Origin of the sequence: Amycolatopsis albidoflavus, assembly GCF_039525725.1 — a bacterium.
GTDB lineage: Bacteria > Actinomycetota > Actinomycetes > Mycobacteriales > Pseudonocardiaceae > Amycolatopsis > Amycolatopsis albidoflava.
The window spans coordinates 111,131-166,804 of sequence record NZ_BAAAHV010000016.1; the positions used below are offsets into that span (position 1 = coordinate 111,131).

Annotated in this window: 54 protein-coding genes (1 of these 54 running past the window's edge); 25 read left to right on the forward strand and 29 right to left on the reverse strand. The window is 70.2% G+C overall.

Annotated features, from left to right (window positions below):
* On the reverse strand, positions 1–612 hold the 5' end (the start) of the coding sequence (locus ABD156_RS26670; protein ID WP_344279307.1) for an FAD-binding protein. It extends 624 nt beyond the left edge of the window; 612 of the gene's 1,236 nt are visible here — the first part of the coding sequence; its start codon is at positions 610–612; its stop codon lies off the left edge, out of view.
* Positions 613–677: 65 nt separating this feature from the next.
* On the opposite strand from ABD156_RS26670, the gene ABD156_RS26675 reads away from it, so the two are divergent.
* The 6 genes from ABD156_RS26675 (at position 678) to ABD156_RS26700 (ending at position 6,355) form a co-directional block, all read left to right on the forward strand.
* Positions 678–1,535, forward strand: a complete 858-nt coding sequence (locus ABD156_RS26675; RefSeq protein ID WP_344279309.1) for an NAD(+)/NADH kinase — start codon at positions 678–680, stop codon at positions 1,533–1,535.
* Between the two features lie 150 nt (positions 1,536–1,685).
* Positions 1,686–2,339: a VldE C-terminal domain-containing protein gene (locus tag ABD156_RS26680; protein ID WP_344279312.1), complete on the forward strand. Its 654-nt coding sequence runs from the start codon at positions 1,686–1,688 to the stop codon at positions 2,337–2,339.
* Positions 2,340–2,448: 109 nt separating this feature from the next.
* Entirely contained in the window at positions 2,449–3,762 is a 1,314-nt protein-coding gene (locus tag ABD156_RS26685; protein ID WP_344279315.1) for a M14 family zinc carboxypeptidase, read from the forward strand.
* Positions 3,763–3,824: 62 nt separating this feature from the next.
* The gene (locus tag ABD156_RS26690) at positions 3,825–4,397 is read left to right on the forward strand and encodes a hypothetical protein (RefSeq protein ID WP_344279318.1); all 573 of its coding nucleotides are present in this window, start codon (positions 3,825–3,827) and stop codon (positions 4,395–4,397) included.
* 141 nt (positions 4,398–4,538) lie between these two features.
* Positions 4,539–5,897: an MFS transporter gene (locus ABD156_RS26695; protein WP_344279320.1), complete on the forward strand. Its 1,359-nt coding sequence runs from the start codon at positions 4,539–4,541 to the stop codon at positions 5,895–5,897.
* Positions 5,894–6,355, forward strand: coding sequence for a MarR family winged helix-turn-helix transcriptional regulator (locus tag ABD156_RS26700; protein WP_344279323.1), 462 nt, complete (start codon positions 5,894–5,896; stop codon positions 6,353–6,355). Before ABD156_RS26695 ends, ABD156_RS26700 begins: the two co-directional genes overlap by 4 nt.
* A gap of 62 nt (positions 6,356–6,417) precedes the next feature.
* Here the strand turns inward: ABD156_RS26700 and ABD156_RS26705 are convergent, their stop codons facing one another.
* The 4 genes from ABD156_RS26705 to ABD156_RS26720 are packed head-to-tail and all read right to left on the reverse strand — an operon-like array spanning position 6,418 to position 10,802.
* The gene (locus ABD156_RS26705) at positions 6,418–6,639 is read right to left on the reverse strand and encodes a hypothetical protein (protein WP_344279325.1); all 222 of its coding nucleotides are present in this window, start codon (positions 6,637–6,639) and stop codon (positions 6,418–6,420) included.
* Positions 6,640–6,691: 52 nt separating this feature from the next.
* Entirely contained in the window at positions 6,692–8,284 is a 1,593-nt protein-coding gene (locus tag ABD156_RS26710; protein WP_344279328.1) for an amidohydrolase, read from the reverse strand.
* Entirely contained in the window at positions 8,281–9,345 is a 1,065-nt protein-coding gene (locus tag ABD156_RS26715; RefSeq protein WP_344279331.1) for a C45 family autoproteolytic acyltransferase/hydrolase, read from the reverse strand. The genes ABD156_RS26710 and ABD156_RS26715 overlap by 4 nt, the downstream gene beginning before the upstream one ends.
* 20 nt (positions 9,346–9,365) lie before the next feature.
* On the reverse strand, positions 9,366–10,802 hold the full coding sequence (locus tag ABD156_RS26720; RefSeq protein ID WP_344279334.1) for a purine-cytosine permease family protein: 1,437 nt from the start codon (positions 10,800–10,802) through the stop codon (positions 9,366–9,368).
* 118 nt (positions 10,803–10,920) lie between these two features.
* On the opposite strand from ABD156_RS26720, the gene ABD156_RS26725 reads away from it, so the two are divergent.
* Positions 10,921–11,946 carry a LacI family DNA-binding transcriptional regulator gene (locus tag ABD156_RS26725; protein ID WP_344279336.1) on the forward strand — a complete coding sequence of 342 codons (1,026 nt, stop codon included), beginning with the start codon at positions 10,921–10,923 and terminating at the stop codon, positions 11,944–11,946.
* Positions 11,947–11,966: 20 nt separating this feature from the next.
* On the opposite strand, the gene ABD156_RS26730 is transcribed toward ABD156_RS26725, so the two are convergent.
* On the reverse strand, positions 11,967–12,395 hold the full coding sequence (locus ABD156_RS26730; RefSeq protein ID WP_344279339.1) for a DoxX family protein: 429 nt from the start codon (positions 12,393–12,395) through the stop codon (positions 11,967–11,969).
* A gap of 392 nt (positions 12,396–12,787) precedes the next feature.
* Positions 12,788–13,663 carry an alpha/beta fold hydrolase gene (locus ABD156_RS26735; protein WP_344279343.1) on the reverse strand — a complete coding sequence of 292 codons (876 nt, stop codon included), beginning with the start codon at positions 13,661–13,663 and terminating at the stop codon, positions 12,788–12,790.
* A gap of 96 nt (positions 13,664–13,759) precedes the next feature.
* On the opposite strand from ABD156_RS26735, the gene ABD156_RS26740 reads away from it, so the two are divergent.
* A complete protein-coding gene (locus ABD156_RS26740; protein ID WP_344279346.1) occupies positions 13,760–14,215 on the forward strand; it encodes a MarR family winged helix-turn-helix transcriptional regulator in 456 nt (151 codons plus the stop codon).
* Between the two features lie 26 nt (positions 14,216–14,241).
* On the opposite strand, the gene ABD156_RS26745 is transcribed toward ABD156_RS26740, so the two are convergent.
* Complete coding sequence (locus tag ABD156_RS26745; protein WP_344279349.1) at positions 14,242–14,814, reverse strand: TetR/AcrR family transcriptional regulator; 573 nt, start codon at positions 14,812–14,814, stop codon at positions 14,242–14,244.
* A 68-nt stretch (positions 14,815–14,882) separates the two neighbouring features.
* Here ABD156_RS26745 and ABD156_RS26750 point away from each other — a divergent pair, with 68 nt between their 5' ends.
* Positions 14,883–15,743, forward strand: coding sequence for an SDR family NAD(P)-dependent oxidoreductase (locus ABD156_RS26750; RefSeq protein ID WP_344279352.1), 861 nt, complete (start codon positions 14,883–14,885; stop codon positions 15,741–15,743).
* Here the strand turns inward: ABD156_RS26750 and ABD156_RS26755 are convergent.
* The 5 genes from ABD156_RS26755 to ABD156_RS26775 form a co-directional block, all read right to left on the reverse strand.
* Complete coding sequence (locus tag ABD156_RS26755; protein WP_344279355.1) at positions 15,736–16,758, reverse strand: NADPH:quinone reductase; 1,023 nt, start codon at positions 16,756–16,758, stop codon at positions 15,736–15,738. The genes ABD156_RS26750 and ABD156_RS26755 overlap by 8 nt on opposite strands.
* Positions 16,759–16,804: 46 nt before the next feature.
* Positions 16,805–17,623, reverse strand: coding sequence for an LLM class flavin-dependent oxidoreductase (locus tag ABD156_RS26760; protein ID WP_344279358.1), 819 nt, complete (start codon positions 17,621–17,623; stop codon positions 16,805–16,807).
* Positions 17,624–17,680: 57 nt separating this feature from the next.
* Entirely contained in the window at positions 17,681–18,508 is an 828-nt protein-coding gene (locus tag ABD156_RS26765; protein WP_344279361.1) for a peptidoglycan-binding protein, read from the reverse strand.
* 79 nt (positions 18,509–18,587) lie between these two features.
* Positions 18,588–18,896 (reverse strand): cupin domain-containing protein, encoded by a 309-nt coding sequence (locus ABD156_RS26770; RefSeq protein WP_344279364.1) that lies wholly within the window; start codon positions 18,894–18,896, stop codon positions 18,588–18,590.
* A gap of 136 nt (positions 18,897–19,032) precedes the next feature.
* Entirely contained in the window at positions 19,033–20,283 is a 1,251-nt protein-coding gene (locus ABD156_RS26775) for a helix-turn-helix domain-containing protein (protein WP_344279366.1), read from the reverse strand.
* A 106-nt stretch (positions 20,284–20,389) separates the two neighbouring features.
* Between ABD156_RS26775 and ABD156_RS26780 the strand changes: the two genes are divergently transcribed.
* From ABD156_RS26780 to ABD156_RS26795, 4 genes are all read left to right on the forward strand, one after another.
* Positions 20,390–20,857 (forward strand): glycine-rich domain-containing protein, encoded by a 468-nt coding sequence (locus ABD156_RS26780; protein WP_344279369.1) that lies wholly within the window; start codon positions 20,390–20,392, stop codon positions 20,855–20,857.
* A gap of 15 nt (positions 20,858–20,872) precedes the next feature.
* The gene (locus ABD156_RS26785) at positions 20,873–21,736 is read left to right on the forward strand and encodes a phosphotransferase (RefSeq protein WP_344279372.1); all 864 of its coding nucleotides are present in this window, start codon (positions 20,873–20,875) and stop codon (positions 21,734–21,736) included.
* 121 nt (positions 21,737–21,857) lie between these two features.
* A complete protein-coding gene (locus ABD156_RS26790) occupies positions 21,858–24,995 on the forward strand; it encodes a GH92 family glycosyl hydrolase (protein WP_344279375.1) in 3,138 nt (1,045 codons plus the stop codon).
* A 104-nt stretch (positions 24,996–25,099) separates the two neighbouring features.
* A complete protein-coding gene (locus ABD156_RS26795) occupies positions 25,100–26,359 on the forward strand; it encodes a Bcr/CflA family multidrug efflux MFS transporter (RefSeq protein WP_344279378.1) in 1,260 nt (419 codons plus the stop codon).
* Between the two features lie 67 nt (positions 26,360–26,426).
* Here the strand turns inward: ABD156_RS26795 and lexA are convergent, their stop codons facing one another.
* Complete coding sequence (gene lexA, locus ABD156_RS26800) at positions 26,427–27,080, reverse strand: transcriptional repressor LexA (RefSeq protein ID WP_344279381.1); 654 nt, start codon at positions 27,078–27,080, stop codon at positions 26,427–26,429.
* A gap of 129 nt (positions 27,081–27,209) precedes the next feature.
* Here lexA and ABD156_RS26805 point away from each other — a divergent pair, with 129 nt between their 5' ends.
* On the forward strand, positions 27,210–27,842 hold the full coding sequence (locus ABD156_RS26805; RefSeq protein WP_344279384.1) for a hypothetical protein: 633 nt from the start codon (positions 27,210–27,212) through the stop codon (positions 27,840–27,842).
* On the opposite strand, the gene ABD156_RS26810 is transcribed toward ABD156_RS26805, so the two are convergent.
* From ABD156_RS26810 to bla, 8 genes are all read right to left on the reverse strand, one after another.
* The gene (locus ABD156_RS26810) at positions 27,843–28,298 is read right to left on the reverse strand and encodes a MarR family winged helix-turn-helix transcriptional regulator (RefSeq protein ID WP_344279387.1); all 456 of its coding nucleotides are present in this window, start codon (positions 28,296–28,298) and stop codon (positions 27,843–27,845) included.
* A gap of 32 nt (positions 28,299–28,330) precedes the next feature.
* A complete protein-coding gene (locus ABD156_RS26815) occupies positions 28,331–28,693 on the reverse strand; it encodes a VOC family protein (RefSeq protein ID WP_344279390.1) in 363 nt (120 codons plus the stop codon).
* Between the two features lie 53 nt (positions 28,694–28,746).
* Positions 28,747–29,472 carry a maleate cis-trans isomerase family protein gene (locus tag ABD156_RS26820; RefSeq protein WP_344279393.1) on the reverse strand — a complete coding sequence of 242 codons (726 nt, stop codon included), beginning with the start codon at positions 29,470–29,472 and terminating at the stop codon, positions 28,747–28,749.
* A gap of 40 nt (positions 29,473–29,512) precedes the next feature.
* Positions 29,513–30,244 (reverse strand): LolA-like protein, encoded by a 732-nt coding sequence (locus ABD156_RS26825; protein ID WP_344279396.1) that lies wholly within the window; start codon positions 30,242–30,244, stop codon positions 29,513–29,515.
* Between the two features lie 169 nt (positions 30,245–30,413).
* Positions 30,414–31,154 carry a hypothetical protein gene (locus ABD156_RS26830; protein ID WP_344279399.1) on the reverse strand — a complete coding sequence of 247 codons (741 nt, stop codon included), beginning with the start codon at positions 31,152–31,154 and terminating at the stop codon, positions 30,414–30,416.
* A 171-nt stretch (positions 31,155–31,325) separates the two neighbouring features.
* The gene (locus tag ABD156_RS26835) at positions 31,326–32,081 is read right to left on the reverse strand and encodes a hypothetical protein (protein WP_344279402.1); all 756 of its coding nucleotides are present in this window, start codon (positions 32,079–32,081) and stop codon (positions 31,326–31,328) included.
* Between the two features lie 133 nt (positions 32,082–32,214).
* Positions 32,215–32,736: a M15 family metallopeptidase domain-containing protein gene (locus ABD156_RS26840; protein WP_344279404.1), complete on the reverse strand. Its 522-nt coding sequence runs from the start codon at positions 32,734–32,736 to the stop codon at positions 32,215–32,217.
* Positions 32,733–33,629: a class A beta-lactamase gene (bla, locus tag ABD156_RS26845; RefSeq protein WP_344279406.1), complete on the reverse strand. Its 897-nt coding sequence runs from the start codon at positions 33,627–33,629 to the stop codon at positions 32,733–32,735. The genes ABD156_RS26840 and bla overlap by 4 nt, the downstream gene beginning before the upstream one ends.
* Positions 33,630–33,734: 105 nt before the next feature.
* On the opposite strand from bla, the gene ABD156_RS26850 reads away from it, so the two are divergent.
* Together ABD156_RS26850 and ABD156_RS26855 are read left to right on the forward strand one after the other, a co-directional pair.
* Positions 33,735–34,619, forward strand: coding sequence for a LysR family transcriptional regulator (locus ABD156_RS26850; RefSeq protein WP_425546115.1), 885 nt, complete (start codon positions 33,735–33,737; stop codon positions 34,617–34,619).
* Positions 34,620–34,623: 4 nt separating this feature from the next.
* On the forward strand, positions 34,624–35,529 hold the full coding sequence (locus tag ABD156_RS26855; RefSeq protein ID WP_344279412.1) for a serine hydrolase: 906 nt from the start codon (positions 34,624–34,626) through the stop codon (positions 35,527–35,529).
* Between the two features lie 288 nt (positions 35,530–35,817).
* Here ABD156_RS26855 and ABD156_RS26860 read toward each other — a convergent pair whose 3' ends face one another.
* Entirely contained in the window at positions 35,818–36,786 is a 969-nt protein-coding gene (locus ABD156_RS26860) for an SEFIR domain-containing protein (RefSeq protein ID WP_344279415.1), read from the reverse strand.
* A 192-nt stretch (positions 36,787–36,978) separates the two neighbouring features.
* Here ABD156_RS26860 and ABD156_RS26865 point away from each other — a divergent pair, with 192 nt between their 5' ends.
* The 4 genes from ABD156_RS26865 to ABD156_RS26880 all read left to right on the forward strand — a co-directional run bounded on the left by ABD156_RS26865 (position 36,979) and on the right by ABD156_RS26880 (position 43,131).
* On the forward strand, positions 36,979–37,554 hold the full coding sequence (locus tag ABD156_RS26865) for a TIR domain-containing protein (RefSeq protein WP_344279418.1): 576 nt from the start codon (positions 36,979–36,981) through the stop codon (positions 37,552–37,554).
* Between the two features lie 4 nt (positions 37,555–37,558).
* Positions 37,559–39,169, forward strand: coding sequence for a KGGVGR-motif variant AAA ATPase (locus tag ABD156_RS26870; RefSeq protein WP_344279421.1), 1,611 nt, complete (start codon positions 37,559–37,561; stop codon positions 39,167–39,169).
* A gap of 69 nt (positions 39,170–39,238) precedes the next feature.
* Positions 39,239–39,865, forward strand: a complete 627-nt coding sequence (locus ABD156_RS26875; protein WP_344279424.1) for a hypothetical protein — start codon at positions 39,239–39,241, stop codon at positions 39,863–39,865.
* Positions 39,862–43,131, forward strand: a complete 3,270-nt coding sequence (locus ABD156_RS26880; RefSeq protein WP_344279427.1) for an ATP-binding protein — start codon at positions 39,862–39,864, stop codon at positions 43,129–43,131. Before ABD156_RS26875 ends, ABD156_RS26880 begins: the two co-directional genes overlap by 4 nt.
* A 50-nt stretch (positions 43,132–43,181) precedes the next feature.
* Here ABD156_RS26880 and ABD156_RS26885 read toward each other — a convergent pair whose 3' ends face one another.
* Positions 43,182–43,889: a S1 family peptidase gene (locus ABD156_RS26885; RefSeq protein ID WP_344279430.1), complete on the reverse strand. Its 708-nt coding sequence runs from the start codon at positions 43,887–43,889 to the stop codon at positions 43,182–43,184.
* Positions 43,890–44,149: 260 nt separating this feature from the next.
* Here ABD156_RS26885 and ABD156_RS26890 point away from each other — a divergent pair, with 260 nt between their 5' ends.
* The gene (locus ABD156_RS26890; RefSeq protein ID WP_344279432.1) at positions 44,150–44,566 is read left to right on the forward strand and encodes an STAS domain-containing protein; all 417 of its coding nucleotides are present in this window, start codon (positions 44,150–44,152) and stop codon (positions 44,564–44,566) included.
* A gap of 115 nt (positions 44,567–44,681) precedes the next feature.
* Here ABD156_RS26890 and shbA read toward each other — a convergent pair whose 3' ends face one another.
* Both shbA and ABD156_RS26900 read right to left on the reverse strand, forming a co-directional pair.
* On the reverse strand, positions 44,682–45,332 hold the full coding sequence (gene shbA, locus ABD156_RS26895) for an RNA polymerase sigma factor ShbA (protein WP_344279435.1): 651 nt from the start codon (positions 45,330–45,332) through the stop codon (positions 44,682–44,684).
* Positions 45,333–45,620: 288 nt separating this feature from the next.
* Complete coding sequence (locus ABD156_RS26900; protein WP_344279438.1) at positions 45,621–46,580, reverse strand: hypothetical protein; 960 nt, start codon at positions 46,578–46,580, stop codon at positions 45,621–45,623.
* A 515-nt stretch (positions 46,581–47,095) separates the two neighbouring features.
* Here ABD156_RS26900 and ABD156_RS26905 point away from each other — a divergent pair.
* The 4 genes from ABD156_RS26905 to ABD156_RS26920 all read left to right on the forward strand — a co-directional run bounded on the left by ABD156_RS26905 (position 47,096) and on the right by ABD156_RS26920 (position 51,743).
* Positions 47,096–47,239, forward strand: coding sequence for a hypothetical protein (locus ABD156_RS26905; RefSeq protein WP_344279441.1), 144 nt, complete (start codon positions 47,096–47,098; stop codon positions 47,237–47,239).
* A gap of 62 nt (positions 47,240–47,301) precedes the next feature.
* Entirely contained in the window at positions 47,302–49,473 is a 2,172-nt protein-coding gene (locus ABD156_RS26910) for an ATP-binding protein (protein WP_344279444.1), read from the forward strand.
* 186 nt (positions 49,474–49,659) lie between these two features.
* Positions 49,660–49,800, forward strand: a complete 141-nt coding sequence (locus ABD156_RS47875; RefSeq protein WP_377926544.1) for an Asp23/Gls24 family envelope stress response protein — start codon at positions 49,660–49,662, stop codon at positions 49,798–49,800.
* A gap of 386 nt (positions 49,801–50,186) precedes the next feature.
* Positions 50,187–51,743: an FUSC family protein gene (locus ABD156_RS26920; RefSeq protein WP_344279447.1), complete on the forward strand. Its 1,557-nt coding sequence runs from the start codon at positions 50,187–50,189 to the stop codon at positions 51,741–51,743.
* Between the two features lie 369 nt (positions 51,744–52,112).
* Here ABD156_RS26920 and ABD156_RS26925 read toward each other — a convergent pair whose 3' ends face one another.
* The 3 genes from ABD156_RS26925 to ABD156_RS26935 all read right to left on the reverse strand — a co-directional run bounded on the left by ABD156_RS26925 (position 52,113) and on the right by ABD156_RS26935 (position 55,591).
* On the reverse strand, positions 52,113–52,517 hold the full coding sequence (locus ABD156_RS26925; protein WP_344279450.1) for a hypothetical protein: 405 nt from the start codon (positions 52,515–52,517) through the stop codon (positions 52,113–52,115).
* Positions 52,518–52,522: 5 nt separating this feature from the next.
* Complete coding sequence (locus ABD156_RS26930) at positions 52,523–53,965, reverse strand: MDR family MFS transporter (RefSeq protein ID WP_344279453.1); 1,443 nt, start codon at positions 53,963–53,965, stop codon at positions 52,523–52,525.
* Between the two features lie 531 nt (positions 53,966–54,496).
* Positions 54,497–55,591: a calcium:cation antiporter gene (locus ABD156_RS26935; RefSeq protein ID WP_344279455.1), complete on the reverse strand. Its 1,095-nt coding sequence runs from the start codon at positions 55,589–55,591 to the stop codon at positions 54,497–54,499.
* Positions 55,592–55,674: the final 83 nt, after the last annotated feature.

Sequence of the window (55,674 nt, forward strand, 5' to 3'; positions counted from 1 at the left end):
CAGGCTGACGCTGTAGCCCGCCGCCTGGATGTCGTCGAAGTGCTCCAGCGCGGCGGACCACGGGAGGGTGTCGAAAACGTCTTGGCGCACCGAGAAAGTCGGCTCTAGATCGAGGGTGAGCCGGGTGTGGACGCCGAGCGCGCCGACGTTCACCACCACTCCGGGGAACTCGGCGTCGGCGCGGGAGAAGGTGCGCAGGGAGCCGTCGGCGGTGAGGAGTTCGACGGCGGACACCGCTGAGGCCAGGCCGGGCAGTCGCTGTCCGGAGCCGTGGGTGCCGGTCGCGACGCTGCCGGCCACGGTGATGTGGGGGAGCGACGCCAGGTTGGCCAGGGCGTACCCGGCCTCGTGCACCTGCGCGACGACGTCGCCGTAGCGGGTCGCGCCGCCGATGGTGAGCGTCTCGGCGGTGATTTCCGGGGCGATGTCGACGGCGGAAAGATCGAGTTGGACGCCGTCCGGGCTGTCGGCGACCGTGTTGAAGCTGTGCCGGCTGCCGAGCGCCTTGACCCGGGTCGCACCGGCGACGAGTTCTTGCGCCTCGGAAAGGGTGCGCGGGGCGAGGATCTCGCGGGCGCGGTAGGTGAGATTGCCAGCCCAGTTTTCGATCACGAACGCCGAGCCTAACCGGCCCCGGCGCGGCAGACTGGGGACAGGCTGAGACGAGGAGACCCGACATGCATTCCGCTGGACTCGTGCTGCACCCGCGCCGCGACTCGAAAGCCGCGGTCGACGCGGTGCTGGGCTGGGCCGCCGGGCGCGGGATCGAGATCCTCGGCATCGAGGACGAGATCGCGCGAGTCGACTGTTCGGCGACCGGAGTCCAGCCTGCTGAACTGGGCAAACGGTCGGATCTGGTGGTCAGCCTCGGCGGCGACGGCACCATGCTGCGCGCGATGCGGCTCGCCGACGGGCAGCACGCGCCGGTGCTCGGCGTCAACCTCGGGAAGCTCGGGTTTCTCGCCGAGGTCGACGTCCCGGACCTGCCGCTCGCGCTGTCCGCGATCGACCGGGAAGAGTTCACCGTCGAGCCCCGGATAGCGGTTGACGCGCGGTTCGGCGGCCGGATCGAGACCGCGTTCAACGACGTCGCGGTGGTGCGCGTGCCCGGCGACGGGAGCGCTGTGGTCGCGGTGCTGGTGAACGGCGAACAGTTCGTGAGCTACGCGGCCGACGCGGTCGTGGTCGCGACGCCGACCGGATCCACCGCGTACAGCTTCTCCGCCGGCGGGCCGATCACAAGCCCGGCGGTGGAAGCGCTGCTGGTCACGCCCGCCGCGCCGCATTCGGCGTACAGCCGCGGCGTCGTGTTGTCCGTGCACGACACCGTGACGCTGGAGGTGCTGCCGTCGAGCGGGCGGCTCGCGGTGGAGGTCGACGGTCAAGTCGCGGGGTATGTCGGGCCTGGCGAAACGATCGACCTGCACGCCCGGCCGAACGCGGCCCGCGTGGTCCGGCTCGGCATGACGACCTTCTACCAGCGCGCCCGGCGCAAGCTGCGGCTGACTGATTCGGCGGAGATTCCGCTGTCCTGAGCAGGCCGGGCGTTCACCTGGTAATCGCGCGCTGACCTGCCGTTATCTCCTCCGTTCTGTGCCCGCTGTCACTTGTCGGTGACATTGCCGTGTCCTATTCGTAATGTCGGGGCGGCTTTGCGGGTCCGAACGAGGAGATGGTGGTGCGAGGTGTCCGGTAGACATCGGGACGGGTCGAAGTCGTGGCGGCTGCCGGCCGCGGCGGGCGTGCTGGCTGTCGGCGCGCTGGCGGTGCCGGTGTGGCTGACCGCCGGCGCGGTCGAGCCGCAGCAGTTCCCGGCCGCCGCCGCGGAGATGCACGCGTTCAGCGCGCCACGGGCGTCGAGCACCGCTCCGTCCACCACCTCGACGCCGCCCACGACGTCTTCCAGCGCTGCCCCGACGACGTCTTCGTCTTCGCCGACCAGCAAAACGACCACGAGCACTTCGGCGACCCCGGCGGCGAAAGCGTGTTCGTCCACATTGGCCGGTACGCAGCCCGCGGTGGCGCAGGCGGGCAATTACCTCAAGGAGAAGTTCTCGGTGGAGACGGTCGGCGGCCGGGCCGGACGGTCCGGCGCGAGCGACCATCCGGCGGGTCTCGCGCTGGACTTCATGGTCGACACGAAGACCGGAAACGCTTTGGCCGCTTATGTTCTCGAGCACCAGAGCGAACTCGGCGCGAAGTACGTGATCTGGCAGCAGCGCTACAACGACGGCGGCGGCTGGTCGGCGATGGAGGACCGCGGCGGCGAGACCGCGAACCATTACGACCACGTCCACGTTTCGTTCGAGCGCGGTGCGAAGGTCTCGGTCACCTGCTGACACCCGACTTTCGGAGGTGGGCCGGATTCCTCGCGGAGAGCACACTGTGCGCGGCCGATTGGTCACCGTCCGCACGGGGTGACCTTCCTTCGCTGCGTGAGGAGCTCCGATGGCGGGCAAGTTCTCGATCCGGCTCACTCTCAGCGTCGTCGGAGTGCTGGTCGCACTCGGCGGCACCACGACCGCCACAGCCGCCGCCGCGCCGGACGATCCGGTTTCGTGGCGCGTACCCGCTACGCCCGCGCAGGCCGCCGACCTGGCCCGCGCCGGGTTCGATGTCGCCGAAACCAGCCCGGGTGTGGCCTACGTGGTCGGGAACCAGGCAGTCGCCGGGCAGTTGCGAGACCGCGGTTATGCGCCGGAATTCTTCGACACTGTCTACAAAGGAGTGACGACGCGCGCCGCGGGCGACACTTTCTACGGCGGCTATCGGACTGTTCCGGCGCAGGAAGCGCATCTCGCGAAAGTCGCGGCCGCGCACCCGGATCTGGCGACCGAGTACACCCTCGGCGAATCGTGGCTGAAGACCCAGGGCAGGGGCGGCCACGACATCAACGCGATCTGCCTGACCAAGAAACAGGACGGCGACTGCACGCTGTCCACGACGTCGCCGAAGCCGAAATTCGTGGTGATGGCACAGATCCACGCCCGGGAGATCTCCACGGGCGAGCTTGCCTGGCGCTGGATCGACTACCTCGCCGACGGCTACGGCACCGACGCCACCGCGAAGTCCATTTTGGACACCACTGAGGTGTGGGTGGTGCCGATCTCGAACCCGGACGGCGTCGACATCGTCGCTTCCGGCGGCAACTCGCCGAAACTGCAGCGCAAGAACGCGGACACCAGCAACGGCAATTGCGGCGGGACGAACAGCGGCATCGACCTGAACCGCAACTCGACCTTCCGCTGGGGCGCGGACTCGAACTCGCCGTGCGCGGAGACCTACCAGGGCCCGGAGGCCGGCTCGGAACCCGAAGTCCAGGCGCTGGAGAAGCTGTTCCGCTCGATCTACCCCGAACAGCGCGGCAGCGGCGACAACGACCCCGCTCCCGACACCGCTCGCGGCACGATGATCACGTTGCACAGCTACGGAAACGACATCATCGTCCCGTGGGGTTTCACCTCTGACCCCGCGCCGAACGACGCCGCACTGCGCAAGCTCGGCGCGAAGTTCAGCGATTCGAACGGGTACCTGGTGGGGACGAACACGGAAACCGTGGGCTACTCGACGAGCGGCACGACGGACGACTTCACCTACGGCGCGCTGGGTGTCGCGAGCTTCACGTTCGAGGTCGGCGGCCAGAGCGGCAGTTGCGGCGGGTTCCTGCCGCGGTATTCGTGCGTGGACAGCACGTTCTGGCCGAAAAATAAGGGCGCACTGATCACCGCGGCCCAGTCGGCGGCGGCTCCGTATCAGCAGTGAGGTGCGGTTGAGCGCGATGCACTCAGGCATGTGACGCCTGGGTGCACCGTAGCGTGTCCGGAGTGGACTACTTGCGGTGGCGCGACGACATGCGCCAAGCGATCGACGGTTATATGCCCCGTGTTCAGGCCATCTTCGCCCGATTCGGCCAGCTTGAGCCGGACACGGTGTCGGACGAGGTCGATTCCGTCGCGCTGCGGAAAGCCGGGGAGGTCGACCCGCCACTGCCGCGGACGCTGCTTGAGCTATACGCGTCCATCAGGGAAGCGAGCTTCGCGCACCTGCACAACGCTTACTTCATTCACTCCCTCGACTTGGTGCTGGACGGTCTGCACCGTTCCGGCATTCCCGCCTGGGCGCCCGAAGTCACCGACGAGCGGCTCGCCGTCTTCGCCTCGGACGGCGGCGGGCGCATGTTCGCGGTCGGATACCGCAGCGGAACCGTGTTCAGGCTTCCGGTCGGGGCTGTCGTGGACAAGGTCTACGACTGCTCGATCGACTCCATCGGGCCGGGCGAGATCGCGAAGGACATCCCGGATTTCCTGGACCGGCTTCTGGGGATCGCACAAGCCTTCAGCGAGGAGGATGACGAGGACGACGACGAGGACGACGACGAGGAACGCGCCATCCTGTGAGGGGTCGCTACCTTCAGTTAACTCGTCGGGCGATCTATCTCACCCCGCCGCTCAGGTAAACGTCACCATCCCAGGGCTTTCATATGTACGTACATCCCGTACAGTAGTTCTGTAGCAGAACTACTTAAACGGGAGGCGGCAGTGACGATCGGCCTGGAGCGGGCTCGGCCGGCGGTCGTGCGGGATCATCCGAAGGCTGGGTGGTTCGCCGTCGGCGCGGTGTGTTTCGGGGCCTTCATGGGGCAGCTCGACGCCAGCATCGTCACGCTCACCTTCCCCGCGCTGCAGCACGAGTACGGGGCTCCGCTGGCCGCCGTCCAGTGGGTGTCGCTGGCGTATCTGCTCGCGCTGGTGGGATTGCTGGCCGCAGTCGGGCGGGTCGCCGACGCGGTCGGGCGGAAGCTGACTTACGTGCAGGGGTTCGGCGTGTTCACCGTCGCGTCGATCGCGTGCGGGCTCGCGCCGACGCTCGGCTGGCTGGTCGCGTTCCGCGTGATCCAGGCGATCGGGGCGGCGATGTTGCAGGCCAACAGTGTCGCGCTGGTGGTGCGCAGCGTCCGCGAGGGCCGGGCACGCGCCGCGCTCGGGGTGCAGGCGGCGGCGCAGGCGCTGGGGCTCGCGCTCGGACCCGCGGTGGGCGGGCTGCTGGTCGACACCGTCGGCTGGCGATGGGTTTTCCTGGTGAACGCGCCGGTCGGGCTCGCCGGACTGATCGCCGGGCGTTACCTCCTGCCGCGCACCCGCGAGCGCACGCCGCTGGGCCGCTTCGACGGGGCGGGGGTCGGGCTGCTGGCGACCGCGTCGACGGCGTTGTTGCTGGTGATTTCCGGAGTGTCCGGGCTGGAGATGCCGGGGTGGCTGCTCGTCGCGCTGGCCGGGGCGACCGTCCTCGCCGCGATCGGGTTCGTGGTGCGGGAGAAGGCGGCGAGCAGCCCGATTTTGCAGCTGTCGGTGTTGCGGCCGCCGGTGGTGTCGCTGGGGCTGGCCGGGGCGTTGTGCGGATACCTCGTGTTGTTCGGGCCGCTGACGCTGCTGCCGCAGGTGCTCGGCACGGCGGGCGGGACCGGCGCGGTGCTGACGTGTCTTCCCGCCGGGTTCGCGGTCGCGGCGGTGCTGGCCGACCGGGTGCTGCCGAAGCGGCTCGGGTCCCGCGGACGCACGGTGCTGGGCGCGCTCGTCGCGGCGGCGGGATGCGCGGCGCTGGGGCCGGCGTCCGCTCCTTGGGAGGTGGGCGTGTCGCTGGTGGTGGCCGGGCTCGGTCTGGGAGTGTTCATTCCGGCCAACAACTCGGCTGTCATGAGCGCGATCCCGGCGCGGATGTCGGCCACCGGAGGAGGACTGGTGAACATGGCGCGCGGACTGGGGACGGCGCTGGGCGTGGCGCTCGTGACACTGTGCCTGCACTCCGGCGGCGAAACGGCCGCGCTGGCGGTGCTGGCCGGGGCCGGCGTCCTGGCCGCGGCGACCGGGCTGGCGGCGCGCCCGGAGCGGGCCCGGTGACCGCGCCCGAACCCGCGCTCGCCGACGTCGTCGCCCGGCTCCGGCGGGCCATGCGGCGGGCCGCGCGCACCGCGGATCCGGACAACACGTTGTCGGTGGCGCAGCTGGAGTTGTTGTCGTGCCTCTTCGAGAATCCCGGCGCGCGGCCGAGCCGGATCGCGCAGTTGCTGAAACTCGCGCCGAATTCGGTGACGACGATGGTCACGGGGCTGCGTTCGCGGGACCTCGTCACGCGCACCAGCGGCGGTGACGACCGGCGGACGGTGGCGCTCGAACTCACCGACACCGGCCGGGCCGCAGTCGAGCGGTGGCAGGGGCACAACGCGGCGATCTTGGCCGCCGCGCTGGACGGGGTGCATCCGGCGTGGCGGCACTTGATCGCGGCGGCGGTGCCCGCGTTGAACGAGCTGGTGGGGGCGATCGACGCGTTGGCGGAGTCGGATCCGGCGCGTCCGTGAGGGGAACCTTCACGGACTCAGAGTCCCTCAGGGTTCCCCTCACGCACCTGAGACGAACGTGGCTAAAGCGCGGGCGGTCCGGCTTCGACACGGCGCAGGACGGGGTCCAGCTTGTCCTCCTCCGGGCTTCCGAACGGAAGGCTCTCCTCCCACCACGTGACACCGGCCTCGGCGAACGGTTCGACGACGCTTCGCGCCTGCACCGGGTCGGCGGGGCTCGTTCCGCCGAGTACCACGTCGAACGGTGCGTCGGTGTCCCGCTCGCTCCGGATGTAGGCGATCATGTCCCGCACTTCGGCAACCTCCGGCAAACCCTGCCCAGCCCGGGCGAACACGTCAAACGGATTTGCCCGCCACGAAGGTCTGCCGCACCCGGGCCCGCAACAGTGCGTCCGGGGCTTCGACGAACGGATCGACGTCCAACACTGCGAAATCCGCGGCCAGGCCCGGCGCGAGCTGACCGGTCAGCCCGTCCCAGCGGCACGCGTAGGCGGCATCTCGGGTGCCGTGGGCCAGGGCTTCGGCCAACGGGAGGGCGTATTCCGGCAGGTTGGGTTCCAGGTCGGGATTCAAAGCGGACCGGCGGGTCGTCGCGATGTACATGTTCGGCAGCGGCGGATGCGGCGCGGTCGGGGCGTCGGAGCCGAACGCGAGGACGGCGCCGGCGGCGGTCAGTTCCGGCCACGGGAAGCCGCGCCGCACGCGGTCGTCGCCCAGTTTCGCGCGCCAGTTTTCCTGGATCGCCGGGTCCGCGTGCACCGGCTGCATCGACGCGACGGCACCGAGTTCGGCCAGCCGCTTGACGTTTTCCGCGGTTACGGTCTCCAGATGTTCGAGCCGATGCCGCCGGTCGCGCGGTCCGTTCACCTTGATCGCGTGCTCCAGCGCCGTCAGCGCGATGTCCGACGCTTCGTCGCCGATGGCGTGCATCGCGACCTGCAGACCCGCCGCGTCCGCCGCCGCGACCACCGGGGCCAGCGCCTCCGGCGGCCACAACGGCCCGGGATGACTGCCGTCGGCGAACGGCTTTTTCATGGCCGCGGTACAGGTATCGATGACTCCGTCGACCATCAGCTTGATCCCGGCCACTCGCAGCCACGGCCCGGACAGCCGGGCGCTCAGTTCGGCCGCGCGCTCGACCTGCCGCAGATCGTCCCGGGTGTTTCCGGTGCGTTCGATCAGCCAATGTCCGGCGACGCGGATCGGAAGCCGTCCGCCTTCGAGAGCTCGTTCCAGGGTGGCGAGATCGGCCTCGGTGAGCGCCATGTCGACAGCGGTCGTGACGCCGTCCGCGAGGTAGTGCGCGAACGCCGATGCCAGTGCGCGGTCGCGGTCGGCGTCGCTGGTCTGGTCGTCGAGGAAATGCCGCATCAGTTGCAGCGCAGCGGTTTCGTACAGCATCCCGTCCGGTTCGCCGGTCTCGTCGCGGCCGATGCGCCCGTCGAGCGGGTCGGGGGTGTCGCGGTCGATGCCCAGTTCGCGCAAGGCGGCGCTGTTGACCCACGCCGAGTGGACGTCGTTCGCGGCGAGGTAGACCGGCCGGTCCGGGACCACCGCGTCGATCAGTTTCCGGTGCGGCGCTTGGCCGCCGAGTGCGTCGAAAAGCCAGCTGCGGCCCAGGATTCGCGGTGCTTCCGGGGCGTCCGCGGCGGCGCGCGCGAGCCGGTGCTGGAGGTCTTCGGGGGAGCTCGCGGAGAACAGGTCCACTTGCTCCAGCGCTTCGCCCATCGACACCAGATGCGTGTGCGCGTCGACGAAACCGGGCAGCACGAAGGCTCCGTCCAGTTCGACCACCTGCGCCTCGATCCGGTCGGCCTCCGCGGTGCTGCCTACGTATTCGATCGTCTCGCCGCGTACGACCATGGATTCCGCCCATCCGGACGCGCTCGCGGTGAAGATCCGGCCGCCGCGGTAGTGCACCGGGGTCATCGGGCCACCACCGTTTCCGCGGCGGCGAACGTGCGCCAGCCCGCCAAGGTGTTCGGGCTGCCCGCGTGCACGCGGACGGTTCGGGCGGCGGGTTCGATCAGGACGGTGGCCAAGGTCGCCCAGCGGTCGCCGAACGCGGCGTCCGGATCCGGGACGCAGCACAGCTTCGGTTCGCCGGGATCGGAACGGAGGAAGGCGACGAGGTCCACGGCATGGGCGGGCGTCGGGTAGTCCTGCAGCCGGGTGGTCACCAGGGCGTGCCGCAGCTGGGAATCCGGTTCGAACAGTCCGCGTTTCTCGCGGGCGGCGGCGTCAGGGTCGAGGAAGTGGTTGGTGTGCACAAGAAAACCTGCTTCCGGGTCGAGGGTGGTCACTCCGGCCGGGCTCAGCTCGGCGCAGACGGCTGAGTCGGAGTCGAGCAGCGTAAAGGCTCCGGACGTGCGGATGGGGGCTGTTCGCAGCAGATCGAGCGCTTCGGCGGTGCTGCCTGCCTCGCCGAGGACGGCCGCGGCCAGCACGTGGACCGGGACACCGGCGGCGGAATCGTCCTGGTGGCCGAGGATGTTGAAGAACAAGCCGAGACCGGCGCTGTTCACGCCGATCTTGCCGAGGATGCCGTGTTCGGTTATCCCGGCGAAGGCGTATCGCGTGCCGTGCACTTCGTGGGTGTGCCAGCAGTTCGACAGTTCGGTGTGCCAGTCCCAGGTTTGGATTCCGAACGGCGAGCTGGTGCCGGGAACACGCACGAGGGTTGAGCATTCTGGCTGAGTGCGCGGGTCGGCGGCGATGATCTCGGTGCGTCCGTTGAGCGCTGCCGCCTGCCACAGTTCGATCCCGGCACCTACGGCGATGCCGGTGATTTCGTCGGCGTAGCAGCTCCGCCAAGCGGAGACGTTGTCCAGCAACCGGAGCGCGTAGGTCCGGATCTGCTGTTCGGGAATGCCGAGGGTGTCGAACCAGCGCAGGTACAGCTCCAGCGTGTCGGCGAGGCCGGCGCGCAGCTGGGTGCCGCGCGAGACGCCGCGGGCGTGCGGATCGGAATCGTTGACGAGCAGGTGCATTCTGTTCCTTGCGATCGGGGTCAGGCGGTGGCGCGAGGGCGGCCGGCGAGCAGGTAGATCGCGGCGGCGATCAGCATTCCGGCGGGCAGCGAGAAGTCGATCCCGCCGGCCGCGCTCGCCACGAATCCGGTGTACATCCCGGGAACGGCGAGACAGCAGGCGGACGCGGTCGCGCCGAGGACGAGGGCGGCGATGCCGGGCCAGTGCACGCCGCCGACGTACCAGAACGGGCCGCCGCGGCTCTCGTCGGCGAGCGCGTGACCGTCGTAGCGGTTGCGGCGCAGCAGAAGGTCGGTCACGTAGATCGCCATCATCGGGCCGAGCACGACGACCATCAGCTGCATCAGGTCGTTGACTGCCTTGAGGAAATCGGACACGAGCAAGGCGTACAGCGTGAGGAGCACTCCGGCGGTGCCGTCGAGCAGGACGCTGCGGGACCGGCGCAGGCGGACGCCGATCGCCTGCAGCGCGAGGCCGGAGCTGTACACGGTCATCGCGTTGTTGGCGATCGCGCCGAGAATCACCGCGATCAGGAAGATCGGGGTGAACCACGACGGCAGAACGGATTCCAGCGCGGCTTGCGGATCGCTCATGTCCAAAGTGGTCGCGGCGAACGCGCCGAGCGCGGTGAACGCGACGCTCGGCAGGAAGGCTCCGGCGGTGGTCCACGCGGCGACGGCGAACGGCTTGGTGTCGCGCGGAAGATAGCGCGCGAAGTCCGCGCTGGTGTTGTAGGACAACGCGGCGGACGCGACCAGGGCCACGCCGCCGGCCAGCGCCGCCCACAGCGCGGCCCCGTGCAGCGGCGTCGCGGGCTGGTAGCTCCACGCGGTGTGCCGGATCAGGAATCCGCCCAGCACCAGGAAAACCGCCGTCGTCACGATGGCGAGCGGCAGGTAGAGGCGCACGATCACGGAGTGGCCGTAGACGCTGATCACCAGCGTCGCGGCGGCGATCGTGACGATCACGAGGACTTTGCCCAGGGTGTTCAGCTCGATGCCGAGCCGCGCGCAGAGGCTGAACGCGGTCACCGAGGCCGCGGACCAGCTCAAGGCCACGTAGCAGACCGAAACGAGCCAGCCGTTCAGCCCGATCACGAAACGGTTGCCGCGCGTGCCGAACATCGCCCGCATGATGACCTCGCTCGGCGCGCCCGCCGCCGGGCCGCTGACCGCGACGAGGCCGACCAGCGCCCAGCACAGGTTGCCCACCACAATCACCGCGAGCGCCTGCAGCAGGCTCAACCCGCTGAGCACCAGCGCGCCGCCGACGACCAGGCTGAGGTAGCTGACGTTGGGCGCGGCCCACACCCCGAACAGGTCGCGGGCCCGGCCGTGCCGCTCGTCGTCGCCGATGACGTCGATGCCGTGGGCTTCCACCCGGGGGCCGCGCCCGGATCGGGCGGGCGGCGGCGCGGACGTGCCGGGCGGCGCGGGCGGGGTGGCGGGAGCGGTCATGGCGAACCTCCGGACCGGGGAATCGACCCGGGTCACGGTAAGGACCCAAATCGATTTGGGCAATGGTCGGTCCGGAGCGGTTTCCAAAACGATTTGGACGAGGTTAGGCTGCTGCGCCATGGCCGGGAAGAGAACGCGGGCGACCATCAAGGACGTCGCCCGCCGCGCCGGGGTTTCGCCGACCACGGTGTCGCACGCCTTCAGCGGGAACGGGACCGTCGCGGCCGAGACCGCGGAGCGGGTGCGGGAGGCGGCGCGCGAGCTGGGCTACCGGCCGGACACCGTCGCCCGCGGGCTGCGCTCCAGCAGGCTCGGGGTGCTCGGGCTGGTGGTGCGGCCGCTCGATCCGCTGGACACCGCGTTCCTGGAGGGCGTCGACTACTTCCTGCGGTTCGCCGGATCGGCCGCGCTGGCCGCGGTGGAACGCGGGTACGGCCTGATGCTGGTGCCGGACCCGACGCGCGCCGACGCGCCCGCGGTCGGGCTGGCCTGCGACGGGTTCCTGATCACCGAACCGGTCGAGAACGATCCGCTGATCACGATGCTGACCCGCGAGTGCGTGCCGTTCCTCGGCGTCGGGCGGGACCCGGCGCGGCCCGCGTCGCCGGACTACCTCGACCTCGGCACTGGGCGGATCGTCGCCGAGGTGCTCGACCACCTGGCCGCGGCGGGCGGGTCGCGGGTCGCGGCGGTGCTGGGCACCGATCGCAACGAGTGGAACCTGGACGCCGAAACGGCTTACCTGGACTGGGTTCGCGCTCGCGGGCAGCGGCCGCTGGCGGTGCGCCGCGCGGAGGTCGCCGGCGAAGCGGGCGGACGCGAGGCGGGGGAGGAACTGTTCGGGATGGCCGAGCCGCCGGACGCGGTGTACTGCCAGACCGGGCGGCACGCGGCCGGGGTGCTGGCCGCCGCGCGGGCGCGGGGACTGGCGGTGCCCGGCGACGTGCGCATCGCCTGCGGCGCGGATTCCGATTCCGAGCACACCCGGTCGTCCGTCCCGCCGATCACGTCCGTCGACCTCCGGCCGGTGCGGCTGGCCCGCACCGCGGTCGCCGTGCTCGCCGACCGGGTCGAAGGCATTGAGCCGCCTGTCCCCGGGCCGGCGGAGTACGAGCTGATAGTGCGCGGGTCGACCCGGGGATAAGCGGATGTTTTCGTTCCGGGTCAGGCGTGCGGGACCGCTCCGACGCGCGATTCGCGCGGCCGCAGTCCCGAGAGCGCCCCGCTGAGCGCGAGCCGGCCGGGGCCGGTGAACGCGAGCAGCAGCAGCGCCCAGCAGAACATCGCGGCCGCCTCGCCGCCGTTCTCGATGGGGAAAAGCCCTTGCGACACATGGACGGAGAAGTAGGCGTACGCCATCGACCCGGACCCGATCAGCGCGGCGATCCGGGTGGCGACGCCGAGCAGGACGAGCCCGCCCGCGACGAGCTGGATGAGCGCGGCCCACCACCCCGGCCACGAGCCCACCTGTGCCGCGCCGTGCGCGCCGAGCACTCCGAACAGCGATTTCACGCCGTGGCAGGCGAAAAGGAACCCGACGACGATGCGGAACAAACCGAGCGCGTAATCCTGTGCCGCGTCCAGCCGGTGCATGATGCCTCCACATAGGACGACTCGGGCGGACGGCCGTTCGGACATCGCCACCGTCCGCAGAGTGGTCCAGACCTTTCCTGGACCGGTGTCAGGTATACCGGTGACCGGAGTCTCGGCGATACCTGCGAAAGTCAGGTTTCGCCTGATCCGCGGGCTGTGGTAACGGCCGGGGAAGGGGGTGGCGTCCGGTTCGGGGAACCGGCGGGTCCGTTGGGGGGAACGGGGTTTCCGGCGTTTGCCGGTGAGTCGCGCGGGACGGGACGCGGGCGGGGCGGACGCAGCGGAAGTTATCGCATCGCTGTGTTGGGGCGGTACCGCCTAATGCGGGCGAACGGCTGGGACCTCGCTATGGCCGACGACGAGATTTGTGGCCCCGCAGTGAAATCGAGATGTCATTTCCGGTCGATGTCCGCGAAGAAGGAGCGGAGCGCGGCCGCGAGCTGGTCGGGGGCCTCCATCGCCACGTAGTGGCCGATCCGCTCGATGTGCACGGCGGTCACACTGCTGGCGACCTGCCGCAGCGTTGCGGGCGTGAAGTTCGCCGAGCGTCCTGCGACCGCGAGTACGGGCATGTCCAGTTTGCGGGCCGCGAGCGCGCGGAGTTCTTCGCCCTCGGAGAGCAGCGACCGGTACAGGCCCGCGGCGCCGGCGAACGCGTCGGGCCGGGCGTAGGAGCGGACGAGTTCGTCGATGTCGGCGTCGGTGAACGCGTCGGGTTTCGCGGCGAGCGAGGGGATCGCGTAGTCGGCGAGGAACTCGCGCTCGCGTCCGGCGAGGAGCATCTCCGGAATGCCGGGCGCGGCGAGAACGCCGATGTGCCAGGCACCGCCGTGGGCGACGTCGGCGAGCGCCTCGGCGCCGAATCCCGGGAGCGCGGTCTCGATTCCGGTGTAGCTGCGGACGAGGTCCGGGCGGGTCGCGGCGACGCGGAACGTCGTGGGGCCGCTGATGTCCTGGCCGGTGAGGTGGACCGGGCCGACGTCCAGGCGGGCGATCAGGTCGCCGAGGTCTTTCGTCGCGGTCGCGCTGTCGTGCTCGGGCGTGGCGGTGGCGGAGTCGCCGAATCCGCGAAGGTCCGCGGCGAACACCCGGTGGTGCCGGCTGAGCAGGGGGATCAGCTTGCGGAAGACCCACCAGGTCTCCGGAAAACCGTGCACCAGCAGCACGGGAGACCCGGTGGTTCCGGCGGCGACGTAGTGCAATTCGGTGCCGTTGAGGCTGATTCGGTGGTGGTCGACACCGGGGATGGTGGCGGCGAGGCGGTTCATCGGGACCCCTTCGAGTCGATAGACAAGTAACTTGTCGAACTCTAGGGGATGGACAAGTAACTTGTCTATATGGCGGGGACTCGTATGATCGGCCGCATGGCGCAGTCCAGTGGTGCCGAGCTCGCGCTTCTGCTGCTCGGCGGGTTCCACTCCATGGTCGACGAGGTGAACGCGGAGCTCGCGAAACGCGGCCACGCGGGCGTCCGCCCCGTGCACGAGTTCGCCTTGCGCGCTGTGGACGCGGGTGCGGACACCGCGTCCGAACTCGGTCGCCGGCTGTCGGTCACCAAGCAGGCGGCCGCGCAGACCATTGCCGCACTGGAGGAGTTCGGCTACGTCGACCGCGAGCCCGACCCGAGCGACGCGCGCCGCAAGCGGGTGCGGGTCACCCCGCGAGGCCACGAGCTGATGGCCATCGGCGGTGCCCTGTTCGACGACGTGCGCAGCCGCTGGGCAACCCGGATCGGACCCGCGCAGCTCGAGACCCTGGAAGCGCACCTGGCGCAGCTCACCGAGCACCGCTCGTTCACTGCCGACGACTTGCAGGACTGAGCGCAAGCCCCGGGGGGAGGCTGGGGTCAGGTGCGCGGCGGCCAGCCGGATTCCAGCAGTGCGAACACCGAAGCCAGCGCTGCGGCGGGATCTGGCGCGGTACCAGTGAGATCCGGGATTTCCAGCACGAACCGCGCCAAAGCCCGTACCGCTGGGTCGTCCGGCGGAAGGCCGCTGTCGTCAGCGAGCGCGGCGGTGAGGTCGGGTTCGCAGGAATGCCACAGCTTCCGCGCGTACTCGCGCAGGGCCGGCGTTTGCACGATCAGGTCGCGTTTCGGGGCGTGCTCCGGCGGGATGTCCGTCGAGTACGGGCCGCGCGCGGCGAAGAAGCGGTGCAGGGCGGCGAGGATCGGCTCGTCCCGGTCGCGGACCGCGGCGACGATTCCCGCGCGGCGTTCTGAGCCGTCGTCGAAGATCAGGGCGTCTTTGCCGTCCGGGACGTGGGCGAAGAGGGTCGCGACGGAGATGTCGGCCTCTTCGGCGATCTGCGCGACGGTCACTCCGTCGTAGCCGTGCGCCAGGAACAGCCGCAGCGCGACCTCGTCCAGCCTGCGCCGGGTTTCGAGCTTGCGGCGTTCGCGCCGTCCGGTGTTGACCACGACCCCCACTGTACCCAAATCTGAAGTGGGTTTAAAGTTGTAATCACTTCAGTTTTAGGAGGGGTGTCATGGCGGTGCTGGTGACCGGGGGCAATGCCGGGATCGGCTACTTCGTCGCGGAGCAGCTGGCCGAGGCGGGAGCGGAGGTGGTGCTCGGCAGCCGGGACCCGGCGAAGGCGGAGGTCGCGTTGAAGGTCCTCCGCGAGCGGGTGCCGGGGGCGCGGGTGTCGTGGGCGCGGCTGGACCTTGCCGACTTGGCTTCGGTGAAGGGAGTCGAGGTCGGCGAACTCGACGCGGTCGTGCTGAACGCGGGCGTGTATCTCGACGGGCCCGAGCGGCGGGAGACCAAGGACGGGCACGAGATGACGTTCGGGGTCAATCACCTCGGGCACTTCGCGCTGACTGCGGCGCTTCAAGACCAGCTGAAGCCAGGCGCGAGGATTGTGACGACAGGGAGCTTCGCGGCGAAGTCGGCGAAGCTCGATTTCGAGGATCTGCAGAGCATGCGCGACTACCAGCCGAAAACTGCGTACGAACGGTCGAAGCTCGCGCAAACGCTGTTCGCGCTGGAGTTGGATCGACGGCTAAGGGCAGCGGGCAGCAGCAGGCTGAGTGTCGTCGCGCATCCTGGCGGGGCGCTGGACAGTCTGACTCCGGACCGGCCGCCGCTGCATGTGCGCAGCGCGAAACAAAAGCTGAGCCTTGCGCGAATCGCCTTGCAGGGCAAGGACGGCGGCGCGCGGCCAGCGGTGCGGGCGGCGGTCGGTCCGGATGTCCACAGTGGTCAGATCTGGGGTCCGCGGGTGTTCGGTCTCAAAGGACGGCCCCGGCCGGAGCCGGTGCGCGGGCCGTACGCGGACGCCGAAGCCGCCGCCCGGTTGTGGGCGGCGAGCGTGGAGCTGACCGGGGTCGAGCCAGCGATCAGCTGACGTCGATCAGCACCTTCCCGGTGACGCCCTTTTCCGACGCCTCGTGCGCGCGAGCGGTTTCCGCCAGCGGGAACCGGTGCACGGGCAGGCCGTGATCGGGGCCGAGCCGGAGGCCGCCGTCGACCAGGGCGGCGTTCAGGTCTTCCGCTCCGGCGCGCAGGCGGTCGAATCCGACGGTGTAGAGCACCAGGAACTGGTAGCGGCTGTTGAGGAAAACGTTCTGTCCAAAGTCGACAGTCACAGTCCCGGTGCCGCGGTCGTCGCCGTAAGCCGCGACGACCCCGCGCGGGCGAAGTACCGCGGCGTGCAGGGGAGCGTTCACGCCGACGGCGACCTCCACGATCACGTCGACCCCGTCCGGCGCGATTTCCCGGATCGCCGCGGCGACATCCCCTTCGGTGTACCGCACGACATGCTGCGCACCGGCGGCACGCGCGAGCGCGGCCTTGTCCTCGGTGCTGACGGTGGCGATCACGGTCGCGCCGGCCCAGCGCGCCAGCTGGATCGCGGCGTTGCCGACCGCGCCCGCGCCGCCGCTGACCAGAACAGTCTTGCCGGCCAACGCATTCGGCGCCAGCCGCTGCGGTCCGTCCTCCGCGACAGTGAGCGCGCGGTGCGCGGTGAGCGCCGGGATCGCGAACGCGGCGCCTTCGTCGAAGCCGATTCCGTCGGGGAGCGGCACGAGCCGGTCCGCCGGAAGAACGGTGTACTCCTGCGCGGTCCCGGACAACGGCGAGTGCGCGGCGGCCAGCAGCAGCCATACCCGGTCGCCCACGGAGAATCCGTCCACCCCGGCGCCGATCGCGTCCACGACGCCGGCCCCGTCCTGGTTGGGCACGGACAACTCCGCCTCGGCGCCGAACCGGGAGCCGGAGCGCGCCTTCCAGTCGGTCGGGTTCACCGCGGACACCGTGATCCGCACGCGCACCTCGCCCGGCCCCGGCTCGGGCACGGCGAGTTCGGACAACGTCAGCACTTCCGGGCCGCCGAACTGGCGGTAGGTCACAGCTTTCACCCTCGGTGCAATTCACCGGCGGGCGCGGCTATTCCCGCCGCGCGCGTCAGCGCCCGCCGAGCCGCGCGACCACCGGGGCGAAGTCCTCGAGGAAAGCGCCGTTGACGCTGTAGTACGACACCCCGAGTTCTTCCCGCCGTCGCTGCAGCTCCTCGGCCATCGCGGCCGGTCCGCCGCGCAGGAGGGTGAGCGAATCGTGCTCGATCAGGGTCTCGATGTCGTGCCCGATGAAGGTGCGGATCCACGGCGGGATTTCCTCGCCGACGACGAAAATGTTCATCGCCAGCTCGACCTCGCGGCCGCCGGCCGCGGCCCGGATCTCGGCGGCGTACTCCGCGGTCTCCGCCTGGCTCGCGAGGATGCTGTGGGCGAGGGTGACGACGTCCGCGCGTTCGCCTGCCAGCCGGCGTGCTTTCGGCCCGCCCGCGGCGACCATCACCGGCGTGTGCTCATCGCCGTCGAGACGGCGCAGGTGCGAGATCGTGTCCGACACCTGGGCCAGCCGCTCCGGACCGGTGCCGTACGGCAGGCCCAGCTCGGCGGCGGCTTCGCGCATCAGCGGAATCCCGGTGCCGATCCCCATTTCGAACCGGCGGTCGGTGAGCACGCTGAGGCTGTGCGCCTCCCACGCCGCCGCGCGCGGCGTGCGCAGCGGGCTGGCGAAGACGAACGTCCCGACCCGCAGTTCGGTCGTCACCGCCGCCGCGACGGCCAGCGAGGCGGTCGGGGTCGGAAGATGCAGATTGTCCGGCGAAAGCAGGGTCGAATATCCGAGATCCTCCGCGCGCCGTGCGGTTTCCCGCCATTTCGCCCCGCCCTCTTGCGGCGCCGCGACAACCCCGAACCGAAAAGTTTTTCCCGCCATGGCACCAGAAAACCACGGCCGCCGCACTCGCGCCAGCAAATGCGGCAGCCGGGTGGGTCAGCCGCGCTGGTACTGCTCCCAGGTCAGCTTCGGGTTGACCGCGGGGCCGTCGTCCTTGCCGTGGTTCGCGAGGCCGTTCTGCCCGAGGTAATAGGCTCCGACCTGGTGCTGCGCGCCCGAGGACAGGTCCGGGTCGTTGACCGCGATCGCGTGGATGTGGTAGCCCCAGTCGCCCTGCGCGGGGGTGCGCACCCAGGCCGCGAACCCGACCTTCCGGAGGTCCTTGGCGAATTCGGTGCGGGTCGCCGAGGACATGTCCGCCACCGAAACGTCGAAAGCGCCGCCGCCGTCGTGCGTTCCGGCCGACGCGCCGACGCCGCCCGGGTTGGACGAACCCTGCGTGAGGCCGACGTCCTTGCCGAACAGCTTTTCGGCTGCTTGAAGCATCGCCTTGGTGCGCGTGTTCAGCGTGACGCCGTGATAGGTCACGTGGCTGCCCGCGGATACCGGGTTCGACACGGTGTACCGGCCGGAGCCGAGCTTCTCCAGCGACGTCTTGCCGGGCAGGCCCGAGGCGTCGATTCCGGTGTAGCCGAGGGACTTCTGGTACTTCGAATAGGCGTCGATCGTGGTGGTGCCGAAGTAGCCGTCGACGTACTTGGCGTCCAGCAGCCCCTTGGCCTGCAACGCCTTCTCGACCAGCAAGACGCTGTCGTGCGCGCCCGGCGTCTGCGTGCTGTCGGCGCGCTGCGGGTCGATCTGGGCCGCCAGCAGCACGGCTTCCATGTTCGCCGCCGGCAGCGCCGCGGCTACGCCCGGAGCGGCGACGGCGACCGTGGCCGCCGCCGCGGCCCCGGCGGTGAGCACTGCGAGTTTCCTGAGCATCCGTGTCCTCCCGGTCCTGGTCGGTCCGGGCCGAGCATCGCCGAGCGGGATACACGGGACGTACAAATGCGCCCCGACCTCACTCCAGCCACTCGGTGACGAACCGGTCGTTCTCGTGGATGTGCACGGCCTCGTACGGTTCGGGCCCGAGCGAAACGAACTTGTGCGGCATGTCCGGCGGCGCGACGAGCACGTCCCCGGCGACGCCTTCGCGCTGCTCGTCGCCGATGGTGAACAACGCGCGGCCGCGCTGGATGACGAAGGTTTCGCGGTAAGGATGCCGGTGGAGGCGCGGCCCGGAGCCAGGCTCGGTTTCGTACTCGCGGATGACGGAGACGCTGGAGCCGACTTCGTAGCCCTCGACGTCCCGGGTTGCGGGTTCAGTCATGTCCGTGAACGTTAGCTCGCCGGGGCGGTGGCTGGGGCGAAATCGGGCGGATCCCGGCTGGGTGGTGGTGGCGTTGGCTTGGGCGCGCCAGAGTGCCGTTCGCCATGGCATCGAGCGGATCGAGAGATCGCAGATCTCAGAGCTTCAAACCGAGCCACGCGGCGTAGCTCGTTAGCGTCTCCGATTGCCGCCGCGCGGAACGGACGAGCGCCGAGACTGTTTCGCGGGTCATCGGGTGCCTCCGGGCTTGACCCGGCGCGACCATGCGTGCGCGTTGCAGCTGTTTCAGCGCCTTCTCCGGCTGATTCAGCCAACGGTACGAGCGGGCCATGTCCAGATGGTGATGCCCGATCCGGGTGGGAAGCCAGCCGGTCGGGATCCGCAGCCCCCGGCCGGCCTCGACAGCCAGACTGTGCTCCCCGAGTGCCCCGAAGGTGACCACGCGGTGGACTTGAACGTTCGCGGGTCCGAAGCCGAACCAGAAGGTTTCCGGCTCTTCCCCCGTCAGCGCGGCGATCCGGGCTGCTTCCTCGAGGTGGCCCGTCATGGCGTCGCGGTCCCTGGTGCGAGCTGAGATCACCGACGCGCCGAGATGCAGCTGTCCTCGAGCCACCAGCGCTCCGGGAGCGTCCTCCGCGCCGTCCAGGAGCGCTGTGCCTGCGTTGTTCAACCGCCAGCACGCCGCATAGTCCTCGTCGCGAAGGTATGCGGTCACCCGCAGGTATTCCCGGGCAGCGCGCAGGCCGGGCGCGCGATCCCCGGCCTGCCGCGCGGCCCAATCCATTTTGCCGAGCGCGTTCACCGACAGCGTGTTGTCTCCGACGGCGATCCCCGCCGAATGGCCGCAGCGAGTCGTCAGTGCGAGGAGCGCCCATGCGTCATGCCGGTCTTGCCTGACGCAGCTCTCGGCGGCGATATGCAACTCGGCGACGAGGGAGGGCAGCAGCGCGATCATCGGCTCGTACAGCGCGGCCTGCGCGAGCCGGTTGAGATACCGGACATCGGCCTGAAGCACAGCGAGCGGGCGCGGCGCGACAGCCGAGTCCGGCGGGAGATCGAGCAGGTCCAGCGCGGCACGGACAGGCGACAGCCGGGCGGCGAGTTCGTCGTCCTCCCGCCGCCACTCGAATCTGTTCCAGGCCAGCCTCTCGACGCGGACTCCGAGGGAGTCGGCGACCCGGCCGAGGAACTCGGGCGCCGGGATTTCCTCCCCGCGTTCCACCTTCGAGAGCATGCTCGTGCTGTAGCTGATCCTGCGTGCCAGAGCATGCTGCGTCAGGCCGGCCAGCTTCCGGGCCGCAGCGATCCGCCCACCGATTCCAGAGTCCACGAGAGCATCGTTCCGCAATTTCCCGATGCCTGGCGAGTGCTCTATTCGGGTTGTCATTTTCCTGTCACTTCCCGCACCGGGCTTGTCGTAGCGTCGCGGCCGAGTGCGGGAAAGGCGTCAGGGGCGATGCCCTTGGGCCGTCTTGAAGCAGAGGGGAAACAACATGACTATCGCAGTAGACGACCTCGCCGGCAAGGGCCTTGTCACCGAAGCGCTGTTCGCTCGTCTCGTCGCCCGGATCGCGAAAGAGAACACCTGGCCGTGCGAATACGCAGCGCGCGTCATGGACCAGGCGCTGGCTTTCCTCGCAGCCTGTGCACGGACTTCCCGGCCGTTGGCTCCGAGCGAAATTGTCGATATCGGGTGGCACGCGTTCGTCCTTTATACCCGCGAATACGCGGATTTCTGCGAGCGGATCTCGGGAGGATTCATCCATCACGTACCTGGCGACGAGGCCGAGGGCGGAGGCGCGGCCTTCGCCGAGAAGATGGATCGCACGACGTCCGCGATTCAGGCGGCAGGTTTCGCCGTGGATCCCGAGCTGTGGTTTACTTCGGCCGCCAAGTGTGCGAAGTGCTCACAGTGCAAGAACGGATGCACCGACGATCCGCCGCCGTCGGTGTCGTGCTGACGCGAAGGGAAGGCAATGTCCAGCCGAGCCTGGGAGGACATTCCTGCCCCGGTGCGGCGGGCGGTCGAGAAGGAAACGGGAAAGGTTTCCAGCTCCGTTTCCCCGTCCGAAGGACGGAACTCGGACTTCCTGGCGGCGCTTCAGGCCGAGCGGGGACGCTTCTTCGTCAAGGGGGTCCGGGCGGGAACCCGCCAGGAGCGGATGCAGCGGATCGAGGCCAAGGCGAATCCGGGCCTGCCGCATGCTGTCGCTCCGCGCCTTCTCTGGGAAGCCGAGGCGGACGGATGGTCCTTGCTGGGCTTCGAACACGTCGCGGGACGGCATGCGAACCTCGAGCCGGGCTCGCCCGATCTCCCGTTGGTCGCGGACGCCGCGGTGACGATGGCGCAGGCGCTGGCGGGATGTTCGCTGGACCTTCCGTCAGCCGCCGAGCAGTGGGCTTGGTCGAGCCCGTGGCGTCGGCTGTCGAAGCAGCCCGACGGCAAACTGGGTCTTTGGGATCGGCGGCATCTGGACGAACTCGTGGAGCGGGAGCGCCAGGGGATCGACTGGGTGCGCGGCGACAGCCTTGTGCACGGCGACCTTCATCCGCTGAACATCCTGGTGTCCGACCGGGCTCGGGTCGTCGACTGGGCCTGGTCGAGCCTCGGCGCGCCTTGGCTCGACGCGACGTCACTGGTCCTGCGGCTCGTCGCGGACGGTCACACTCCGGCGCAGGCCGAGGAGTGGGCTCGGCGGATTCCGGCCTACCGCGACGCCCCGGACCGGGGAATCACCGCCTTTTCCGTCCTTGTCCTGGGCATGTGGACGTATCGGGGCGCTTTCCCGCAGCTGACCGAGGTCGCGCGGCGCTACGTCCGGCATCGCCTGGCCCTTTGACCGTCTCCCGGGCAACCTGTCGGATGTCTGTCCGCTCAAAACCGGCCAGATCTCTGTCATTCCGTTGACCTCGCCGCCCGCCAGCCGGAAAGGTCGGACAACACGAGGTCTGGGAGGCAGCGTGCGGTACTCAGTCGTGACAGCGTTGGTGACGGCGGCGGTCGTCGGTGCGGGAACCGTTGCGGCGGCCGCGCCGCAGGTCCCGCTGGTGAGCGACCCGGCGGCGTACGTCGATCCGCTCGTCGGCACCGGGCGCGGCGGCACCTCGGTCGGCGAGATCAACAACTTCCCCGGGCCGGCCGCGCCGTTCGGGATGATGCAGTTTTCGCCGGACACCGACGGGTCCTACGCCGGCTACCAGTACCACAGCGACAAGATCCGCGGCTTCAGCCTCGACCACGCGTCGGTCGGCTGCAACGCGTTCGGCGACGTCCCGATTCTGCCGGTCACCGGCGATGTCGGGGCGAAGCCGGGGGACCGCGTCGAGCGGTTCACGCACGACGGTGAGCAGGCGGAACCCGGTTATTACGCTGTCACGTTTCCCGATTCCGGCGTGCGCACCGAGCTGACGGCGACCACGCGCACGGGGATGGCGGCGTTCACCTTCCCCGCCGGGCAGAACGCGCAGGTGCTGGTGAAGGGCGGCGCGAGCCTGGCTGGCAACTCCGCGGCCGGGCTGAAAATCACCGGAGACCGCGAGGTCAGCGGGCAGGCGACGACTGGGCACTTCTGCGGCAAGTCGAACAAGTACACCGTCTACTACGACATCACCTTCGACCGTCCGTTCACCGCGCACGGCACCTGGGACGGCACAACCGTCCAGCCGGGCAGTGATCAGGTCGACGCGCCGAAAGCGGGTGCGTACCTGACGTTCGGCGACGCGGGCGCGGTCCGCGCGAAGGTGTCTATGTCCTATGTGGACGTTCAGGGCGCGAAGAAGAACATGGAGCCCGGTTGGGACTTCACCGCGATGCGCCAGAAGACTAGGGACGCCTGGCGCGACGCGCTCGGCCGGATTCGCGTGGCGGGCAAGGATTCCGCGCAGCTCAAGACGTTCTACACCGCCCTCTACCACAGCCTGATGCACCCGAACACGTTCAACGACGTCGACGGTCGCTACATCGGCTTCGACAATCAAGTCCGCACGCTCCCGGCCGGGCACTCGCAATACGCCAACTTCTCCGACTGGGACACCTATCGCTCGCTCGCGCCCTTGCACGGCATGCTGTTCCCGAAGGAAGCCAGCGACATGGCGCAATCGCTGACCAACGACGCGGTCCAGGGCGGCTGGTGGCCACGCTGGCCGATGGCCAACGGCTATACCGGGCAGATGACCGGCGACAGTTCGGTCGCGCTGCTGTCCAGCCTCTACGCCTTCGGCGCGCGCGACTTCGACGTCAAGACCGCGCTGAAGTACCTGGTCAAGGGCGCCACGTCGGTGGACGAGACGCCGGGCGCGTACCAGGAACGCCGGGGGATCGCGGACTACCTCGCGCGCGGCTACCTGCCGAACAACGACGCCTCCCGCGGCGACCACGCGCGCGTCGGGGCTTCGATCACGCTGGAATGGGCGATCGACGACTTCGCCATCGCGCAATTCGCGGGCGCGATCGGCGACCGCGGCGTCGCCCGCGACTTCGCCGAACGCGGCCAGAACTGGCAGCACCTGTTCAACCCGGCCACCGGCTACCTCCAGCCGCGCGGCCAGGACGGACGCTTCCCGGACGGTCCGGCGTACCAGCCGCCCGCGCCCGGCACCTTCGGCCAGGACGGTTTCGACGAGGGCAACGCCGCGCAGTACACCTGGCTCGTCCCGCAGGACACGGCCGGGCTGGTGACCGCGATGGGCGGCCCGGCGGCGGTGTCCGCGCGGCTCGACACGTTCTTCCAGAAGCTCAACGTCGGCCCGAACGAGCCGTACATGTGGGCGGGCAACGAGCCCGATTTCGGGGTGCCCTGGCTGTACAACCACGTCGGCCAGCCGTGGAAGACGCAGGAAGTCGTGCGCCGGATCGCGACCACGCTGTTCAGCGCGACGCCGGACGGCGAACCCGGCAACGACGACCTCGGCGCGCAGTCGTCCTGGTACGTCTGGGCCGCGCTGGGGCTGTATCCGTCGACTCCGGGAACGCCGGATCTCACCGTGCACAGCCCGCTGTTCGAGCGCGCGGTGCTGACGCTGCCGGGCGGCCGCACGCTGGACCTCCGTGCGCCGGGCGCTTCGACGACCACGCAGTACGTCCACGGTCTGGCGCTCAACGGGCATCGGTGGGATCGGACGTCGCTGCCGCAGGACCTGGCGCGCAATGGCGGGCGGCTCGACTTCGCGCTGTCCGCGCAGCCGGACCGGAACTGGGCCGCGAACACGCAGCCACCGTCCTATCGGGACGGTGAGGAACCGTACGTCGCCTCGGTGGCCAACCAGATCACCGTCGAACCGGGTGGCTCCGGCACCGTCGCGGTGAACGGCCAGCGGCTCGGCGGACAGCTGCGCTCGCTGAACCTCGCGACGTCGGCACCGGCCGGAATCACCGTGTCCGGCCCGCGTTCGGTGCGGCTCGACGACCGCACCGGAAGCGGGAAAACGGATCTGACCGTTACGGCTGCGGCGGGGACTCGCGCGGGTTACTACGAAGTGCCCGTAACGTTGCGCGGCCAGGGACATTCGGTTTCTTCCTCGATAATTGTGTTGGTCGCGCCGAAGGGAAGCCTGGCCGGATCCTTCGGCAACGTCGGCATTTCCGAGGACGGTGACGGCGGTTCGGCGAATTTCGACGGCGCCGGAAACAGCTATTCACGGAAAGCGCTGGCCGACGCCGGTCTCGCTCCGGGTTCGACCGGACACGCTGCGGGTACGACGTTCGTCTGGCCCGCCGCGCCGTCCGGCCGCCCGGACAACGCGGTGGCCTCCGGGCAGAAGCTCGATCTGGGTGGAACTTCAGCCGGCCGCCTGCTTTTCGTCGGTTCGGCGACGAACGGAGACCATCGCGGGAGCGCGACCGTCGCGTTCACCGACGGCACGACGGCGACCGCCGATCTTTCGTTCGGTGACTGGGTGTTGCCGGGCGGAAATACCGAACCAGTGTTCGGCAATACGCTCGTGGCCCGCACCGCGCACCGGAATCAGCCCGGCGGCCAGGGAATCGGCGCCTCGGTTTACGCCACGTCGCCGCTGGAAATCCCGGCGGGCAAGAAGATCGCGACGGTGACTCTTCCGGCCGATCCGGACCTCCACGTTTTCGCCCTCGGCCTCGGGTGAGTTTGTCAAGCAGGATTCCCAGGGTGTGATCTGTTCGCGGGTTCCGGAATTTCTCGGCCGTCTTCTTCGTAGGTGCCCAAGTGCTCACGACGAAGGGGAGTGGCGTGAACGAAACACGCGACGCGCCGAACGCGGGGAGCCAGCTGAAGCTGGTGCTCGTGCTCGGCGTTCTGGTGGCACTGGGGCCGCTGTCCATCGACATGTATCTGCCGGCGCTGCCGGACATCACCCGCGAACTGTCGACGACGGAGTCGACGATCCAGCTGACCCTCACCGGAACGGTGCTGGGGCTCGGGCTCGGCCAGCTGATCGCCGGCCCGCTTTCGGACGCGATGGGGCGGCGCATCCCGCTCGTCGCGGGAAGTTTGATCCACGTCGTCGCGTCGCTGCTGTGCCTGGTGGCGCCGACGGTGGAGCTGCTGAGCGCGGCGCGCGTGCTGCAGGGGCTGGGCGCCTCGGCGGGCGCGGTGCTGGCGCTGGCCGTGGTGCGCGACCTCTACACCGATCGCGCCGCGGCGAAACTGCTGTCCAAGCTCATCCTGGTGATGGGCGTTTCCCCGGTGCTGGCCCCGACGCTCGGCAGCGCGCTGCTGGCGTGGACGCACTGGCGCGGGGTGTTCGTGGTGCTCGCCGCGATCGGGCTGGCGAGCGGGATCGCGGCGGCGCTCGCGCTGCCGGAGACGCTGCCGCCCGCTCGGCGGCAGCCGTTCCAGCTCCGGGCGACCGTGCGGTCCTACCGGAGCCTGTTCACCGACCGCTCGTTCGTCGGGCTGGTGCTGGTGGCCGGGTTCGCGATGGCCGGGCTCTTCGCGTTCGTCAGCGGCGGGTCGTTCGTGTTCCAGCAGCAGTACGGGCTGGACCAGCAGCAGTTCGGCCTGATGTTCGGGGCGAGCGCGGTGTGGCTGATCGCCGCGACGCAGGTCAACGCCCGGCTGATGAACCGCTTCGAACCGCACCAGGTGCTGCTCGTGGCGAGCCTCGCCGCGGCGGGCTCGGCGGCGGTGCTGCTGGCGACCGCGCTGACCGGGTTCGGCGGCATGTTCGGCGTCGCGGTGCCGGTGTGGGCGGTGCTGTTCTTCGCCGGGCTGATCCTGCCGAACGCGCCCGCGGTCGCGCTCGACGCGCACGGGAACAACGCCGGGACGGCGGCGTCGCTGCTGGGCGCGGTGCAGTTCGGCGTCGGCGCGGCGGTCTCGCCGGTGGTCGGCCTGCTGGGCAACAACGCGGCCGCGATGGCCACGGTGATGTTCGGCGGACTGGTGGTGTCCGGGCTGGTGCTGTGGCTGATCGCGCGGCCGTGGCAGGGCCGGGCGGTCGAGCAGGAGGAACTGGTCGACACCCGGGTTCCGGTGGCGGTCGACTGACCTCGCCGCTGTCCGTGAGGGGAACCCTGAGGGACTCTGATTCCCTCGGGGTTCCCCTCACGGACCTTCACATGCTGCGGAGCACCGAGACGACCACGCCGAGCACCGCGGCCCGGTCGCCGTCGATCACGTCGTAGGCCGGGTTGCGGGGCTCGAGGTAGACGTGCCCGTCGCGGCGGCGGTAGACCTTCACCGTCGCCTCCTCGTCGATCATCGCGGCGACGATCTGCCCCGAATGCGCCTCGTGCTGCTGCTTCACCACCACGATGTCGCCGTCGCAGATCGCCGCGTCGACCATCGAATCGCCGCGCACGCGAAGCCCGAAAACGGTGCCGCGGCCGGTGAGCCCGCGCGGCAGCTGCAGGACGTCGTCCACGTGCTCCAGCGCGGAGATCGGCGTGCCGGCCGCGATGTCGCCGACCACCGGCACCGGCACGGAGTCGCCGCCGTCGCGCGAGGGGACGTCGCCGAGGAACGCGCGCACGTCGATCGGCCGCGACATCGTCGAGCTGCGGCGCAGGAAACCCTTGTCCTCCAGCGCGGCGAGATGCTTCGACACCGAGGACGTCGACCGCAATCCGACCGCTTCGCCGATCTCGCGCGTGCTCGGCGAATACCCGTGCTGGCCCACCCAGTCCCGGATGGTGGCGAGGATGTGCTGCTGCCGCTCGGGCAGGGCCGAAGCGTCGAGGTGGTCGAAGACGTCGTCGTAGGCGGTCACGGGCCGATCGTAGAGGGCGTCCGGGCCGGTCGCGGGGGCCGGGGGCGTTGTTCCCGCGGTTGCTCCACTGTGGACTGCGGATGCGGTTGGTAGGCTTGTCCCTCCGGAGGGTGACGGAGGGGACCGGGGATGACTCAGCCGAGGGAACGGCCGAAGGTGACGGGGATCGGCATCGCGGTGGCGGTGTTGCTCGTGGTGCTGGAGATTTACGCGGTACGCGGGGGAATCTGGTCGGTCGGGGAAATCGTGAGCGGCGGAAGCCGCGTCCGCGCCTCCGATTACCTGTTCGCGTTGTCCCTGGTGCTGGCGATCGTGGTGCTCGTCGGCGTAGGGATGATTTTCGCGCGACGGCAATCGGTCGGCCGGATTCTGCTGTGGGGCGCGCCGCTGCAGTTGGTGTGCTCGCTCGCCGGGGTGATCCTTGCCCATTCCTGGTGGGACAGCGTCGCGTTCGGCCTGATGACCGTCCTGGCGGTGGTGCTGTGGCTGCCCGCGGTGTCGGCGAAGAGGCCTCCGCCCGTGGGCTACGGGATGCCTTACGGGGCACCGGTTCCGGGGATGCCGCAGTATCCGGGACAGGTTCCGATGGGACAGCAATATCCGCAGCCGGCTCCGGTTCCGCCGCAGTATCCGCAGCAGTACGGCGCTCCGGGAATGCCGCGGCCGTACCCGCAGCAACCCCAGCAGCCGTACCCGCAGCAGCCGATGCCGGGGCAATGGCCTCCGCAGGGTCCGCCGCACCAGGGGCGCCCGGGCCAGTGATCACTGCCCCGCGAAATGCCGCTGCTGGTCGGTGACCTCGGCCAGCGCCCGCTTGAACTCCGCGTACTCGCCCCGCCCGAGCCGCTGGGCGTGCCGGTCCTCGATCCCGGCGAGGACGCGGGCCGAGGCCCCGATCATGGCCGACCCGCGCTCGGTCGGGCAGACGAGTTTCGCGCGCCGGTCGGCCGGGTCGGGGCGGCGTTCGACGTAGCCGAGGGTTTCGAGTTCGTCGACCATCGTGCCGATGACCTGCTTGCGCCGTCCGGACAGCCGGGACAGCTCCGTCGCGCGCGCACCGTCCGGGCCGAGGTAGGCGAGCACCGCGCCGTGCCGCGGGCTCAGGTCGCCGAAGCCTTCGGCGGCCAGCGCGGTGAACAGTTCCCGCTGCACCGCGAACAGCAGTCGCCCGGCGAGCATCCCGAGGTCGGGTTGCGCGGGCACTCGGGAGTCGGGCACGGCGAAGATCGTAGCCCCCGGCCGGACGCGGGTCAGGACCGCCGGGGCAGCACGCAGAATTCGTTGTCTTCCGGGTCTTTCAGCACGATCCAGTGGTCGTTTTCCGGATCCTCCACGACTCTCGCGCCCAGCGTCACGAGGCGGGCGACCTCGTCGCGCTGCTCGACCGTGTCCGGCGCGATGTCCAGGTGCAGCCGGTTCTTGCCGGCCTTCCCCTCGGGCACCGGCTGGAACAGCAGCGACGGCCGGTCCGGCGCTTTCAGTTCGACGTAGGTGAGTCCGTGGCTGTCCGGCCACCGCTCGGCCCGCGGATAGCCCAGCGCTTCCCGCCAGAATTCGGCGAGCGCGTCAGCGTCCCGGCAGTCGACGGCGACGGCGATCAGGTGGCTGCTCATGATCGGTGGCTACCCGCGATCCGGCCGGCGTACTCATCTGTCCACAGTGGACATCAGTGCGGATGGGCCAGAAGGGCGCCGAGACCCGGTCCGGCGGCCGGTCGGCCGAGCAGGGTGAGGCAGTGCCACAGCGTCACCTGCGTCGCGGTGAGCACGGGTTTTCCCGCGCGCTTCTCGAGTTCGGCGAGCAGCGGCGCGGTGTGCAGGGCGGTCTCCGGGACCAGGACGGCTTGGGCGTCCGGGGAGGCCGCGGAATCGACCAGGTCGCGGATCTGGGCGCTGTCCCAGGTCGCCAGGTCGCGGTCCGAACCGGCGTCGGCCGACACGGCGTGCACGGTGGCGATGTCTTCCTCGGCAAGGAACGCCGCGAACGCGTCGGTGATTTCGGGCGCGTACACCGAGGCGAGCGCGATCCGCTCCAAACCGAGCCGATGCGCCGCGGCGAGGAACGCCAGCGACGTGCTGCTCGCCGGGACATCCAGCGCGTCCGTCAGGGCGTCGGTCTGCGTCTTGGCCACGGCGACGCCGTCGAGGAAACTGCAGCTCGTGCACGCCCAGCTGACCACTCGCGGCGACGTCGTGAAGGTCCCCGCAGCCTGGACCAGCCGGTCCGGTTCGCTCAGCTCGCGTACGGCGGCCTGGACGTTCTCCCGCTCGACCACGCGCCTGGCCCAGGGCACATAGGCGAATTCCACGCCTGGCCGGGCGTCCAGGCACCCGGCCAGGGCGGTGAAGTCGTCTTCGGCGCAATCGCGAGTGGGATACAGCAGACCGATCATCTCGGGCAGTGTCGCACTCGTTCGCCCGGCTGGCAGAACTTCAGGAGCCGGGGCCGGAGTAGATCTCCGCGGCGGGCGGGGCCTTGGCGGGGACGGGCTGGTCCCAGCCGCTGAACTCCATCGTGCCTTGCTTCGGGGACTCGTACCGCAGCAGGCGGTGCGAGCCGGCGGCATCGAGGAAGATCGTCCTGCCGCCGTTCTCGTATCGCACAGCCGGAGTGCCCGCCACGTCGGCGGGTTCGCTCGCGGAGTAGCCGGGCTGGTCGAGGTCGTCGGCCATGGCGCCGACGAGGACGTCGCGATCCAGGAAGATCTTGACCCCCTCGCCCAACCCCTGGGCCATCGGCGAGTCCATGGACACCCACTTGTCGTCCAGCGGAGAGCGGGCCCCAGCGGGTCGCCCGGCGATCTTGGCCATCCCGCGGGTGAACTTGATCCAGAGCTTGTCGCCGACGCGGACCACCGGAATCTCCGCGCCGTCCTTCTCGATCGATCCGCTCGCGCTGTCCTTGTTGAGCTGCACGTCGAACTTCGTCGGGCCGTCGCTGCCTTTGACGTGGACAGCGGTCGATTTCTTCATCGCGGCCGAGACGGTGTCGCCGACCGTCGCGGCGTCCGGCGGCGCGTCGGCCGGCTTGACCGGCGAACTCGGGGCCGCGCTGGCCGGCGACTGGGCAGGAGTGCCGCCGGAGCTGGAACAAGCGGCGCACACGAGCGCGGCGGCGATGGCTCCGCAGCGCAGGAGGAAACGTTTCTGGGGCGGGCGAATCATGCGATTTCCGTTCGGGACGGGCTCGGGACACCCCCGGGCGCATCCGCTTATCGCCTGCTCCAGCCGTCCGTTACGGCTTGTCCGCCGCTGTCATGGATCCGTGATCCGGATCCACAATGGACGAAGGCCTCGCGCTCCCGAGCGGCGCGGGAGCGCGAGGGGAGTCCGATCAGGAGCCGGGGCCGGAGTAGATCTCCGCGGCGGGCGGGGCCTGGGCCGGGACGGGCTGGTCCCAGCCGCTGAACTCCATCGTGCCGTCCTTCGGGGACTCCATCCGCAGCAAGCGGTGCGGCGAGACGGCCTCGATGAAGATCGTCGTGCTGTCGTTCTGGTACCGAAGTGCCAGGGTGCCTGCCACTTCGGCGGGCTGGCCTGTCGAGAAGTCGGGCTGGTCGGCCTCGCTGGCCATGCCGCTGACGAAGACGTCGTAGTCCGTGACCAGCTTGAATGTCTCGCCGAGACCCTGGCCGAGCTGGGAGTCGAGCGAGACCCACTTGTCGTTCACCATCGCTGCGGCCGCGGCGGGCAGCTTGGCCTTCTTGGTCAGCGACTTGGTGAACTTCATCCAGACTTTGTCGCCGACGCGCAGCACGGGCACCTCGACGCCGTCCTGCTCGATCGAGCCGCTCACGCTGTCCTTGTTCATCTGCAGGTCGATCTTCATCTCGCCGCGGTTGTTGTTCGTGCCCTTGACGTGGACCGCGGTCGCTTTCTTCATCGCGGCCTTGATGGCCGCGGGGTCGAGCGGGTCGGCGGAGGGCGCGGCCGAAGAGCTGGCAGCCGGGCTGGCGGCGGCGGGCGGCTGCGCGGCGTTGCCGTCAGAGCCGGAGCAGGAGGTGCACACGAGCGCGGCGGCGGCCGCGACGGTGCCGTAGCGCAGGAAGAGACGGTTCGAGACCGGGCGAATCATGCGGTTTCCGTTCGGGAGAGGCCCGGGACATCCCCGGGCGCATCCGCTTATCGCCTGGTCCAGCGGTCTGTTACGCCTTTGTCCGGCTCTGTATTGGATTCGTGACGCTTTTGTCCACAGTGGACGAAGGCCTCGCGCTCCCGAACGGCGCGGGAACGCGAGGCCGTTCGATCAGGAGCCGGGGCCGGAGTAGATCTCCGCGGCGGGCGGCGCCTGGGCCGGGACGGGCTGGTCCCAGCCGCTGAACTCCATGGTGCCTTCCGACGGGGATTCGAGGCGCAGCAAGCGGTGCGAGCCGGCGGCCTCGAAGATCGTCCGGGTGCCGTTCTTGTACCGCAGCGCCGGAGTGCCCGCGACGTCGGCGGGTTCGCCCGCGGAGTAGCCGGGCTTGGCGGCGTCGTCGGCCATCGAGCCGACGAAGACGTCGTAGTCCAGGAACAGCTTGAACGCCTCGCCGAGACCCTGGCCGAGCTGGGAGTCGAGCGACACCCACTTGTCGTTCACCATCGCGGCGGCCTCGGCGGGCAGGCCGGCCTCCTTGGTCAGCGACTTGCTGAACCGCATCCAGACCTTGTCGCCGACGCGCCGCACCGGGACCTCGACGCCGTCCTTCTCGATCGAGCCGCTCACGCTGTCCTTGTTGAACTGCATGTCGACCTTCATCTTGCCGTCTTCGCTCTTCGAGCCCTTGACGTGGACCGCGGTCGACTTCTTCATCGCGGCCTTGACGGTTTCGCCGACGGTCGCGGCGTCGGGCGGGGCGGCGGCCGGCGCGGCCGACGAGCTCGCGGCCGGGCTGGCGGCGGCGGGCGGCTGCGCGGCGTTTCCGCCGGAACCGGAGCCGGAGCAGGCGGTGCACGCGAGCGCGGCGGCGGCCGCGACGGCGCCGTAGCGCAGGAGGAGACGGTTCGAGACCGGGCGAATCATGCGATTTCCGTTCGGGACAGGCCCGGGACATCCCCGGGCACATCCGCTTATCGCCCGATGCGGAGGTTCGTTACGGCTTGCCCGGTTTCGTCACATATCCGTGACGTTCGGGTCCACTGTGGACTATTCAGTCTCAGCTGGCGGCGCGGGTCGTCGCGTAACCGGGGTGCGGCAGCCGTTGCGGGCGGCCGTTCGGGTGGTACTCGAAGTGCCACCATTCGTTGTCGTACACGCGATACAGGCCGAACCGTCCACCGTGGACTTCGAGCCACTGCGCGCCTTCGTAAGGCCGCACGTCGAGCGCGACGCCTTGCACGTGCTGCGATTGCGCGGGCGGGAGCGTGAGGTGCAGGGCGAGTTCGTGCGAACCGGCGCGCTGCACTTCGGCGTGGAACAGGTCGGCCTGTGTGGCGGCGTCGCGGTGGCCGGACGTCAGGCCGAGCAGGATTCCGTGCTGCCACAAGGCTTCGGTGCGCGCCGCGGTGAACGCGGCGTGCGTGCCGGGCGTGAGCCCGGCGAGGTTTTCGGCCGGATAGCGGGCCCCCAGCGCCCACTGGCATGCGACGTGCCGCGCCCGGCCCCGCGCGACCACCCACGCGACGGGCACGAAAAGCACCGCGAGCACGTGGGTGATCACTCGGTAGATTCCGGTCACTGCAACGCCTTCACGACCGCGGCAGCGGCCTGCGCGATCAGTTTGTCGTCGGACTTCGCGTCCTTCCGCGGGCGGTCGGACAGTACGGCGAGCACGATCGGAGCCCGGTTCGGCGGCCATACCACGGCGATGTCGTTGCGCGTGGCGTAATCGGCGGATCCGGTCTTGTCCGCGACCTGCCAGTCCGCGGGCACGCCGGCGCGGATCACGTTCGCGCCGGTGGTGTTGGCGCGCATGATCTTGGTGAGCACGGCCTGCTTGTCCGCCGGGAGTCCCGAGTCGAGCGCGACGGCGCGCAGGTCCTTGGCCCAGACTCGCGGGGTGGTCGTGTCCCGGACGTCGCCAGGGCTCGTCTCGTTGAGAGCGGGCTCGATGCGGTCCACGTGGGTGACCGTATCGCCCAGCCCGCGGACCTCCGCGGCCAGCCCGGCGGGACCGCCGATTTCGCGGAACATGAGGTTATCCGCAGTGTTGTCGCTGTAACGCAGCGCAGCGTCGAGGACGCTCAGTAACGACATTTGCTCCCCGATGTGCTTCTCCGTAATCGGAGAGTTGGGCACGAGATCGCTTTGCCGAATCGTGACCGTCCGGGTCAGATCGTCCCCGCGGTGCAGGATGGCTGCCGCGTTGAACACCTTGTGCGTTGATGCGTAGGCGAAGCGGTCGTCGGCGTGATAGGCGACCTCGCGGCCGTCGCCGGTGTCGATCGCGTAGACGCCGAGCCGGGCGTCGAAAGCCTTTTCCAGCGCGGCGAAATCCGGCTGGACGACGGTTTTGGCCGCGACCGGCGCGGCGGACTGTGTCGCGCTCGCCGGGGATTCCGGTGTTGCTGGTGTGGCGCATGAGGCTAGCGCGACCAATGCGAACGTGGCCAGGGTCAGCCTGCGGAACACGGGGTTCTCCCTCCGAAGTCGATCAACTCCCCAGCAGCGTGCCCTCGGCCGGTTCATGCGGGCCAAGACACTTTTGTGCGAGATGATGCGAATCTGGCATAAGCTCTGGTCGTGGACTTGGTCGGCAGCTGCAAAGCGTTCGTGAGCGTGACCGAAGCGGGGAGCTTCACCGGCGGGGCGGCGGTCGCGCAGATCCCGCAGCCGGTGGCGAGCCGCCGGATCGCCGCGCTCGAACGGCACCTGGGGGAGCGGCTGTTCGACCGGTCCACGCGGCGTGCGCAGCTCACGCCCTTCGGGCGGGACTTGCTTCCGTCGGCGCAACGCCTGGTCCGCCTCGCCGAGGCGATGGAACACGACGCTCAGCGCGCGCGTCGGCGGCCGTTGCGATTGGCGGTCCCGGACACGTCGACCACTCGCGACCTCGCCGAGCTCGAGGCGCAGGCGCGGACGGTCGAGGTGTTCCTGGAGTTTCGCGTCGCCGGGCCGGCTGAGCGGGCGGAGCTGGTGCGGACGCAGGAAGTGCGGGCCGCGCTCGTCGCGGTGCCGCCGGAGGACGGCGTGTGGACGGTGCCGCTCGGGCTGGCCGGCGAGGCGGAGCCGGACGAAGCCGTGGTGTACCTGGAAACCCTGCGCGCGGGCCGGGCGGCCGGTGCGCGCCGCCGGGTGTGGGTGCAGCCGGAGGACGACGTGCCGCACGTTCGCGACCGGGTGTTCCGCGCGCGGGACGCGGCCGGGCTGCTGCCCGCGCAGGTCGAGGTCGCCGGGACGCTCACGACGGCCGCTGCGAGCGTGATCGGGTCGGCGGATCTGCTGCTGTGCTCGGCGGATCAGGCGCGGGAACTGGGATTGGCGTGGCGTCCGGCGGGCGGCGTCCGGCTCGCGCGCGGGTACGACGTGGCGGCCGGGCTGGGCGACGACGTCGGCCGGGTGCGGACGCCGCTGCGCGCCGCGATCGCCCGCTGTCTCGGCGCGAGCCTTGCGGCAGACTGACGCGGTGAACACTGAGGCGCTGCTGGCGCGGCTGCGGGACGAACTCGACGAAGGCGGGCTGCGCGGCTCGTTCCTCGTCCGGGACCTCGGGTCCGGCCGCGAGATCGGGATCGAGCCCGACCTGGAGTTCGCGACCGCGTCGCTGGTCAAGGTCCCGCTCGTGGCGGTGACCCAGGACCGGATCCGGCGCGGCGAACTGGACGGCGCGCGGCAGGTGGAGATCGAACCCGACCGCATCGACACCGCGGGGCCGACCGGGCTGTCGCGCTTCCGCCATCCGGCGCGGGTCGCGGTGGCTGACCTGATGTACCTGGCTTCCTCGATCAGCGACAGCGCGGCGGCCGACGAACTGTTCGCTCTCACCTCGCCCGCGGAGGTCACGCGGACGGTGCGCGACTGGGGCATCGCCGGCATCTCGGTGCGGCATTCGGTACGGGAGCTGAGCGATACGCCGGTGGAACGATTCGCCGCGGCCGACGTGCATCTGGCGCACTCGCTCGCGATCGGCGCGGTGACCGAGGGGCAAGGGCATCCGGTGCGGCAACTGGATGTTTCGCGCGCGAGTTCGGGTTCGGCTCGCGCGTTCGCCGACCTGCTGACTGCATTGTGGACGCCGTCGAAGATCGATCCGGACGTGTCGGCACGGGTGCGGGAACTGATGGGCGACAACCTGCTGCGGCAACGGCTGGCGCCGGATTTCGCGTCGGATTCCGCGAAGTGGTCGTCGAAAACGGGGACTCTCTTGAACTTGCGGCACGAGATCGGGGTGGTGGAGCATGCGGACGGCCAGTCGTTCGCGGTCGCGGCGCTGACTGAATCCCGGGTGCCCGCGGCGATCCAGCCGGAAGCGGAGATCTTGATGGCGCGGGTCGCGCGGGCGTTGCGGGACCATTTGCGGGCTCGCGGATAAGCCGGTCCGGCCGGCTCCGCCCTCGCGGCGAATCCGGCCGGCTCCGCCTCAGGCCAGGCCCAGCAGCGTGAGGATGAGAACGATTCCGTGCGTCTGCATTTCCGCGCACCTCCCTCCCGGATCCAGGCACGGAAAATCCCGGCCGCGAAACAGCGTGAATTCGCGGTTTTCCGGTTTTCCGTGATTCTCGGCGACCCGCCCGGAACGAGCGGCGTGCACCCAGAATGCGATCCGGGAGCGAGGGCGGACAAGGGGTTTCCTGTTTCCTCGGAAGCAGGAAACACCAGTTCAGCGCAGGGTCGGATTCCCCCAGGCGAGTGCCGCGGGGCGCGTGGTCCCGGCGGCCGGTCCCGTCGGCGAGACCCCCGCGGCGGGGCGGCGGATCTCCAGGCGCAGCCGCCGGACGCCGGTGACGTCGAGTTCGGTGTGGCGCGGGCTGCCGAAAGCGGAATGGTCGAGGTGGCGGATTTCCCCGTCGAGCCGAATGCAGAACAGGCCGGTCTGGAAAGCCGAGTCTTCGGCGTCGTCGAGCACGCCGGCGACCGCGGTGAAATGCGCGTACGCGCCGCCGAGGTCGATTTCCGCGAACGCCCACGCTCCGGAAGTCGGTCCGGAGGTGCGGAAAACGACGCTGTGCTCGTAACTGATCCCGTCGATCCGCGCTGAGCCGGCCGTGATGTCCGCGCTCTTCTCGTGCCACGGCAGTCCGGTCGCCAGCACCGGTGCGGCCGCGGAATCCGGTGCGCCGCGCCAGATCCCGCGTACCGGGCGTTCGTTCTGGCTGCGTCCGGTGATCGCGGAGATCAGCCCGGCGACGCCGTCGTCGGTGAATTCCGAGACCCGGTAATGCGTGGTGGAATACGGGGTGAGAAACGCCGGGATGTCTTCGACGGAAGCGCCCGGCAGCACCACCGGCAGGATGCGGCTGGTCTCCCGCTCCAGGTCGCGGGTGAGCGCGTCGCGCATGATCCGCGCCTCGAACTGGGAGCCGCGGCCCTCGTCGAAGGGCGCCTCGCCGTCCGCGCGCCGCCGGTAGTTCGGGGAGGCGACCACCAGCACGAAATCGGCGGCGCGGATGTTCCGGATCGCCCAGGCCGACCAGTCGAGCCGGGAGGAGTCGTCCCATTGGTCCAGCCGGACGTCGAGGCCGATCCGGGCGCGGAGGAAGGTGGCGAAGGTCCCGACCTGCCGGTAGTGCTCGGCGGCGGTGTCGTGGGCGTAGCTGATGAAGATCCGGGGTGCGGCGGGGGCGGACATCGGGCTCCTCGAATTCCGGCGGCGGCGACCGGTCCAGTTTCGGTCCCGGTTCCGGACCCGGCGGGCGAGCGCGGGTTTTCGGCCACAAAGTGTCCAGAATCTGTCCCTTGTCGAGGCGGCCGCCAAAGGTATCGTCGGGGGCCGAGAGGTCGGATCGCCAGGACGCGGGAATCGACGGGGAGCGCTGCCCAGGTGTACCACTACGACGTTTTCATCAGTTATCTGCGGACCGCGGATCCGATCGCCCGGTGGGTGCGCAACCATTTCCAGCCGCGGCTGCGCGAACTGCTCGACGGAAACCTCGACCGGGAGGTCCGGGTGTTCTTCGACGGTGCGGTCCGGGTCGGCGACCGCTGGCCGGACGAGCTGCGCAACGCGTTGCAGCGCACCAGGATTCTCGTCCCGGTCGCGTCGGGGCAGTACTTCTACAACGAATGGTGCCTCGCCGAATGGGCGTCGATGGCGCATCGGGAGAAACTCGCCGGCGGCGAACGTCCGGCGACGCTGATCTATCCGGTGATCTACGCCGATTCGAAGAATTTCCCGCCGTTCGCGCATCAACGCCGGTGGCAGAACCTGACCGACTGGAACCATCCGTACGAGCATTTCCAGGTTTCGCCCAAGTACATCGGTTTCCACGACAAAATGAACGAAATCGCCGCGGAGGTGGAGGAATTGATCAGCGCGGCTCCTCCGTGGCGGCCGGACTGGCCCGTGCTGACCCCGGCTCCGGACGACCCGCCGACCTCCCGCGTCCCGAAATTCTGAGCCGATGACCGGCACCGTGATCACGTTCTACTCGTTCAAGGGCGGCGTCGGCCGCAGTTTCGCGCTGGCCAACATCGCCGTGCTGCTCGCGCGCTGGGGCCATCGCGTGCTGTGCGTCGACTGGGACCTCGAAGCGCCCGGCCTGAGCGACTACTTCCGCCCGATGCTGGACCGCGAACCGGAGGGCGGCGTGGTCGACCTCGTGGCCGACTTCCGGGCCGGAACCGTCCGGCCGGACCGGCACATCCTCCGGCTGGCCGCGGGCGACAACTCGCCGGGCACCCTGGATTTCCTCGCCGCCGGGCGCGACAGCCTCGACTATCCCGCGCAGGTGCAGGGAATCGACTGGGAAAGCCTGTACGACGACCGCTTCGGCGCGTATCTCGAAAAGTGCCGGGAGCACTGGACCTCGAACTACGACTACGTTCTTCTCGACAGCCGCACCGGAATCTCCGACGTCGGCGGCATCTGCGCGGCGCACCTGCCGGACCGGCTCGTCGTCCTTTACACCGCGAACCGGCAAAGCGTCCGCGGCGCGGTCGACATCGCGAAACGGGCCAACGTCGCCCGCAACGCCCTGCCGTACGACCGTCCGCAGCTGCCGGTATTGCCAGTGCTCTCGCGATTCGACACGCGCGAGGAGTACGACCGGTCGGAGAAGTGGCGGAAGTTCTGCGTCGAGGAGACCGAAAGCCTGTTCGAACCCTGGCTCGACCAGGACGTCGCGCCGGAAACGATGGCCCGGCACCTGACCCTGCCGTACGTGTCGTATTGGACCTTCGGCGAGCAGCTTCCGGTGCTGCACGAGGAAAGCCCCGGCGCGGACCAGGTCGGCTTCGCGCTCGAAACGGTCGCCGCGGTGATCGCGCATTCCTTTGACCGCACCGAGTTGCTGGAGGAAAACCGCGACGCGTACGTGGCCGCGGTGCGCCCGCAGAAGGAGGATTTCGCCTACGACATCCAGGTGAGCATGCCGCGCTCGAACCTGACGGCGTCCCGGGCGGTGGCGGAAGAACTCGAGAAACTCGGGGTCCAGGTAGGGAAATCGCTGTCCGGAGACCGGTCGCGGCTCGGCCGGGCGGAGAGCGAGGCACAGCACCTGTGCCTGGTGATCGACGGCAAGGCGAGCCGCTGGCAATCCGCGGAGGCGGAACTGTTCCTGCACCGCACGCTGGGCCACGACCGCAAGCTGATCCTGGTGCTCACCGAGGGCACCGACCCCCGCGACCTGTCCGGCTATCTCGGCAGCGTGCGGTACCTGCGACTCGGCCCGGCGACCGGACCGGCGAAGGTCGCGCGCAGCCTCGCCGACGAGATCGGCGCGGGCCGCACACTGGTCGACACCGGCCAGTCCGATTTGGTTTCCCTTCTGCGGCAAGCGGTGCACGCCCGGCTGCGGCCGGGACTGTGGGACGTCGTCGACGATCTCGCCGGCGAAATGCCGGCCGCGGTCGGAGCCGGGGACAGCGTGCGCGCGCAGGAACTCGGCGCGGACCTCGCGGTGCTGCTGCGCCCGCGCCGCGACGACGACGGCGCGGTGCCGCCGCCGCAACGGGTCCGCAACACCCTGGCGTGGGCCCAGCGAGTGCTCGACGTGCGGGTGACCGGCAGCTAGCCGCACCCGCGCGACCCCAGAACGCCCCGGCCGCGCCCGCGGCCGGGATGCCCCGAGGAAGGACGGCGGATGCACGAAAGACTGAGCCACAAGCAGTCCGCGGCGATGATCGCGCTGATGGTGCACGGCCGGGAGATGTCGAACCCGGAGCTGCGCAGGGATGCGGGCTTCGCGCTCGACGGAAGGGACCGGCTCAAGCTCAACGAACGCTACGTCAGCAGCAGGAAATCCGGCCGCGCGTTCGTGCACCAGCTCACCGACGACGGCTGGGAATGGTGCGAGGAGGAACTGGGCGCGCTGTCCCCGCCGCAACCGGTGCGGAGCACGCTGACCGTGGTGGCTTACCGGGCGCTGCACGGGTTTTTCGAGTATCTGCGGTTGCACCGGGTCTCGTTGAAGGAGGTGTTCGCGGGCAGCGATGCCCCGCAGGCGGCGGACTTGGAAGAACTGATCCGGACGGCGTACCGGAAACTCGCCCGCTCGCCCCGGGACTGGGTCGGCCTGGCGGATCTGCGGCCGCTGCTGGGCGACGCGGCGGTCGCCGAGGTCGACGCGGTGCTCAAGCAGCTCAGCCGTACCGGGCAGGCGCATCTGGTGCCCGAGTCCAACCGCAAGGCCCTGACCGCCGAGGACAAGGAGGCGGCCGTGCGCATCGGCGGTGAGGACAATCATCTGCTCTCCATCGAGGCGTCATGATCGAACATCTAGCGGTTTTGGCCACGCTGCGCTTCGACTGGGCGGACACGCCTGACCACGTGTGGCGGGATTCGCCGTACCACGTCGACGGGCTGCATCCCGACGTGATGGCCGCGATCGACGTCGGCATCCGCGACGCCGCGGCGAGCGACGGGCCGAGCCCGATCGGACTGGTCATGCAGGGCATGAAGGGGGTCGGCAAAACCCACCTGCTCGGCATGGTCCGGCGAGCGGCGCACCGGGCGGGCGGCTACTTCTTCCTCGACGATCTCACCGCGGGCGACGCGTTCTGGGAGGACACCGCCGACGCGCTGCGGCGAGGCCTGCTGCGCTCGGACGACTCGGGGGAGCCGCAGGTGCGCAGCTTCGTGCGCCGGGTGTGCGAACGCGGCGACGTGCCGTGGGAAAGCACGTCGGCGCTGGTCAGCGGACGCGGACTGAGCCGGTCGCACGTCGACGCGTTCCTGATGGGACTGCGGAAACTGGACCGGCAGGTCGCGGTCGAATGCGCGGACACCGCCCGCGCGCTGGTGCTGTACGCCGCCGAAGACCTGACGCAGAACGAGGTCGGCGACGATTACCTCGGCCGCTTCGAGGAATCGAAATCCGGGGCCCGGCGCAAGTGGGGGATCAGGGCGAAGCCGAAGTCCGCCTCGGACCAGGTGCACGACATCACCCGGCTGCTCGCGCTCACCGGGCCGGTCGTGATCGGCGTCGACCAGCTCGACACGTTGCTGGCCGTTTCCGATCTGCAGGCGAAGGAGGTCGGCCGTCGCGAGGACAACAACCTGCTCGTCGCCCAGATCGCCGACGGGCTGATGGAACTGCGCGAGATCACCCGGCGAACCCTCACTGTGCTCGCCTGCCTGCCCGCGACCTGGCAGCAGATCAAGGGGAAAGCCGCGGACACGGTGCCCGACCGGTTCCGGGAAACGCTCACGCTCGGCCGGGTGCTGGACGCCGAGGTAGGCAGGCAGCTGGTGGAACGGCGGCTGGGATTCGCTTACGCGGCAATGGATTTCACCCCGCCGCACCAAACCTGGCCAGTGGCGGCCTCGGCCTTCGACGGGCCGTGGGAGGAGAACACGCCGCGGGAGATCCTGAAGCGGATCGGCGCGCACATCGACGCCTGCGTGCGCGCGGAACGCGTGCAGGAACTGACGACGTTCAATCCGGACACGCCCTCGGTGCTGCCCGCGCGCCCGGAACCGAAACCCGACCGCTTCGCCGAACTCGACGACTGGTTCGACCAGCTCCGCGCGGACGCGGATCCGTCGGCGCTGCTCGACCACAAGGTCGAGGACGAGGTGATGCCCCGGCTGCTGTCGGCCGCGCTGCGCGGCTGGATCACCGAGGTCGGCGACGACGAGATGGAGTGGGACACCCGCGTCAGCGAGGACGAACTCCACGCCTGGCTCACCCACACCCTCGACGAGGCCTCGGATCTCGAAGAACACTGGGCGTTCCGCGCGATCTCGGCGAAGAACCCGATCGCCGTGCTGAGCCGCTTCCGGAAGGCCCGGTCGGCGGCGGGATTGCGGGCGGGCGCGGGCAACCGGCATCTGGTGCTGATCCGGAACTCCTCGTGGTCCAAAGGAGAAAAAACCCAGGCCGAGCTGCGAGCGTTCGAAGCCGCCGGAGGGAAGCGGCTCAAGATGTCCGAAGCGGACGTCCGGACCTTCTGGGCGCTGGACGAGATGTTCGTCAAGGGCGGCCCGGACGTCCACGAGTGGCTCATCGACCGCAGGCCCGCCCGGCGTTCCCAGCTGCTGTCCGGAGTTCTGCCCGACGCCGCACGTCCCGACGGCACCGGGCAGGCGACCCGAACACAGGAAGCCCCACGCCCCGCAGCTCAGCGGCCGAACCAGGCGCCCCAGCCCGCGGCCCAGCGGCCGGCAAACTCAGCACCCCAACCGTCCCTCTTCGCCCAGCATGCTCCCTCACCAGCACAAACCCCGCGATCCCACCGCACTGGCAGCGCACAGGCCCCTCGTTCGGACGGAACCCACCCGCCCCCGGACGGCACCCTCACCCTCGGCACCGAAACCGGCTCCGGCAAGCCGATTCGCATCGAGCTCTCCGCCCTCCGCAAGCACGCCGCCGTCTTCGCCGGTTCCGGGTCGGGAAAAACCGTGCTCCTGCGCCGGATCATCGAGGAATGCGCCCTTCTCGGCGTCTCGTCCATCGTGCTGGACCCCAACAACGACCTCGCCCGCCTCGGCGACGCCTGGCCGAGCCCGCCGAGCGGCTGGGGACCCGAAGACGCCCAGCTGGCCGAGCGCTACCTCGAAGGCACCGACGTCGTCGTCTGGACGCCGGGCCGCGCCACCGGGCGTCCGCTGGGGTTCGAGCCGCTGCCGGATTTCGCCGGGGTGCTCGACGACGAGGACGAATTCTCCGCAGCAGTAGAGGTGGCCGTGGCGGCCCTCGCGCCGCAAGCACGCCTCACCGGCAGCACCGCGAAGGCGGACATCGGCTTGGCCGTGCTGCGGCAGACGATCGTGCACCACGCCCGCACCGGGTCGCGAAGCCTGCCGGAGCTGATCGACATCCTCGGAGATCTTCCCGAGGGCGTCACGAATCTCAACGGCGGCCGAAAAATCGCCGCCGAAGTCGCGGAGCTGCTCAAAGCCGCGATGGTGAATGACCCGCTGTTCGCCGGAACCGGAACACCGGTGGATCCCGCCTTGCTGCTCACCCCGGCAGACGGCAAACGCGCGCGGATCTCGGTGATCAGCTTCGCCGGGTTGCCTTCCGAAGCGCAGCGGCAGAGTTTCGTGAACCAGTTGCAGATGGAGCTGTTCGCGTGGATCAAGCGGAATCCGGCAGGGGACCGGCCGCTGGGCGCGCTGTTCGTGATGGACGAGGCGCAGACGCTCGCGGCGTCGGGATCGCTCACCGCGAGCACGCGCAGCACGATCGTGCTGGCCGCGCAGGCCCGGAAGTACGGGCTGGGGCTGCTGTTCGCGACGCAGGCGCCGAAAGGCCTGCACAACCAGATCGCCGGCAACGCGATGACGCAGTTCTTCGGGCGGCTCAACAGCCCGGCGCAGATCGCCGCGGCGAACGAGATGGCGCGGGCGAAAGGGAGCCCGGTGGCGGACATCTCGCGGCTGGAGCGGGCCCAGTTCTACGTGTCCGGCGAGGCGTTCGGGTTCCGGCGGGTGTCGACGCCGCTCTGCCTGAGCCACCACCCGGCGAGCCCGCTGCGCCTCGAGGAGGTGCTCGCGCGGGCCAGGACGGGGGAGGGAAAAGGGGAGGGATGAGGAAAGCGGCCCGGACCCGGGGATCCGTCCGGGTCCGGGCCGCCTCCGGATCAGACGCCCGCGACCGACTGGATCCAGTCGCGGTACTGGGTGACGTTGATGTAGGCGGTGTAGGACTGGCGGTCGCTGGTGGAGGCGACGCCGACCTGCTTGCCGTTCGCGTACATCGGGCCGCCGGAGTCGCCGCCGGCGGTGATGCCGTCGCCGCGGTTCGCGCACACCGACACGCCGGCCGCGCCGTCCGGGCAGTTGACCGAGGTGACCGAGACGTTCGCCACCTTCAGCACCTGCGACTGGCAGTTGATCTCGGGCTGGTCGGTGCAGGTCGCGCCCCAGCCGTAGACCTGCGCGGTGTCGCCGACGTTGACGTCGCTCGCGGTGCCGAGCGGCGCGTACTCGGTCTGCACCTTCTGGTCGATCTGGACCAGCGAGATGTCGGCGTCGGGGGAGTCGTGCACCGACGTCGCGGAGACCTCGGTGCCCTGGGTCTGGTCGAGGCTGCCGACGTGGAAGGTGATCTGCTTGCCGCCCGCGCCCTGGGTGCAGTGGCGGGCGGTGAGGATCCAGTCGGGCGCGACGATCGTGGCGGAACAGAGTTCCTGGCCGCCGGCGAACATGCGGGCGGCGGAGTGCAGGGAGTCGGCGGTGCTGCCGTCGATGATGGCGGGCTGGGCGGGAGCGGCCGCGGCCGGGGAGGCCGCGGCGACGGCGGCGAAGGCCAGGCCGGACAGGACTGCGGCGGTACGCGCGATTCGCACGGGTGATCATCTCCGGTGGGTACGGGGAGTGAGCGGTCAGGTACTGACCCACCGTCGTGAATGTCGGTAAATGACGGAACCCGCCGAAGGTCGGGCTGACACAGTTCCCGACTTTCGTCGTAGGACAAGCGGAGCAGCCCCCGTTCGCGCTGTGCGGAGGCGGACTGTGAGCGCGGTCACCGTGCCCCGAGGTCCAGAATGGTGTCGGGTGGACGAGCGGGCGCGACGGGCCCCGCCTGGACAGGGAGCGCAGCACGCGGATGGAAGCCGGCTCACAGGGATCGGCACGGCTGAAGTCGTCGTACCGCTACGACGACCTCGACGTGCTCACGCTGCTGCTGGCGGGGGAACTCGACGCCGGCACCGCGCTGGTGGTGGTGCGCGCGGTGACGTTCGCGCTGGCTAAGCGCCCGATGGCGCTGGTGCTGGACCTGACCGGGCTGACCCAGCTGAGCGACGCGGGCGTCCACGTCCTGCGGGCCGCGCAGGACCGCGCGGCCGCCGAGGGCGTGGTGCTGCGGCTGCTCGCGCACCCGTCCGGAGAGGCGGGCCGCCGGCTCGCCGAAACCGGCATGACCGGGGTGTTCGACATCTATCCGGACCGCACCGCGGTCCGCGTCGAGACCGACCGGATCGCGTTCCTGCGCCGGATGAAACGGCGCCTCGACGCGGGCTGAGCCGGACCGGAGCCGGGCGTTTCGGGTCCGGCCGAAGCACCGAGGTGGCCCGAGCGGGTGAACTTCCCGGACTTTTTTCGCGAGTGGTCCATACCAGCGCGGCGATGTTGCGAGTTCACGCGAGCAGCGCTTCGGCGAGTCCCTGCTCCTGGATCGACTCGCGCAGCTTCGCGAGCGCGCGGCATTGCGTCACCCGGACGTTGCCCGGCGAGATCCCCAGCGCCTTCGCCGTTTCGGCCGACGTGAGGCCGACGACCACGCGCAGCGTCAGGATTTCCTGTTGCAGCTTCGGCATCCCGGCCAGCAGCCTGCCCAGCGACGCGCCGAGGTCGGCGGTCAGCGTGTGCGATTCCGGGCCCTCGCGCAGATCCGGGTTCTCCGGCACGTCGGACACCGGCCGCGAACGGTCCCGTGACACCGCGCGGAAAGCGTCGGCCACCTTGTTCGCCGCGATCGCGCGCACCAGGTGCAGGAACGATCCGCCGCGGTCCTCGTAGCCGGCGACCGCCTGCAGGACCGCGATGCACACTTCCTGCGCGACGTCGTCGGCCGACAGGTACGACAGGTCGCGTCCTCCGATGCGGGCCCGGCAGTAGCGCGCGATCACCGGTTTCAGCAGCGCCAGCAGTTCCGGAGCCGCGCCGGGGACGCCGTCGCGGGCCGCGCGGACCACGGTCTCCAGGCGTTCGGCGAGCCCGGACGGGCGCGGCAGCGCGGCGAGCGGGACGTAGCCTTCGACCGGTTCGGGCACGGTGGCGGTGGGCATAGGGGTCGGTCCTTTCGTACGGGCGGCCGCGGTGGTCTCGCCCGCTCGATCCGGGAGTCGGCGGCCTGGCCCCGGATGTTGCGCATGCGCAGGTGTTGTCCAGCTTCTGTCCGTTGCGCGGCAACGAGTTTCGCTTGGACCTGGACAGATCTTGGACAGCTTCGCCCCGCCGGTAGCGCGTCCGGGCGCGGCGGCGATCCCGGTGCGGTCGGAGAGTTGTCCCGATCGGGAAGGGGAATCGCGATGATCACGCACTGACCGAGGCCGCGCGGGCCCGGCCGGCGAGGTTCAGCCGGCCGGGTTCCACCGGATGCCGTAGGCGAAACCGGGCGCGAGGTGGTCGAACCGCAGGTGCACCTCGCCCGAGCCGTCCGGGCTCACCACGGCGCCGCGTGCGCCCGGATCGCGTGCGTCGTCCTGGAACACGCGGTCCAGCCGCACGATTTCGGTCGGCGGCGCGGCCGGGAAGCGCACGTGCAGGTCGAACCGGTCGACGGGATGCCGCGGCACGCACACGTAGTGCGGATGCCGGAATTCCGCGCGGAACCGCAACGCGAGGTCGTGCGTTTTCCCGCGCGGCAGCGGATCGGCCAGCTGCAGCGCGAGGCCGACCCGGTCGTTCGACTCCATCGCGCGGCGCACGAGCGTGCCGCCGTGGAAGACGTCGACGTCCAGATCGCTTTCCCGCACCGGCCCGGCGGTCGCGGACGTGGTGGTGAGCGTGAGCGCGAGGTCCAGTTCGGCGATCTCGTCGGCGTCGGCGACGATCCGGCGGAACTCGAACACCTCCGGCCGATCCTGGTCGAGGGCGAGGGACACGCGCAGCAGTTCGGTGTGCCAGCTGCCGTCGGGCGCGGGCCTCGCGCCGCCCTCGCGCGGACCGGCGAGCGCGAGGTGCGCCACGTGCTCGATCCCCTCGTCGATGCGCCGCCGGATCGTGCGGTCGTCGCGGTCCAGTTCCCGCGCCGCCCAGTGCACCCGCTCCTGGTAGAACGGCTTGCGCGCCGGTTCGTGCATCGCGAACGCGGCGAGCACGGCGATCCGGAGGTCGTCCGGGAGCGTCTTGGCCAGCGGCTCCAGCACGTGCGCGAGGCGGTCGCGGATCTCGACGTTTTCCGCGTTGTCGGGAATCCCGCACACCTCGCGCAGGACCGGGCCGACCCGAATCCCGAGCGGAGTGGTGAATACGCCGCGCCCCTTCCGGAGAACTTTCAATTCCGCGACCAAGTCCGCCGCGTTCGGTTCCACCCGTTCCTCCCTCGCGTCTCCCCGCCCGCAGCCACTGTTCCGCAATGCGGCCGGGGATGTCCAGCCTTGCCCGGCATCGGCGCACGGACTGTGACCGGAATGATTTCCCATTCCCGCGTCCGGCTGGTGCGGACGGGTTTATCCGCGCCGGAAATTCGCTCGGATGGCGCCTTCCCGAAACGGCGGGTGACTGCTCCCTATTGGCGGCGGGCGGTTCGTCCGCGCTGCTGGCGGACGGTCAGCCGGCGCGGCTTTCGATCTCGTAAGCTGCGCCCGCGGGCGCCTTGGGGCTACTGTGCTGGCTGGCTCCCGGTTCGCCGAAGCTGAATATGCCCTTTCGCCCCAGTCCCCGGCGGCCGGGCTTGCCCGGGGTAATGCGCGCCGGTGTCGCCTCTTGTTCCCCGTTCACGCGATTAAGGCGGAAACGGGAAACTCCTTCCCCGATTGCCGCGCGGTCCCGCATTCTCGGGACAAGCCGCCGATCAGGCGGGCGGAAATCCGTTGAAGGAGCTGCCGTGAAGGTCATCTGTTCGTTTTCTCTGCTGGTGCGGGCGGCGTTGTGGCTGGCCGGGGTCGCGCTGGTGTCCGGGGTCGCGCTCGGCCATCCGGGCGGGCCCGCGCCGACCGTGCCGCCGGTCTCGGCGCGGACCGCGCCGTGACGAAACCACGGCCCGGCGTCTGCCGGATCGTCATACTGGGAGCGAGAAGAGGGTGGAGGCGGATGACAGCGCGCGCGACGTTCGGGGCGGAACTGCGGCGGCTGCGCACTTCGGCCGGGCTGTCGCTCACTGATCTGGCCGGACGGGTGCATTACAGCAAGGGCTACCTGAGCAAAGTCGAAACCGGTCTTGCTTCTCCGAATTCCGCACTCGCTGCCTTATGCGAATCAGAATTCGGCACCCCTGGCGCCCTCACTGCACTAGTTCCCGCGGAAACCCGGAAACGCCGGACCCGGCCGGACGTCCGCCCGTCCGGCCTTCCCCCGGTGACCGCCGACTTCGCCGGCCGCGACCCCGAATCGCGAGCCGTACGCGAGATCCTCGAGTCCGACGGCGGCGTCTGCGTGATTTCGGGGATGGGCGGAGCGGGGAAAACGGCGCTGGCGGTGCGATGCGCGTACCGGCACGAAGCGTCCTTCGCCGACGGCAGCCTCTTCCTGGACCTGCGCGGCACCTCCGACGATCCGGTCACGCCCGCCGAGGCGCACGACCGTCTGCTGCGGATCCTGGAGGTGCCCGCGGAACGGATCCCGGCCGATCCCGACGACCGTGCCGCGCTCTTCCGGACCTGCTTGCGCGGCCGGAGTTTCCTGCTGGTGCTGGACAACGCGGGCAGCACCGGGCAAGTGCGCCCGCTGCTGCCCGCCGAACCGAAATGCCGCGTCGTGATCACCAGCCGCTCGCGCCTGCCCGCCTTGGACGAAGCCAAACACGTCTCGCTGGGCGTCCTCCCCTCCGCCTCCGCCGCTGAGCTGGTCACGGCTTTGACCGGCGCGACCCCCGGGGCCGCCCTGCGGATCGCCGACCGCTGCGGCCGTCTCCCGCTGGCCATCCGGATCGCCGCCGCTCGCCTGCGCGCCCACCCGGCGTGGGACGTCGCGGAACTGGAGCGCCGCCTTGCCGACGAGACCCGCCGGCTGGGCGAACTGGACGACGGCGAACGAAGCCTGGCCGCCGCGTTCCGATTGTCGGTGCGCCAACTGGACCAGCCGGAAGCGCGGCTGTTCGGCCTGCTCGCCCTGCACCCCGGCCCGGACTTCGACGTCACCGCCGCGCAGGCGCTGGGCTCGCTGGATCCGGTGGAGGCAGAACGCCTGCTGGACCGCCTGCACCAGGCGTACCTGCTCACCCAGCCGGAACTGGGCCGGTTCGGTTTCCACGACCTGGTCAGGGTTTTCGCCGCCTCCGGAGCGTCCGACGAGGACGCTTTCCGCCGCCTGGCCGATTTCTCCGTCGCCACCGCGGAACGCGCCGACCGGGCAATGAGCGGCCCGCGGTACCGGCCGGAGGTGGTCTATCCGCCGGGACTGCCGGAAGTGGAGTTCCCGGACCAGGACAGCGCGATCGCCTGGTTCCGCGCGGAATGGCCCACCCTGGTCGCGCTCTGCCGCCGGACAGGGGAGACCGACCGATGCTGGCAACTGGCGTTCTTCCTGCGCGGTTTCTTCTACCTGACCAAATTGTGGGATCCGTGGATCGCGACGCACCGCTGGGCGCGCGCCGCCGCCGAGGCCGTCGGCAACCGCTGGGCCGCGGCCACGACCACCGCGAACCTGGGCATCGCGTACGTCGACCGCGGCGATCTGGACGAGGCTTCCCGTTGCTACAGCCAGGCTTTGGCCGAGTACCGGCAAATCGGCGACCGGCACGGCGAAGCGACCGCGCTGGCGCATTCCGCCTGGGCGGAGCACTACCGAGGCAACCACGAACAGGCCTTGCGGGACTTGCGCTCCGCGGCCGATTTCTACGACCTGACCGGCAATCGACGCAGCGGCGCCATCACGATGCGAGGTGTCGCGCTGGTCCTGACAGCCTTGGGACGTCCGGCCGAAGCTGCTCAAGCGGTCGAGGAAACCTTGGCAGTGTTCGAAGAACTGGGGCTGGAGCTGGATGTCGTGATGGGACTGAACTGCCTCGGCTGGGCGCGGTTCCGCCTCGGGGACCACTCCGGCGCCGAGTCGTCCTACCGGGAGGCCGCGGCTCGCGCGGAATCCTGCGGGAGCACCCACGAGGCCGCGCGGGCCTACCTGGGTTTGGGAAATGTCGCTGCGGCGCAAGGGATCGAGGACGAGGCTGCCTCGTTGTGGGAACGAGCCGAGGCCGCGCACCCCGACCTGGACCCGGTGACCGTGGGCGAGGCGGCCGCGCGCGCCGAATATCCCCGCAGCGCGTGAGCTTCCCAGACGGCGGGTTCCTCCGACGATGGCTGACGACCGGCCAGGGCCAGACCACGACGTCGGCGGTCAGGGTGCGTCGGTCGAGGTGGGGGAGAAGCGGAGGGCCGTCGACCTGCAGGCAGTGGTCGAATCCGGGCTTCGGCCGCGGACATGTCCCGCTCGGTTCGCCGCCGGGGGGAACAGATGACCGGGCTGGAGGCGGTGGAGGTGAACATCGCGGTGACGGACCTGCACTGGCCGGAGGACACGGAAGAGGGCGCGGCGGAGTCCAGGCGGTCGTGCGGCCTGCGGCTGACGGTGCTGCCCGTGGTTGGCCGGGGCTAGTTGGAGGGACGAGCTTCAGGCTGTGGCGGCTGATTGCGGCTGCACCGGTTGGGGCGGCGGCTGTCCCTCCGGTTGGAGGTGGGGCGTTTCGGTTGTGGAGCGGGAACGGGGCGGACTTCACGTCTGCGGTGTGCTGCTGATGCTTGGCGGGGAGGTGCTCCGGAGGTAGTTCCGGAGACGAGCGTTCAGGCCGTGGCGGCGGCACTGGCTGGGGCGGCAGCTGCCTGCCGAAGGCGAGGCGTTCGAGCGCGGAGCAGGACGAGGCGCGCTCCACGCCATCGGTGTGCCCGCCGTCTCTGGCTGGTGTGGGCGGGGTTTCCGGGTGGGCGGCGGCGTGTTGGGATGGGCGGATGGGATCGCCCGAGCCGGTTGAGCAGGTGCCTCGCGTGGCGGGGTTCCGGGCGCTGATGTTCGCTTTGCCGCCGGTCGGGAGGCGGTGGTCGGCGGGGTTGCGGGCCGCCGCGGCGGTGGCGGTTCCGGGGGTTGCGCTGGTGCTGGCGGGGGCGTCGGCCTCGGCGTTGTTCGTCACGCTCGGGACGTTCGCGGTCCTGTACGGCGAGGGGCGGCCGTACCGGGTTCGGGCGGGCGTGGTGGCGACTGCGGGGGCCGGGTTGCTCGCGGCGGCCGCGTTGGGGGCTTCGCTGGGAACTGTGGTTCCGCCGGGGCCGGTGTCCGTGCTGGTGGTTTCGGTGGTCGCGGTGCTGGCGACGTACGTCGTCGACGCGTTGCGGCTCGGGCCGCCGGGGCCGTTGTTCTTCGCGCTCGTTTGTGCGGGGGCGCAGGCGGCGGTCGAGGCTGGGGCCCGGCCGTGGGTGGTGCTGGGGTGTGCTGCGGCTGGGGTCGCGTCGTCGGTCGTGGTGTCGATGGCCGGGGTGCTGGCCGATCGGACGAAGCCGGAGCGGACAGCCGTCGAACGTGCGGTTCGCGCGGTCGACGCGTTCGTCTCGGCGGAGCGGAAGACGGCGGAGGCTCGGCACGCAGCAGGTGCCGCGGTGTCGGCGGCGTGGACCGCGCTGCATGACGCGGGACATCCGCGCCGGGGCACGAAGCCGGAGCTGGTGGCGGCCTTGCTTGCCGCGCACCGGAGGTTTGCGGACGCTTCGCCGGGCGAGTCCGTCGAGTTGCCGCCTGGGAAGTTGCCGTTGCCGCGACCGAGCATCAGGTATCGGTTGCGGCGCGCGGTTCCGTTGCGGTCGCATGCCGCACTGACGGCGTTGCGCGTCGGTGTGGGTTGCGTGGTCGCTGGGGAACTGGCGGTGGCAGTCGGGATCGGACGGCCGCATTGGGCGGTGCTCAGTGCGTTGGTGGTGCTGCAGCAGGGATTGGACCGGCGGCGGGCGAATGTGCGTGCGCTGCACCGGTTCGTCGGGACCGCGGCCGGGCTGGTGCTGTTCGGGTTGGTGATGACGGTCGCGCCGTCCGGGGTCGTGCTGATCGTGATTCTGGCGGTGCTGCAGTTCTGCGTGGAGCTGGTGGTGCCGCGGAATTACGCGGTGGCGACGGTGGTCATCACGCCGCTCGCCCTGCTCGCCGCCGGAGTGGCGAGCGTGCCGGGTCCGGTGTGGCCCGCGGTGGCGGACCGCTTCGCCCAGACGGCGATCGGGGTCGCGGTGGCGGTCGTCGTGCAGTACGCGGTGGCACCGCGAGCGCATCGGAAGACGTTGGCCTGGACCGGATCTCGCGTTCGCGCCGCTGCCCGCGCGGTGCTGGCCGGCGCGCCGGTTCCGCGTGCAGCTGCGCGGCGGGACCTCCAGTTCGAGCTGGAAGGCGCGACCCGGGCGGGGGTGGATTCGGTGCACAACGAACCCGGCTGGGCCGCCGAGCGCTGGCCCGCCCACGCGGCCCTGGTCCACGACGGTTACGACCTGCTCCAGGCCTGCTGGTCCACGCCGGACGACGGGGTGCGGGACGTGGAACGGTGGCGGAGCGCGTTCGGCCGGTGAGGCCGGGACGCCCGGCCGGGGAGGTCGGTGGACGTGCCTGCCGCGGCCGCGCTGATGTCCGCCGAGCTTCCTGAGGCTGGCTGGCGAAGCGCCGCTGGCCAGTCTTGGACGACGAGCACAGCGAACTCGGGTTGGCTCGCGCGAGACTGATGCTTGGCGAGTTGGACTCAGCTACCCCGGCGACGGGCTAACGGATCTGCGTGTGGCTGGTTCGTCGAACGACGGGTTCCGACCGGGCCGCGCTTCACCGTCGCCGCTCGGCTGTCGATCGTCCGCCGCCGAAGCGAGCGCCCCGAAGTCAGGCCGCGCACCGCTCAGGCGCAGACTCCGAGCCGCCCGCCTCAGCGCGCAACTCCAGCAACCCGCTGGCTACCGAGGACGCAGCGCCGCCTCGATCTCCTCTCGATCCTCGTCGCCAGGGGTGATCGTCAGCGGGCCCGCGACCTCCAGCAAACCCGGATGCCGAACCGTCCAGCTCAAGACCGGCAGCGAATCCTTCGTGAGATCGTGCGCGGACGTCACGGTGACCCCGGGCGTCGGCCCGCACGTGACCACGTCCGCGGACGGGCCGCGGCCGTCGCTGTGGCAGAAGGCGGCACGGCCGTCGGAGGACAGCGCCAGCAACGCCGGGGCGCCGTCGGCGGTGACGGTGGGCAGGACGTGGTCGTAACCGGCCAGCCAGCGCAGCACCAGGCGGTGCACGCGCCGGCCTCGGATGCTGGTCATCGACGCGGTGTAGGCACGGGCGACGGCGTCTAGCCGTTCTGGGTCCACCGGCGTCAGGCCTCCGTCGCTGCCGGTTCCGGGCGGGGCGACCGAACGAACCACGCCCCGGCCACTGCGACCAGCCCGATGCAGCCGGCGACGACGAAGGCCATCTGCAGGCCGCTGGCATCGGGACTGACGGCGGCGTGTTCGGCGCTGCTGACGGTCGCGACGCTGACGAACACCGCGGTGCCCAGCGCGCCGGCGACCTGCTGGAGCGTGGACAGGATCGCGCTGCCGTGCGAGTAGAGGTGGTCCGGCAGCGCGGCCAGCGATTCGGTCATCAGCGGCGTCATCATCAGGCCCAGGCCGGCCATCAGGACGATGTGGATGCCGATCACGGCGATCAGCGGCGAATCCGGGCTCAGCAACGAGAACAGCCACAGCGAGACCGTCATCGCGAGCGCGCCCGGCAGCACCAGCGGGCGCGCGCCGACGCGGTCGAACAGCGCGCCGACCGGTCGGCCGAGCAAGCCCAGCACCAAGCCGCCGGGCAGGACGGCCAGGCCGCTGACGAACGTGGACTTGTGCAGGACGGTTTGCAGATACAGCGGAAGCAGGATCGCGCCCACGCCGATCAGGCACATGAACAGCAACGCGCTGAGCGCCAGCGCGACCACGAAACTGCGGTGGGTGAACGGGCGCAGATCCAGCAGCGCGCGGTCTCGTTGCTGCAGGCGGAGTTGCCGCCAGCCGAACACCGCCAGCGAGACCGCTCCGACGACGATCGGCAGCCACGGCGGCACCAGCGCTGTCTCGGCGGATTCGCCCGCTGACGACAGGCCGTACAGCACTCCGCCGAAACCGACGGCGGACAGGATCACGGAGAGGACGTCGAGCGGAACCGGGCGGGTTTCGCTCTCGATGCGCAACTGGAGCATCCCGGTGACCAGCGCGGCCAGCGACAGCGGCAGCACGATGAAGAACATCCACCGCCAGCCGAGCGAGGACAGCACCGCGCCGCCGATCGTCGGGCCGATCGCGGGCGCGACCGCGATGACGATGCTGATCGTGCCCATCGTCGCGCCGCGGCGCTGCGCCGGCACGAGCCGCATGACAGTGGTCATCAGCAGCGGAATCATCACCGCGGTGCCGCACGCCTGCACGACCCGGCCCGCCATCAGCAAGCCGAACCCGGGCGAGACGCCGCACAGCAGCGTGCCGAGGCTGAACGAGGCGAGCGAGAAGACGAACACCTGCCGCGGCGTGAACCGTTCGAGCAGGAACCCGGTCGTCGGGATCACCACTGCCATGGTGAGCAGGAACCCGCTGGTGAGCCACTGGATCGTGGTGGTCGGCACGGAGAGGTCGACGGTGAGGTCGCGCAGCGCGATGCTCAGGATGGTCTCGTTGAGGATCATCACGAACGCCGACAGCACGAGGACGCCGATCAGCAACCCGGGCTTGGCGGGCGGCCGCGCGGGGGCCTCCGGGGTGGGAGACGAGATGCCGCTCATGCGCGCACCTCACTGACGGAGGCGCGGACGAACGCACGGGTCGCGAACCGGGCGGAGCCGCCTCGGGCGCTCGCGAAAGCGAGGGATGCGAGGTCGGCCGCGCGGACGGCGCGGGCATCGGCCGACGGACGGCCGGGGACTGTCGGGCGGCTGCCGGGGGAAGCTCTTCGCGCGGCTTCACCGGCCGCTGCGGACGGAGTAGGGGACTGCTGGATCTTCACCCGGCCAGGATACGGAGGAGCACCGACAAAACCGGCGTCCTTTTCCTCCCGCGGCCCGCGCCAGTACGGGGAATGCCGCTTCGGCCGGCGGCGGAAAAAGCGGCTCGACCAGCGGCCGGACGGATGCTCGCGAGACCATGAAAAGAATCTCGTTCGCGGGCCAGGCGCACTCAGCCCGGAGTCACCGGGGCAGCCGCCAGACCGGAGCCAGAAAAACCGTGCCCGCCGGGAAACCTCGCCAGCACGCCCGTCACCAGACCGGAATCAGGAGAACCGGGCCCGCCGTCAGCACACCCGCCGCCGGACAACCTCACGGATTCATCGCAAGCACCAGGAATCCCGCCAGCAACACCAGATGCACCCCGCCCTGAAGCCGAGTAGCCCGCCCGGGCACCACTGTCAGCACACTGACCACCACGGTGAGCGCGAGCAGCACGATGTGCGTCGGCCCGAGACCCAGCAGCAGCGGGCCCTTCAGCCACACCGACGCGAGCGCGATGACCGGAATCGTCAGGCCGATGCTGGCGATCGCGGACCCGTACGCGAGGTTGAGGCTGATCTGCATCCGGTCGCGCCGGGCCGCGCGGACCGCCGCGAGCGTTTCCGGGGCCAGGATCAGCAGCGCGATCACCACGCCCACAAAGGACTGCGGCAGCCCGGCCGCCCGCACGCCGGCCTCGATCGCCGGGGATTCGACCTTCGCCAGTCCGACCACGGTGACCAGCGCGACCAGCAGCAGGCCGACGCTCACCCAAGTCTTCTGCAGGCTCGGCGGTTCCGCGTGCTCTTCCTCGCGGGTCTCGCCCTCAGAGTCGACGGGGAGGAAGAAGTCGCGGTGGCGGACGGTCTGTGTCGCCACGAACGTGGCGTACAGGACCAGCGACGCACCGGCCGCGAAAGCCAGCTGCGGTGCGGAGAACCCCGGACCTGGGGTACTTGTGGTGAAGGTCGGCAGCACGAGGCTCAGCGTCGCCAGCGTGCCGACCGTCGCCAGCGCCGCGCCGCTTCCTTCGGGATTGAACCGGGTTTCCCCGTACCGGCGCGCGCCCACGAACAGCGACAGGCCGACGATGCCGTTGGTGGTGATCATCACGGCGGCGAACACCGTGTCGCGCGCCAGCGTGTCCGCGTTGTCGCCGCCGGAAGCCATCATCGTGACGATCAGCGCGACTTCGATCACCGTCACCGCGACCGCGAGCACCAGCGAGCCGTACGGTTCGCCGACCCGGTGCGCGACCACCTCCGCGTGGTGCACCGCGGCGAGAACCGTGCCCGCCAGCGCGATCGCCACCAGCGCGACCGGCACCGGTCCCAGCGTGCGGCCCCACGTGAGCGCCAGCAGGACCAGGGAGATCAACGGCAGCAAAGTGGTCCAGGACAACAGATAACCGCGGACGCTCGCCATGCGCACACCCTGGCATATCGGACCCTCCGTCGCCTGCCATGCCGTCCTCGCGGGGGAGTGTCGCGTCCGAAATGGACACTGCC

What these genes read in the sequence shown, in the direction of transcription:
- ABD156_RS26875 (WP_344279424.1), top strand. Translation starts at nt 39,239, where the DNA reads ATGCACGAAAGACTGAGCCACAAGCAGTCCGCGGCGATGATCGCGCTG.
- ABD156_RS26685 (WP_344279315.1), top strand. Translation starts at nt 2,449, where the DNA reads ATGGCGGGCAAGTTCTCGATCCGGCTCACTCTCAGCGTCGTCGGAGTG.
- ABD156_RS26890 (WP_344279432.1), top strand. Translation starts at nt 44,150, where the DNA reads ATGGAAGCCGGCTCACAGGGATCGGCACGGCTGAAGTCGTCGTACCGC.
- ABD156_RS26720 (WP_344279334.1), bottom strand. Translation starts at nt 10,802, where the DNA reads ATGACCGCTCCCGCCACCCCGCCCGCGCCGCCCGGCACGTCCGCGCCG.
- ABD156_RS26930 (WP_344279453.1), bottom strand. Translation starts at nt 53,965, where the DNA reads ATGAGCGGCATCTCGTCTCCCACCCCGGAGGCCCCCGCGCGGCCGCCC.
- ABD156_RS26825 (WP_344279396.1), bottom strand. Translation starts at nt 30,244, where the DNA reads ATGATTCGCCCGCCCCAGAAACGTTTCCTCCTGCGCTGCGGAGCCATC.
- ABD156_RS26820 (WP_344279393.1), bottom strand. Translation starts at nt 29,472, where the DNA reads ATGATCGGTCTGCTGTATCCCACTCGCGATTGCGCCGAAGACGACTTC.
- ABD156_RS26740 (WP_344279346.1), top strand. Translation starts at nt 13,760, where the DNA reads ATGGCGCAGTCCAGTGGTGCCGAGCTCGCGCTTCTGCTGCTCGGCGGG.
- ABD156_RS26775 (WP_344279366.1), bottom strand. Translation starts at nt 20,283, where the DNA reads ATGACAACCCGAATAGAGCACTCGCCAGGCATCGGGAAATTGCGGAAC.
- ABD156_RS26815 (WP_344279390.1), bottom strand. Translation starts at nt 28,693, where the DNA reads ATGAGCAGCCACCTGATCGCCGTCGCCGTCGACTGCCGGGACGCTGAC.
- ABD156_RS26935 (WP_344279455.1), bottom strand. Translation starts at nt 55,591, where the DNA reads ATGGCGAGCGTCCGCGGTTATCTGTTGTCCTGGACCACTTTGCTGCCG.
- ABD156_RS26735 (WP_344279343.1), bottom strand. Translation starts at nt 13,663, where the DNA reads ATGAACCGCCTCGCCGCCACCATCCCCGGTGTCGACCACCACCGAATC.
- ABD156_RS26765 (WP_344279361.1), bottom strand. Translation starts at nt 18,508, where the DNA reads ATGCTCAGGAAACTCGCAGTGCTCACCGCCGGGGCCGCGGCGGCGGCC.
- ABD156_RS26760 (WP_344279358.1), bottom strand. Translation starts at nt 17,623, where the DNA reads ATGGCGGGAAAAACTTTTCGGTTCGGGGTTGTCGCGGCGCCGCAAGAG.
- ABD156_RS26835 (WP_344279402.1), bottom strand. Translation starts at nt 32,081, where the DNA reads ATGATTCGCCCGGTCTCGAACCGTCTCCTCCTGCGCTACGGCGCCGTC.
- ABD156_RS26910 (WP_344279444.1), top strand. Translation starts at nt 47,302, where the DNA reads ATGACAGCGCGCGCGACGTTCGGGGCGGAACTGCGGCGGCTGCGCACT.
- ABD156_RS26675 (WP_344279309.1), top strand. Translation starts at nt 678, where the DNA reads ATGCATTCCGCTGGACTCGTGCTGCACCCGCGCCGCGACTCGAAAGCC.
- ABD156_RS26725 (WP_344279336.1), top strand. Translation starts at nt 10,921, where the DNA reads ATGGCCGGGAAGAGAACGCGGGCGACCATCAAGGACGTCGCCCGCCGC.
- ABD156_RS26770 (WP_344279364.1), bottom strand. Translation starts at nt 18,896, where the DNA reads ATGACTGAACCCGCAACCCGGGACGTCGAGGGCTACGAAGTCGGCTCC.
- ABD156_RS26860 (WP_344279415.1), bottom strand. Translation starts at nt 36,786, where the DNA reads ATGTCCGCCCCCGCCGCACCCCGGATCTTCATCAGCTACGCCCACGAC.
- ABD156_RS26870 (WP_344279421.1), top strand. Translation starts at nt 37,559, where the DNA reads ATGACCGGCACCGTGATCACGTTCTACTCGTTCAAGGGCGGCGTCGGC.
- ABD156_RS26715 (WP_344279331.1), bottom strand. Translation starts at nt 9,345, where the DNA reads ATGCACCTGCTCGTCAACGATTCCGATCCGCACGCCCGCGGCGTCTCG.
- ABD156_RS47875 (WP_377926544.1), top strand. Translation starts at nt 49,660, where the DNA reads ATGACCGGGCTGGAGGCGGTGGAGGTGAACATCGCGGTGACGGACCTG.
- ABD156_RS26730 (WP_344279339.1), bottom strand. Translation starts at nt 12,395, where the DNA reads ATGCACCGGCTGGACGCGGCACAGGATTACGCGCTCGGTTTGTTCCGC.
- shbA (WP_344279435.1), bottom strand. Translation starts at nt 45,332, where the DNA reads ATGCCCACCGCCACCGTGCCCGAACCGGTCGAAGGCTACGTCCCGCTC.
- ABD156_RS26830 (WP_344279399.1), bottom strand. Translation starts at nt 31,154, where the DNA reads ATGATTCGCCCGGTCTCGAACCGTCTCTTCCTGCGCTACGGCACCGTC.
- ABD156_RS26710 (WP_344279328.1), bottom strand. Translation starts at nt 8,284, where the DNA reads ATGACCCCGGTGCACTACCGCGGCGGCCGGATCTTCACCGCGAGCGCG.
- ABD156_RS26780 (WP_344279369.1), top strand. Translation starts at nt 20,390, where the DNA reads ATGACTATCGCAGTAGACGACCTCGCCGGCAAGGGCCTTGTCACCGAA.
- ABD156_RS26750 (WP_344279352.1), top strand. Translation starts at nt 14,883, where the DNA reads ATGGCGGTGCTGGTGACCGGGGGCAATGCCGGGATCGGCTACTTCGTC.
- ABD156_RS26705 (WP_344279325.1), bottom strand. Translation starts at nt 6,639, where the DNA reads ATGATCGCCTACATCCGGAGCGAGCGGGACACCGACGCACCGTTCGAC.
- ABD156_RS26805 (WP_344279384.1), top strand. Translation starts at nt 27,210, where the DNA reads ATGACTCAGCCGAGGGAACGGCCGAAGGTGACGGGGATCGGCATCGCG.
- ABD156_RS26880 (WP_344279427.1), top strand. Translation starts at nt 39,862, where the DNA reads ATGATCGAACATCTAGCGGTTTTGGCCACGCTGCGCTTCGACTGGGCG.
- ABD156_RS26785 (WP_344279372.1), top strand. Translation starts at nt 20,873, where the DNA reads ATGTCCAGCCGAGCCTGGGAGGACATTCCTGCCCCGGTGCGGCGGGCG.